Source organism: Trinickia sp., from assembly GCF_057351765.1.
Genome location: NZ_JBMRBK010000063.1, coordinates 1 through 56370 on the forward strand (window position 1 = coordinate 1; position 56370 = coordinate 56370).

General features: G+C 64.4%; 53 protein-coding genes (1 of these 53 only partly in view). 26 read left to right on the forward strand and 27 right to left on the reverse strand.

The window, feature by feature from the left end; translation table 11 throughout:
• The 9 genes from ACO1XS_RS17005 to ACO1XS_RS17045 all read right to left on the reverse strand — a co-directional run.
• Positions 1-1044 (reverse strand): sulfate adenylyltransferase subunit 1 (locus ACO1XS_RS17005; RefSeq protein WP_486391217.1); only part of this gene is annotated, 1044 nt, incomplete at its 3' end.
• A 43-nt stretch (positions 1045-1087) separates the two neighbouring features.
• Entirely contained in the window at positions 1088-2023 is a 936-nt protein-coding gene (gene cysD / locus ACO1XS_RS17010) for a sulfate adenylyltransferase subunit CysD (protein WP_486391296.1), read from the reverse strand.
• An 81-nt stretch (positions 2024-2104) separates the two neighbouring features.
• Complete coding sequence (locus ACO1XS_RS17015; RefSeq protein WP_486391218.1) at positions 2105-2902, reverse strand: sulfite exporter TauE/SafE family protein; 798 nt, start codon at positions 2900-2902, stop codon at positions 2105-2107.
• A gap of 50 nt (positions 2903-2952) precedes the next feature.
• On the reverse strand, positions 2953-4080 hold the full coding sequence (locus tag ACO1XS_RS17020; protein ID WP_486391219.1) for a sulfotransferase family protein: 1128 nt from the start codon (positions 4078-4080) through the stop codon (positions 2953-2955).
• Positions 4081-4122: 42 nt separating this feature from the next.
• Positions 4123-5166, reverse strand: coding sequence for a DHH family phosphoesterase (locus ACO1XS_RS17025; protein ID WP_486391297.1), 1044 nt, complete (start codon positions 5164-5166; stop codon positions 4123-4125).
• Positions 5159-5890, reverse strand: coding sequence for an adenylyl-sulfate kinase (gene cysC, locus ACO1XS_RS17030; RefSeq protein WP_486391220.1), 732 nt, complete (start codon positions 5888-5890; stop codon positions 5159-5161). Before cysC ends, ACO1XS_RS17025 begins: the two co-directional genes overlap by 8 nt.
• Before the next feature lie 140 nt (positions 5891-6030).
• Positions 6031-7722, reverse strand: coding sequence for a methyl-accepting chemotaxis protein (locus ACO1XS_RS17035; protein ID WP_486391221.1), 1692 nt, complete (start codon positions 7720-7722; stop codon positions 6031-6033).
• 317 nt (positions 7723-8039) lie between these two features.
• A complete protein-coding gene (locus ACO1XS_RS17040) occupies positions 8040-8207 on the reverse strand; it encodes a hypothetical protein (RefSeq protein WP_331573640.1) in 168 nt (55 codons plus the stop codon).
• A 177-nt stretch (positions 8208-8384) separates the two neighbouring features.
• The gene (locus ACO1XS_RS17045) at positions 8385-9011 is read right to left on the reverse strand and encodes a LysE family translocator (RefSeq protein ID WP_331573638.1); all 627 of its coding nucleotides are present in this window, start codon (positions 9009-9011) and stop codon (positions 8385-8387) included.
• 512 nt (positions 9012-9523) lie between these two features.
• On the opposite strand from ACO1XS_RS17045, the gene sap1 reads away from it, so the two are divergent.
• A complete protein-coding gene (gene sap1 / locus ACO1XS_RS17050) occupies positions 9524-9868 on the forward strand; it encodes a surface attachment protein Sap1 (protein ID WP_173257752.1) in 345 nt (114 codons plus the stop codon).
• Positions 9869-10009: 141 nt separating this feature from the next.
• On the forward strand, positions 10010-10561 hold the full coding sequence (locus ACO1XS_RS17055) for a YaeQ family protein (protein WP_331573636.1): 552 nt from the start codon (positions 10010-10012) through the stop codon (positions 10559-10561).
• Positions 10562-10573: 12 nt separating this feature from the next.
• Here ACO1XS_RS17055 and ACO1XS_RS17060 read toward each other — a convergent pair whose 3' ends face one another.
• Positions 10574-10987 carry a VOC family protein gene (locus ACO1XS_RS17060; protein ID WP_331573634.1) on the reverse strand — a complete coding sequence of 138 codons (414 nt, stop codon included), beginning with the start codon at positions 10985-10987 and terminating at the stop codon, positions 10574-10576.
• A gap of 339 nt (positions 10988-11326) precedes the next feature.
• Between ACO1XS_RS17060 and ada the strand changes: the two genes are divergently transcribed.
• The 4 genes from ada to ACO1XS_RS17080 all read left to right on the forward strand — a co-directional run bounded on the left by ada (position 11327) and on the right by ACO1XS_RS17080 (position 15653).
• Positions 11327-12451: a bifunctional DNA-binding transcriptional regulator/O6-methylguanine-DNA methyltransferase Ada gene (gene ada / locus ACO1XS_RS17065; protein ID WP_486391222.1), complete on the forward strand. Its 1125-nt coding sequence runs from the start codon at positions 11327-11329 to the stop codon at positions 12449-12451.
• The gene (locus ACO1XS_RS17070; RefSeq protein WP_486391223.1) at positions 12448-13380 is read left to right on the forward strand and encodes a DNA-3-methyladenine glycosylase family protein; all 933 of its coding nucleotides are present in this window, start codon (positions 12448-12450) and stop codon (positions 13378-13380) included. The genes ada and ACO1XS_RS17070 overlap by 4 nt, the downstream gene beginning before the upstream one ends.
• Before the next feature lie 138 nt (positions 13381-13518).
• Complete coding sequence (gshA, locus tag ACO1XS_RS17075) at positions 13519-15135, forward strand: glutamate--cysteine ligase (RefSeq protein WP_486391224.1); 1617 nt, start codon at positions 13519-13521, stop codon at positions 15133-15135.
• Between the two features lie 119 nt (positions 15136-15254).
• Positions 15255-15653, forward strand: coding sequence for a hypothetical protein (locus ACO1XS_RS17080; protein ID WP_331573626.1), 399 nt, complete (start codon positions 15255-15257; stop codon positions 15651-15653).
• A gap of 9 nt (positions 15654-15662) precedes the next feature.
• On the opposite strand, the gene ACO1XS_RS17085 is transcribed toward ACO1XS_RS17080, so the two are convergent.
• A complete protein-coding gene (locus ACO1XS_RS17085; protein ID WP_486391225.1) occupies positions 15663-17231 on the reverse strand; it encodes a DHA2 family efflux MFS transporter permease subunit in 1569 nt (522 codons plus the stop codon).
• A 222-nt stretch (positions 17232-17453) separates the two neighbouring features.
• On the opposite strand from ACO1XS_RS17085, the gene ACO1XS_RS17090 reads away from it, so the two are divergent.
• Positions 17454-18992: an efflux transporter outer membrane subunit gene (locus ACO1XS_RS17090; RefSeq protein WP_486391226.1), complete on the forward strand. Its 1539-nt coding sequence runs from the start codon at positions 17454-17456 to the stop codon at positions 18990-18992.
• A gap of 19 nt (positions 18993-19011) precedes the next feature.
• Here ACO1XS_RS17090 and ACO1XS_RS17095 read toward each other — a convergent pair whose 3' ends face one another.
• Genes ACO1XS_RS17095 through gspG form a run of 8 tightly spaced genes read right to left on the reverse strand, consistent with a single transcriptional unit; the run spans position 19012 to position 25065 of the window.
• On the reverse strand, positions 19012-19791 hold the full coding sequence (locus ACO1XS_RS17095; protein ID WP_486391227.1) for a type II secretion system protein N: 780 nt from the start codon (positions 19789-19791) through the stop codon (positions 19012-19014).
• 33 nt (positions 19792-19824) lie between these two features.
• Complete coding sequence (locus ACO1XS_RS17100; protein ID WP_331573618.1) at positions 19825-20346, reverse strand: type II secretion system protein M; 522 nt, start codon at positions 20344-20346, stop codon at positions 19825-19827.
• Entirely contained in the window at positions 20343-21770 is a 1428-nt protein-coding gene (gene gspL / locus ACO1XS_RS17105) for a type II secretion system protein GspL (protein ID WP_486391228.1), read from the reverse strand. Before gspL ends, ACO1XS_RS17100 begins: the two co-directional genes overlap by 4 nt.
• 42 nt (positions 21771-21812) lie before the next feature.
• Positions 21813-22958, reverse strand: coding sequence for a type II secretion system minor pseudopilin GspK (gene gspK, locus ACO1XS_RS17110; RefSeq protein ID WP_414720329.1), 1146 nt, complete (start codon positions 22956-22958; stop codon positions 21813-21815).
• 2 nt (positions 22959-22960) lie between these two features.
• A complete protein-coding gene (locus tag ACO1XS_RS17115; protein ID WP_440559731.1) occupies positions 22961-23644 on the reverse strand; it encodes a PulJ/GspJ family protein in 684 nt (227 codons plus the stop codon).
• The gene (gene gspI, locus ACO1XS_RS17120) at positions 23622-24050 is read right to left on the reverse strand and encodes a type II secretion system minor pseudopilin GspI (RefSeq protein ID WP_486391229.1); all 429 of its coding nucleotides are present in this window, start codon (positions 24048-24050) and stop codon (positions 23622-23624) included. The genes ACO1XS_RS17115 and gspI overlap by 23 nt, the downstream gene beginning before the upstream one ends.
• A gap of 2 nt (positions 24051-24052) precedes the next feature.
• Positions 24053-24556 carry a GspH/FimT family pseudopilin gene (locus ACO1XS_RS17125; RefSeq protein WP_331573612.1) on the reverse strand — a complete coding sequence of 168 codons (504 nt, stop codon included), beginning with the start codon at positions 24554-24556 and terminating at the stop codon, positions 24053-24055.
• Between the two features lie 44 nt (positions 24557-24600).
• Positions 24601-25065, reverse strand: coding sequence for a type II secretion system major pseudopilin GspG (gene gspG, locus ACO1XS_RS17130; protein ID WP_331573646.1), 465 nt, complete (start codon positions 25063-25065; stop codon positions 24601-24603).
• 137 nt (positions 25066-25202) lie between these two features.
• On the opposite strand from gspG, the gene ACO1XS_RS17135 reads away from it, so the two are divergent.
• The gene (locus ACO1XS_RS17135; RefSeq protein ID WP_331573610.1) at positions 25203-25616 is read left to right on the forward strand and encodes a hypothetical protein; all 414 of its coding nucleotides are present in this window, start codon (positions 25203-25205) and stop codon (positions 25614-25616) included.
• An 88-nt stretch (positions 25617-25704) separates the two neighbouring features.
• Here the strand turns inward: ACO1XS_RS17135 and gspF are convergent, their stop codons facing one another.
• The 3 genes from gspF to gspD are packed head-to-tail and all read right to left on the reverse strand — an operon-like array spanning position 25705 to position 30862.
• On the reverse strand, positions 25705-26922 hold the full coding sequence (gene gspF, locus ACO1XS_RS17140) for a type II secretion system inner membrane protein GspF (RefSeq protein WP_331573607.1): 1218 nt from the start codon (positions 26920-26922) through the stop codon (positions 25705-25707).
• 5 nt (positions 26923-26927) lie between these two features.
• Entirely contained in the window at positions 26928-28415 is a 1488-nt protein-coding gene (gene gspE, locus ACO1XS_RS17145; RefSeq protein WP_331573605.1) for a type II secretion system ATPase GspE, read from the reverse strand.
• Complete coding sequence (gene gspD / locus ACO1XS_RS17150) at positions 28415-30862, reverse strand: type II secretion system secretin GspD (protein WP_486391230.1); 2448 nt, start codon at positions 30860-30862, stop codon at positions 28415-28417. The genes gspE and gspD overlap by 1 nt, the downstream gene beginning before the upstream one ends.
• A 419-nt stretch (positions 30863-31281) precedes the next feature.
• On the opposite strand from gspD, the gene ACO1XS_RS17155 reads away from it, so the two are divergent.
• Positions 31282-31728, forward strand: a complete 447-nt coding sequence (locus tag ACO1XS_RS17155; RefSeq protein WP_331573602.1) for a lytic transglycosylase domain-containing protein — start codon at positions 31282-31284, stop codon at positions 31726-31728.
• Between the two features lie 124 nt (positions 31729-31852).
• Positions 31853-33175, forward strand: a complete 1323-nt coding sequence (locus ACO1XS_RS17160; RefSeq protein WP_331573600.1) for a GTP-binding protein — start codon at positions 31853-31855, stop codon at positions 33173-33175.
• Between the two features lie 108 nt (positions 33176-33283).
• Here ACO1XS_RS17160 and ACO1XS_RS17165 read toward each other — a convergent pair whose 3' ends face one another.
• Complete coding sequence (locus tag ACO1XS_RS17165) at positions 33284-33562, reverse strand: HU family DNA-binding protein (RefSeq protein WP_006401505.1); 279 nt, start codon at positions 33560-33562, stop codon at positions 33284-33286.
• A 423-nt stretch (positions 33563-33985) separates the two neighbouring features.
• On the opposite strand from ACO1XS_RS17165, the gene mnmC reads away from it, so the two are divergent.
• The 5 genes from mnmC to ACO1XS_RS17190 all read left to right on the forward strand — a co-directional run bounded on the left by mnmC (position 33986) and on the right by ACO1XS_RS17190 (position 40888).
• Positions 33986-35950: a bifunctional tRNA (5-methylaminomethyl-2-thiouridine)(34)-methyltransferase MnmC2/FAD-dependent 5-carboxymethylaminomethyl-2-thiouridine(34) oxidoreductase MnmC1 gene (mnmC, locus tag ACO1XS_RS17170; RefSeq protein ID WP_486391231.1), complete on the forward strand. Its 1965-nt coding sequence runs from the start codon at positions 33986-33988 to the stop codon at positions 35948-35950.
• A 733-nt stretch (positions 35951-36683) separates the two neighbouring features.
• Entirely contained in the window at positions 36684-37886 is a 1203-nt protein-coding gene (locus ACO1XS_RS17175; protein WP_331573598.1) for a cation:proton antiporter, read from the forward strand.
• Positions 37887-37942: 56 nt separating this feature from the next.
• On the forward strand, positions 37943-39061 hold the full coding sequence (locus tag ACO1XS_RS17180; RefSeq protein ID WP_331573596.1) for a YbdK family carboxylate-amine ligase: 1119 nt from the start codon (positions 37943-37945) through the stop codon (positions 39059-39061).
• Positions 39062-39503: 442 nt separating this feature from the next.
• Positions 39504-40148 (forward strand): MarR family winged helix-turn-helix transcriptional regulator, encoded by a 645-nt coding sequence (locus ACO1XS_RS17185; RefSeq protein WP_331573594.1) that lies wholly within the window; start codon positions 39504-39506, stop codon positions 40146-40148.
• Between the two features lie 278 nt (positions 40149-40426).
• Positions 40427-40888, forward strand: coding sequence for an SET domain-containing protein (locus ACO1XS_RS17190; RefSeq protein ID WP_331573592.1), 462 nt, complete (start codon positions 40427-40429; stop codon positions 40886-40888).
• On the opposite strand, the gene ACO1XS_RS17195 is transcribed toward ACO1XS_RS17190, so the two are convergent.
• Both ACO1XS_RS17195 and ACO1XS_RS17200 read right to left on the reverse strand, forming a co-directional pair.
• A complete protein-coding gene (locus tag ACO1XS_RS17195) occupies positions 40889-42397 on the reverse strand; it encodes a sensor histidine kinase (RefSeq protein WP_486391232.1) in 1509 nt (502 codons plus the stop codon).
• 24 nt (positions 42398-42421) lie between these two features.
• The gene (locus ACO1XS_RS17200) at positions 42422-43108 is read right to left on the reverse strand and encodes a response regulator transcription factor (protein WP_173257806.1); all 687 of its coding nucleotides are present in this window, start codon (positions 43106-43108) and stop codon (positions 42422-42424) included.
• A gap of 153 nt (positions 43109-43261) precedes the next feature.
• On the opposite strand from ACO1XS_RS17200, the gene ACO1XS_RS17205 reads away from it, so the two are divergent.
• Complete coding sequence (locus ACO1XS_RS17205) at positions 43262-43504, forward strand: DUF3717 domain-containing protein (protein ID WP_331573644.1); 243 nt, start codon at positions 43262-43264, stop codon at positions 43502-43504.
• 41 nt (positions 43505-43545) lie between these two features.
• On the opposite strand, the gene ACO1XS_RS17210 is transcribed toward ACO1XS_RS17205, so the two are convergent.
• Together ACO1XS_RS17210 and ACO1XS_RS17215 are read right to left on the reverse strand one after the other, a co-directional pair.
• A complete protein-coding gene (locus ACO1XS_RS17210) occupies positions 43546-43851 on the reverse strand; it encodes a 4a-hydroxytetrahydrobiopterin dehydratase (RefSeq protein WP_331573588.1) in 306 nt (101 codons plus the stop codon).
• Between the two features lie 202 nt (positions 43852-44053).
• The gene (locus ACO1XS_RS17215; protein WP_331573586.1) at positions 44054-44950 is read right to left on the reverse strand and encodes a LysR family transcriptional regulator; all 897 of its coding nucleotides are present in this window, start codon (positions 44948-44950) and stop codon (positions 44054-44056) included.
• A gap of 107 nt (positions 44951-45057) precedes the next feature.
• On the opposite strand from ACO1XS_RS17215, the gene ACO1XS_RS17220 reads away from it, so the two are divergent.
• The 10 genes from ACO1XS_RS17220 to ACO1XS_RS17265 all read left to right on the forward strand — a co-directional run.
• A complete protein-coding gene (locus tag ACO1XS_RS17220; protein WP_486391233.1) occupies positions 45058-46821 on the forward strand; it encodes a GMC family oxidoreductase in 1764 nt (587 codons plus the stop codon).
• 138 nt (positions 46822-46959) lie between these two features.
• Positions 46960-47766, forward strand: a complete 807-nt coding sequence (locus ACO1XS_RS17225) for a hypothetical protein (protein ID WP_486391234.1) — start codon at positions 46960-46962, stop codon at positions 47764-47766.
• 245 nt (positions 47767-48011) lie between these two features.
• The gene (locus tag ACO1XS_RS17230; RefSeq protein WP_173257819.1) at positions 48012-48791 is read left to right on the forward strand and encodes an ABC transporter ATP-binding protein; all 780 of its coding nucleotides are present in this window, start codon (positions 48012-48014) and stop codon (positions 48789-48791) included.
• 5 nt (positions 48792-48796) lie between these two features.
• Complete coding sequence (locus ACO1XS_RS17235; protein ID WP_486391235.1) at positions 48797-49567, forward strand: ABC transporter ATP-binding protein; 771 nt, start codon at positions 48797-48799, stop codon at positions 49565-49567.
• An 88-nt stretch (positions 49568-49655) separates the two neighbouring features.
• A complete protein-coding gene (locus tag ACO1XS_RS17240) occupies positions 49656-50876 on the forward strand; it encodes an ABC transporter substrate-binding protein (protein WP_481582571.1) in 1221 nt (406 codons plus the stop codon).
• A gap of 75 nt (positions 50877-50951) precedes the next feature.
• On the forward strand, positions 50952-51836 hold the full coding sequence (locus ACO1XS_RS17245) for a branched-chain amino acid ABC transporter permease (protein ID WP_331573578.1): 885 nt from the start codon (positions 50952-50954) through the stop codon (positions 51834-51836).
• On the forward strand, positions 51836-52807 hold the full coding sequence (locus tag ACO1XS_RS17250; RefSeq protein ID WP_486391236.1) for a branched-chain amino acid ABC transporter permease: 972 nt from the start codon (positions 51836-51838) through the stop codon (positions 52805-52807). The genes ACO1XS_RS17245 and ACO1XS_RS17250 overlap by 1 nt, the downstream gene beginning before the upstream one ends.
• Positions 52808-53315: 508 nt before the next feature.
• Entirely contained in the window at positions 53316-54473 is a 1158-nt protein-coding gene (locus tag ACO1XS_RS17255) for an ABC transporter substrate-binding protein (RefSeq protein WP_486391237.1), read from the forward strand.
• Between the two features lie 25 nt (positions 54474-54498).
• Complete coding sequence (locus ACO1XS_RS17260) at positions 54499-55554, forward strand: branched-chain amino acid ABC transporter permease (RefSeq protein ID WP_486391238.1); 1056 nt, start codon at positions 54499-54501, stop codon at positions 55552-55554.
• 1 nt (position 55555) lies between these two features.
• A protein-coding gene (locus tag ACO1XS_RS17265) for a branched-chain amino acid ABC transporter ATP-binding protein/permease (RefSeq protein ID WP_331573570.1) crosses the window boundary here: on the forward strand, positions 55556-56370 show its start. Its footprint extends 982 nt past the window's final position; only the first 815 of its 1797 coding nucleotides appear in the window; it begins with the start codon at positions 55556-55558; the stop codon falls past the right edge of the window.

Genomic DNA, 56370 nt, shown 5'->3' on the forward strand with positions numbered 1-56370 from the left:
CGTCGATAGCGGCTCCTCGTCGAACCAGCACAAGTCCGCCTCCAGCTTCTTCGCCGGCTGCGGCGCACGCTGCGCCGCCACGAACGTGTCGCCGCGCGAGACGTCCACATCCTCCGTCAGCCGGATCGTCACCGTCTGCCCCGCAAACGCGCGCGTCACCGCCGCCGTGCCACCCACCACCGGCGCCACGATCTCCGCCACCGTCGCCTCACGCCCCGCCGGCAGCACCGTCAACACGTCGCCCACGCGCACCTCGCCCGCTTCCACCCGGCCCATGTAGCCGCGGAAGTCGTCCGCGCTTGCGCCGTCCTGGCGCGCCACCCACTGCACCGGAAAACGCAGCGCCTCACCCGTGGGCGGCGCCACCGGCAACGCCTCGAGCACGTCCAGCAGCGCCTCGCCCGCGTACCACGGCATGCGCTCGCTCGCCCGCACGATGTTGTCGCCCTTGAGCGCCGACACCGGCACGAACCGCACCCCGTTCAACCCCAGTTGCTGCGCGAGCTGCACGTACGCATCGCGAATCTCGTTGAAACGCGTCTCGCTGTACTCCACCAGGTCCATCTTGTTGATCGCCACGATCACGTGCTGCAGCCCCAGCAGTTTCACGATCGCGCTATGGCGCTTCGTCTGCGGCAACAGCACCGCCTGGCCCGCCTCGAACGTCACGCGCGTCGCATCCACGAGGATGATCGCCGCATGCGCCGTCGACGCGCCCGTCACCATGTTGCGCGTGTACTGCTCGTGGCCCGGCGTGTCCGCGATGATGAACTTGCGCTTGGCCGTGGCGAAATAGCGGTACGCCACATCGATCGTGATGCCCTGCTCGCGCTCGGCCTCCAGCCCATCGGTCAAGAGCGACAAGTCGATCTCATCGCCCACCGTGCGCTTCATCTTCGCGCGCGAGAGCGCCGAGAGCTGATCCGAAAGCACCGCCTTGCTGTCGTACAGCAGCCGTCCGATCAACGTGCTCTTGCCGTCGTCGACGCTGCCCGCCGTGATGAAGCGCAGCACCCCGAGATCCGCCGGTTCATGTGTGTTCATAAGTCCTGCCTCGTGTCCTTCGTATCCTTCGTGTGCTGGGCGCTTAGAAGTAACCCTGCTTCTTGCGCTGCTCCATCGCCGCTTCCGACGCCTGGTCGTCCATGCGTGTCGCGCCGCGCTCGGTGATGTCCGTCACCGCCGTCTCGGCCACGATCTTCTCGACGTCGTCCGCATCGCTCTCGACCGGGCACGTGCAGCTAATATCGCCCACCGTGCGAAAGCGCACGCGCGCCTTCTCGCTCGTCTCGCCTTCGCGCAGCGGCGTGAGCGGCGTCACCGGCACCAGCAGCCCGTTGCGCCGCACGATCTCGCGCTCGTGCGCGTAGTAGATCGACGGCAGCTCCAGCTGCTCGCGCCCGATGTACTGCCATATGTCCAGCTCGGTCCAGTTCGAGATCGGAAACACGCGCAGATGCTCGCCCGCGTGCAGCCGCGCATTGAACAGACTCCACAGCTCCGGGCGCTGCGCCTTCGGATCCCACTGGCCGAATTCGTCGCGAAACGAGAAGATGCGCTCCTTGGCACGCGCCTTCTCCTCATCGCGGCGCGCCCCACCGATCATTGCCGTATAACCGTGCTGCGCGATCGTCTCGAGCAGCGTGACGGCCTGCGCGGCATTGCGCGAGTCCGTCTCGCGACGCAACCGCACGGTGCCGCGCTTGATCGAATCTTCCACATGCCCCACCACGAGTTCGGCGCCAAGCTCGGCCGCGCGCCGGTCGCGAAACTCGATCACTTCCGGATAGTTGTGACCGGTGTCGATGTGCACCAGCGGAAACGGCAGCACCGTCTTGCGGTTCGCGCCCAGCCCGAACGCCTTGAGCGCCAGGTGCAGCACCACCACCGAGTCCTTGCCGCCCGAAAACAGCAGCGCAGGCTTGGCGCATTCCGCCACCAGCTCGCGCAGAATGTGGATCGATTCCGCTTCCAGCCAGTCCAGGTGGTCCATGCGGTTCGTCGTGACCGTGCGCGTCACCATGACCGACTCTGCCGATCGATAAATAGTACTCATGTGTTCGTCTCAGGTTCTACGATTGTTCGTTGGATGCGAGCCGGCGATTCACCGCGGCGCGCTACTACGATAGGCGATATAGGCGGCGATTGCGATCAGCACCAGGGCGAACAGTCGGCGCAGGAGCGCGCCGCGCCGCGCAAGGGTCTTCGCCATGCGCATGCCCGCACGCCCACCCACCAGCCCGCCGCCGACGAGCGATAGCGCCAGCGGCACGCTGACCTTGCCGGCGATCGCATAGTTGAGGCCCGTCGTCGTGCCGAACGCGACAACGGAAACAAGCGACGACGCCACCGCTTCGAGCATCGGAATGCGCGCAATCAGATGCAACGCCGGTACGGAAAGAAAACCCCCGCTCACCCCGAAAAAGCCCGATACGCTACCGACGGCAACGCCCGCCCCCGCGGTTGCCAGTCCGCGCCCGCGCGGCAGCGGGCCCGGCTCGGACGCGCTGCCGCCTTGCGCACGCGAGAACATCAGCGCGCCGACAACCGCCACGATGCCGGCCAACAGCAGCAGCATGGCGCTACCGTCGACGCGCAATGACCACGTGGAGCCGGCAAACGCGCCCACCACGCCCGCCGTCGCGAACAACGCGCCCGTGCGCCAATGCACGAGACCGGCGCGCGCATAGGTGACGAGATTGACGAGCGCCGTCAACGCAATCGCCACGGCCGTCGTGCCGATCGCAAGATGCGGATCGCCAATTTTAACGACGTACAGCAATAGCGGGACGGCCAGCGTGCCGGCGCCGCCGCCGACGAGCCCGAGCGTGAAACCGATCGACAAGCCGGATGCGCCGGCAAGCGCAATTTGCGCTTGCAGCCAGGACAAAGGCACAGACATGGGAACCTCCTTGGGTCCGTATAGACGATGCGCCGCAACCGATCGCGCGTTCAGTCGGTCACTTCGAACGGCGTCACGAGCTCGTCGAGCCGCTGCCGGTCCGCTACGCCCGCCGGCTGGCGCGCGGTGCGCAACGTCTCCATGCGAACGCGCACGGTCGCGAGATACTCGGCGCGCTGGCGTCGCAATACGTAGTCGCGGAAATTCGTTGCCTCCAGAGTCCGCCATGCTTCGTGCTTACGCTCATCCGAAAGACGGCGCGCCGCATCGAAGTTCGATGGATCGATCTCGATCGCGGCATCGGTCGCCAACTCATAGCCGTAACGCCGCATATACCGCGCGGTCAGCGTTTCGATGATGGCGATCTCCTCGATCGACAGTTGCGCTTTGTACTTGTCGATATTCGCCGGGATCGGCGCAAAACAGTTCGACGACCAGAGCGCCGACATCCGCGCGATCTGCTTTGCCTCCGCCGAGCGGGACACGTCGAGCATCTGCGGCAAATAGTCGATGCCGAAAAACCCGCAGATCTTCCTCAGCGTAGCCTCCTGGTCCTCGAGGAAATCCTCGTAGCGAATCGTCATCGCGCGCTCCGGATAGCGCTCGAGCAGCGAATCGGCTGCCCGATGCGCCTCGACCCATGTCCGCGCATTGAGCAGCGTATCGAAGTCGTGAATGATCGCCTTGTTCATCGACGCGATTTGCGCGCGCGGATCGCGCACGACGTTCAGAAACCGCATATCGGGCATGAGCCTCATCAGCTCGTCGGCGTAGTGAACGCTGTCGAGCGACTTGTCCATGACGATGCGTGCGCCCCGTGCCTCCCCCGAGCGCAGCAGCAGTTCCCATACGATGCGATGCACGCTGCGCGGCGCGCGGCGGATGGCCTCGAATATTTCAACCGGATCGAACACGACGCCAGGCCACTTGACCATGCTGACAGCCTGCAGGCCAACCACATCGCTCACCAGACGGAAGTAGGCGTGGTCGTCTTCGAGGTCGCCGTAAAGCGGCAAAAGCGGCATGAAGTCGACGATATGCAGCGGATACGGCGAGTAGAACTGCGGATTGAAATTGAGTCGCAGCCGCAGCGCGTGCGATCCACAGCGGCGCAGCGGAATCATCAGCACGGGCACCGGACGGTTCCCGTTTCCCCCGGTCGGGTTGCTCTTGTTCATAGACAGGAGTCCTTATCGTTTGGTCTCGGTCGAATGAGTAGGTTAGGTTGGATCGGGTCCCGGTCCCAGCGCTCTCCCGCTCGGATCGGTCCCGGTGAAATAGCTGCGAAATGCAGCAAGAAAAGCCTCGAGTTCATCCGCGGGCAATCGATTGATGCCTGCAGCCGCACGCCGCCCGCCGCCGCTCGCGAAGCGCTCGCACAGCACGTTGGCAGGCCGTGCCCGCGCGTCGCCCGAGCGAACGCTGACGCCATAGGCACCGCTCGCGCATTCAGTGAGGACTGCGAACGAACACCCCGGTTCGCACTGCGTAAGCCGGTTCGCCAGCACGCCCGAAATCCGCCGCGCCCAGCTGGCATCGGGCAGCATATAGACGGACGCACCCTCGCACCGCCAATACGGCTCGACGGACGCCACGCGCGCGAGATCCGCGCGATAGCCGGCGGCCAGCGCCTTGTAGCAGTCCGCATCGGCAATGAAGGCGAGCGGATCGTCGTATGGGTGCAGCTCGCAATAAAGCCGGTCCGGAGGAACGTGCAGATCGGCGAGCGTTTCGCCGTAGGCGTTGTAGTTGAGGATGCGGCCAAGCGTCTCGAGCGCATCGGTCTCGTTCGCCGTGCATCCATCGTCGGCTGCCAGCCGCCGCGCCACGCCATCGAGGTTGTCGCCGAACGCGGCCGCGATCGCCCAGCGGCGAAACCGCCCGCCGAGTTCGCGATCGACGATGAGACTCGTACACACGTCGGGCGAGTCGTCCCATACGAAACGCAACTGCGTGTGCGCGAACGCACGGCTCGCCGCATGATGGTCGAAATAGACGACGCGCGCGCCTGCATCGAGCAGATCGACGAGCGCCGCATGATTCGCATCGAGCGAGATGTCGAGCACCGTGACCTCGATACCCGCGCTTCGCGGCACGCGCTCCAGCAGCGAGATATCGCGCTTCACGCCCGTCACCAGTGCGGCCGGCAACGGTCGCGCAAGCCTCAGTTGATGCAAGGCGCAGATGCCATCGGCGTCGCCGTTGAAGACATCGTAAGCCCGCGCCGCATGCGGCTCGGGCACGCTGCTCGCACGATCAGCCATGAGCGACACGATCGACACCTCCGTTTTGCTCACGCAGGTAGGCATGAAGAACCGCCGCCGCACTGGCCGGCGTCGACGCGGCCGTATCGACGACCAGCGCGGGCTCAGCGGGTGGCTCGTAGGGCGACGATACGCCCGTGAATCCACGAAGCTCGCCGCTGCGCGCCTTGCGATAGAGCCCCTTCGGATCGCGCGACTCGCATACATCGAGCGAGGTGCTCACATGGACTTCGACGAACCGGTCTGCGCCGACGATCGCCTTGGCAGTCTCCCGATCGACGCGGTACGGCGATACGAGCGATGCTACGACGATCAGCCCGTTCTCGTTCATCAAGCGGGCGACTTCGGCCGTGCGCCGCACGTTTTCATGGCGATCGCGCTCCGAAAAACCGAGGTCGCAGTTCAGGCGGTGCCGCAGGTTGTCTCCATCGAGCACCGCGCACGGCTGCCCGTCGCGAATCAGCAGATTTTCGAACTCGTACGCGATCGTCGACTTGCCGGCACCGCTCAAGCCGGTCAGCCAGAAGGTGAGCGGTGCGCAGCCGAAGCGGCGCGCGCGCGCTTCGCCGGAAACGGTGCCCGCGTGCCAAAACACATTCGCCGGTGCGCACGGCTCGCGGCGCTCGGCGCTCAGCCCGAACGCACTCACGGTCGCATGCCGCTCCTGTGCGTGGGTCTCGGTGTGTTCGGTGCCAGAGGAGGAGCTCAGCGCTTTGCAGCTCATGAACGGTCCCTTCCTTCGAGTTCAGCCCCGCTATATGGCCGCCATTGCCCGTGCCGCATGGTCGCGGCACCGCAGCCGGCGCGTGATATCGCGCGCGGCGGCCATTCAAGCGAACGTGTGATGAAAATAGATTGAGATGCTCAGGCCGGCTGCACGTCGTGAGCGATGAGTGCCGCCGCGGGCCGGGCGAGGCGCCAGGGCGCGCTCGCCGACGCCGGTACGCCATGCGTCACCGCCTCGACCTCGTATGCACCGCCCGGCTGCTCGAGCTTGAACACGCCGACCGCGTGGACGAGCGCTGCGGTTTGCTCGCGCATCGACTCGGCGGCTGCCGCGGCCTCCTCGACGAGCGCCGCGTTTTGCTGCGTGACCTGGTCCATCTGCGTGAGCGCCTGATTGATCTGCTCGATGCCGGTGGCCTGTTCTTCGCTCGCACTCATGATCTCGACCATGATCAGCGTTACGCCTTTCACGCTGTCCATCACTTCGCTCATCGTCGTGCCGGCTTCCTGTACGAGCTTGTTGCCGAGCGCGACCTGCTCGACCGAGCCGCCGATGAGCGCCTTGATTTCCTTGGCCGCGGTGGCCGAACGCTGAGCGAGCGAGCGGACTTCGCTCGCGACGACGGCGAAGCCGCGCCCCTGCTCGCCGGCACGCGCGGCCTCGACAGCCGCGTTGAGCGCGAGGATATTGGTCTGGAAGGCGATACCGTCGATGACGCTGATGATTTCGACGATCTTTTGGGAAGCCTCGTGGATGCTGCCCATCGTCTGCACGACCTCCGACACGACCGAACCGGCCCGCTCCGATACACCCGATGCCGACGTGGCGAGCACATTCGCCTGGCGCGCGTGCTCGGAGTTGCGGCGCACGGTGGCGGTAAGCTCTTCCATCGATGCGGCGGTCTGTTCGAGCGATGCGGCCTGCTCTTCAGTGCGCGACGAGAGATCGAGATTGCCGCTTGCAATCTGGTTCGCCGCGGTCGCAATCGCGCCGGTGCTGCGATGAACCTGTCCCACGATGCCGACGAGGCTGTCACGCATCGTCTTCATCGCGTACATCAGGCTGGCGTCGTCTCCGGGCTGAGTCGCCACGCGCACGGTCAAGTCGCCGGTAGCGACGCGGTTGGCCGCTTCCGCGGCGGCTGCGGGTTCGCCACCGAGCTGCTTGAGTACGCTGCGGGTAATGATCAACGCCGACGCGACGCTCAGAATCACAGCGAGCACAGTGAGTCCGATCATCAGCGTGCGGCTCATGTCGTACAACTGCTTGGCGCTGGCCGTTTCCGTGTCGTTTTGCTGGCGCTCGAGCTCGCGCAATTCGCGCACGAGCTTCCACCACTTGGCCTGTACAGGACGCAGATCGGCGCGCAGCACATGATAGGCCGCCTCGCGCTGACCGGCCATTGCGAGTTCCTTCGCCTTCATCATCAGCGGCAACGAGAGCTCACCCTGCTGACGAATCTGGTCGAGCAGCGCGCGCTCTTCAGGTGTCGTCTGCGGGTTCTGGAACATCGTCGCCAGCTTGGTGCGCGCGTCCTCGTAGGTCTGCGTTTCCTTGTCGAAGCGCGTCGTCTCGATCGCGATCTGGTCTTGCTGATCGGCTTGCAGGAGGATCAAGTTGCGCAGCGCGAGTGCTCGATTGGAGATGGTGTGATCGAGCTGATTCGCCAGTCCGGCTTCGACGGCATTGATATCGGTGATTTCGACCATCGACGACTCGAGTTGAGCCATTCGATAAAGCGCGAATATGGTGACCGCGACCAGCAAGCATGAAATCAGGCTAAAACCGATACCGAGCCGGGTCGCTACCTTCATCTGGGATAAGTTCATGTTCTATGACGCCTTTAAAAGTCCCGATCAACGCACGAGCCGACAGGCTGCTCTCTCAGCGCGTCGGACGTGGCAGCCGCTTTTTCCGGCTACAAAGTGGTCAACGGCACCCCAGTCGTCGGCTTGAGCAAGTCGTCATACTTATGAGAAAAAAATATCGATCGGCGAGCGATCAGAACCAAATGGCTACAACTTGTCGGCGGTTCCCTACACAACCCTAGGATCGGATTTTTATACGTGTCGGGCGCACGGAAACGCAGCGAACCGCTGAGCGAAGACGGGTCGGAACAAGAGAGCGGCCGGACGAATTGCGGGCGTCAATGACGGTGCAGCAGACTGCGCAGAGGGTGGCGCCAATCGATACGCCGCATGCCCGGTACACGGGTTTCCTTGCGGTGCTCCTGCCACAATTCGTCGGAGAAAAGAAACGCGACGATGACCAACGGCAATACGAGAAAGGTTCCCAATATGAAGTGTTCGATCACGATGAACCTCCGTCCTGTTCCCGTGGCAACCAATGCAACTCATTGTAGTGCAGCGAGGCCGCGCCGACCGGCTGCGACGTGCCGCGCTAAGCGTCGCAGCGCGCATTCGGCGCCGAGCGGGAGGCGCCGCAAGCGGCGCGCACAGCGCAGGCGTGCAGCAGCAGCGCAGATCGCGCGTCAGGCACTGGCCGACTTCCAGCTTGCCGCAAGCAGACCCGCGCCCACGAGCATCGTGCCGCCGGTGCGGTTGACCGCGCGCTGAACCTTGCGGCTGCGGATGGCGCGTCGCGCGCTCGATGCAAGTATCGCGTAGCCCAGTGCATTCAACGAGGCAAGCACGACGAAGGTGGCCTCGAGGACGACGGCTTGCGGCCACATCGGCGCGTGCAGGTCCATGAACTGCGGCACGAATGCAACGAAAAAAACGATGCTCTTCGGGTTCAACGTCGTCACCGCATAGGCGTGAGCGAAGACCCGGGCCGTGCGCGTTTCCGATACGTCCGGCGCATCGCGTTCGACGACAGGCGCGCGCCACAGCTTCACACCCAGATAGACGAGGTAAGCCGCCCCCACCCACTTGATCGCGGTGAACAAGGTGGCCGACGCCGCCAGTACGGCGCCAAGGCCGACCATCGAGGCCGTCATCGACGTCAAGTCGCCCAACGCCACACCCGCGGTCGTGGCCAGCGCATAGCGGCGACCGTGGCCGAGCGCGTAAGAGACGACCAGCAAGACCGTCGGCCCGGGAATGACGATGACGATTGCCGATGCGATCGCGAATGGAAGCCAGTGCGCAAAGCTCATGAAAAACCCCCAAGGGAAAACCCGATTAATCCATGAGTCGATGCGTAATGCAACAAAAAGCCGGCCGCGATGCCGGATAAGCGACGTGTGAAGGGTTGCCACCGTCGATTTATCGACCGGGCATCGTTTTTATTCAGTAACCAGCTAATTCGTTCGAGCGATTTCCGGGATTCCCGGGGCCTTCTTGTGTGCACTGCACCAATATCGCACCGATCAATTGAGGCAGTTGCGGACAGTCGACGCGATGTAAGTCGCTCGCGCCGCAAAGCCTTACCACTCGGCCCTGAGCAGTTTCGCTCGCGCTTGCGCCGGTGGGGCCGGACCGGCGCTTACCGATGCAATTCGCATGCTTTAACCGCTGCGCCACACCTGCGACAATCCGTCGCTTTTGCAACCGCACACAAATTGTGCTTGTTCTTTTTCGCGCCTGTTCTATGTTCAAAACCGTGGGTTTTAGTTTGCCTTTAAACACATAGCTAACCTAAGTAAAAACCCGCATTGGGAGGCAGGAAATGAGGAAGTACGTCGCATCGCTTTTCGTATTGGTGGGTTTTGGCACTGCTGTCTCGATTGCACAGGCGCAAGATAACGTCATCAAGCCGCAGCAAACCTTCGAACTCCGATCCGGCGCCTATGGCTGCCTGTCGAAAGACAAATTCGATGCGGCCGATCGGCACGCACAGGCCGGCGAGCAACAGAAAATGCAGGAATTCTTCGCGGGCTATGAATGCTTGTCCACGCCTGAACACTCGTCGTTCCGGGCGGTTCGAGTCGTTGGCCATGACGTCGAATTCGTCAACGCGGGCAATGGCGATACTCAAGGCCTCTGGACGCACGATCGGTTCATCAAGCAGTAGCACCCCTGCCTGATCCGCTATCATCACGCGCCGGCATGCGATGCCGGCGCGGTGTCGTGTTTGTAGCTCACAGCGTCATGCACCTTTGCGGCTCCCCAAAGGTGCGCCACGGCCCGCGAAACGCTATTTTTCCGGTGCCGTATGGCTCTCAAATCGACGATCCACAAAGCCGAGTTGCAAATCGCCGACATGGATCGGCATTACTACGCCGACCATTCCATCACTGTCGCCCGCCATCCGTCTGAAACCGACGAAAGGATGATGGTGCGCATCGTCGCGTTCGCGCTCTTCGCGAGCGAACGGCTCGAATTCTGCAAAGGCCTTTCCGACACGGACGAGCCGGATCTGTGGCAAAAGGATCTGACTGGCGCCATCGAAACCTGGATCGAGCTGGGCCAGCCCGACGAGCGGCGCATGGCCAAAGCCTGCGGACGCTCCGGCCATGTCGTCGTGATTGCCTATGGCGGCCGAACGTCCGATATCTGGTGGCAGGGCGTACGCAGCAAGGCCGAGCGCCTCGCCAACTTGCGTGTGTGGTCGTTGGCGGAAGGGACCGCCGCTGCCCTCGCGCGGCTTGCCGAACGGACGATGCGGCTTCAGGTGACGGTTCAAGACGGCTCCGCATGGGTGAGCGGCGGCGAAGCCGAGCCGGTGGCCGTCGAGTGGACAGAGCTCAAACCGGCGGGCGGCTGAGCGGCCAGATGCTCACGCAAGCGTTTCGGGCGGTCCCTTGAGCTCGACCATATTGCCCTCCGGGTCGAATAGATAAAGCGAGGGGCCGTACCCCTCGGCGCCATAGCGCCGGCCTTCCTCGCCCAGCGTTGCGCCGTGCGCTTCGAGATGAACGCGCAGCCGGGCGGGATCGTAGTTCTCGACGCGCAGGCAAAGGTGGTCCATGTTGCGGCCCGTGCCCGGCGCACCGCTTTGGGCCCGGTCGAGCGGGCCGCCCACGGCCAGCAGATCGATCAGCGCGCGCCCGGCCCGAAGCTGCGTGAGACCGAGCTCGGGCTGGTCCTTCTCGGACTCGCAACCCAGCGCATCGCAGTAAAAGCGCTTCAACGCCTCGGGGTTGGCGGCGCGAATCACCACATGGTCGATATCGCGGATGATCGGCTTCATCGGCACACCTCCTCTCATGGGTTCGATCGAATATCGTTGCCCAGTGTAGAGCGCGGCCGGAATACAAGCGCGGAAGCCCGAAGAGCGGGCGAAAAAAAACCCGCTCGAGAACGAGCGGGTTGAATCCATATCAGGAGGAGACATGGAGGAGACAAGTCACACTATACACAAAGTCATGGTGCAATGCAATATATTTTTGTCGGAACATTGAAAGGTGCGCGGTGAGCATTGGCGCCCGCGTTTCCGGCCGCTCCAAATTAGACCGCAAGATGCGGCGCGCGGAGGACCCGACGCAGGCATACAGTGAAGCTCATCGATCTTCTTTTTGCGAGGAACAACATGGATTCCGCCTACCGAACCGACGACGAACGCTGGAGCGCCGTGTCGGCTCGCGACGCCAAGGCCGACGGCGCGTTTTTCTATGGTGTCTCCACGACGGGGGTGTTTTGCCGGCCCTCTTGCGCATCGCGTATGCCGCTCCGGGAAAACGTCGCCTTCTTCGCGACTGCCGACGAGGCGCGCACGGCCGGTTTTAGGGAGTGCAAGCGGTGCCGGCCGGGCGGCCTGCCGCGCGAATTCGCGATCGTCGAGCGCGCCCGTGCAGCCCTCGACGCGGATCCGTCGGCCCGAATGACGCTCGCGCAGTTGAGCGATGCCGTGCATGTGAGCCCGTTCCACCTGCAACGATTGTTCACGCGCGTCATGGGCCTCTCGCCGCGCCAATATCAAGCGGCAAGGCGTGGCGCGGCGCTACGCGATGCCTTGCAGCGCGGCGAACCCGTCACGCGCGCGGCGCTCGACGCGGGTTTCGGCTCCTCGTCGCGCCTTTACAGCAACGTCGCAGGCGATCTCGGCATGGCACCGTCGACCTACCGGTCCAAAGGTGCCGGTCTTGTCGTTCGCTACGGCTGCGCGCCGACCGTCCTCGGCCATGTGCTCGTCGCGGCCACCGATAAAGGCATCTGTCGCATTGCGTTCGGCGACGACGCCGACGAGCTGGTCGCCGAGTTGCGCGGCGCGCTCGCGAATGCCACGCTCGGAGAGGACCCGGCTCGCATTGCGCCGTTCATCGCCCAGATCGAGGCCTACCTGAGCGGCTCGCGCGAGGCCTTCGAGTTGCCGCTCGATGTGGCCGCAACGGCGTTTCGACAACGGGTCTGGGACGCGTTGCGGCGGATACCGTACGGTGAAACGAGGACGTACACGGATATCGCCGAATCGCTCGGCGAGCCGCGGGCCGTGCGGGCCGTGGCCAGCGCGTGCGCCTCGAATCCGGTCGCGCTCGCCATTCCGTGCCACCGCGTCATCCAAAAGGGCGGCGCACTGGCAGGCTACCGATGGGGCCTCGAACGCAAAGCGGCTTTGCTCGAAGGGGAAGCCAGGCGGCGCGGCAGCGGGGCGAGTCGCGCGCCGCAGGCCGCGGCGGCCGAAGACAAACGTGCCGATATGGACGACGCCGCTTGAACGCCGCGCCGGAAGTCACCTTCGAGCTTCGATTCAAAGCGCCCTACGATTGGCCGCGCGTGCTGCGCTTTTTCGCGGGCCGTGCAACGCCCGGCGTCGAGGTCGTCGAAGACGGCGTCTATCGCCGCGCCATCGAATGGCATGGCGAAACCGGCACACTCGCCGTGCGCCGGCATCCGCGTCGGCATTGCCTCGTCGTCACGGTTCAGGGACCGGCGAGCCGCCATGCCGATGCGCTCGCCGCGCACGTCGGCGTCATGTTCGATGTCGGCGCCGATCCGGCCCGCATCGGCGGCCATCTCGGGCGCGACGCGCTGCTTGCGCCCCTGGTCGAAACGGCGCCTGGCCTGCGCGTGCCGGGCGCGTGGTCGGCGTTCGAGCTCGTCGTGCGTGCGATCGTCGGCCAGCAGGTCAGCGTCAAGGCGGCGACCACGCTCATCGGCCGGCTCGTGGCGCGAGCCGGCGCGCGTCTCGAAGACCATCCGCACGACGGCACCGCCTGGCGGTTTCCAAGCCCCGCCGCCCTCGCCGCGGCGGATCTGAACGAAATCGGCATGCCCGGCAAGCGCGTCGCGGCGCTGCAAGGCGTCGCGCAAGCGGTGGCATCCGGCGCGGTTCGGATCGAACGCCCCGACGACCCACGCGCCCCCGGCGCCGATCTCCCGACGCTGCGCGCGGCGCTTCTCGCATTGCCGGGCATCGGCCCGTGGACCGTCGAGTACATCGCCATGCGGGCCTGGCGCGATGCCGATGCGTGGCCGGCGACGGACCTCGTGCTGATGCAGTGGCTGAGCGCGCGCGACGCATCGTGCGCCCGCCCCGCCGCACGACATGCGCGCACGGCCCCTTGGCGCCCCTGGCGCGCTTATGCCGCGATGCATCTCTGGAACGAGACCGCAGACCGTGCGGCCGGCGCACGCGGCGGCTGAGCGCGTCCGCGCTGCTTACGGGCACGACACTCCGAGGATGCGCCAAGCGCGCTTCCTGGCGCGGTGTTAAAGTGCCCGCTACTCAAAAACGATTGCCCGGCGTCGCTCGCGAAACGTGCGAATTCCGGGCTGGCTTCGATGTCAGACAACCCATCTTCGATCCGCTCCGAGACGTTCGCGCGGCGCTTGTCCGTGCTGAGCTCGCCCAAAGCAGGCGACGTGCTCACGCGCGGCCTGCGAGGCATCGAGAAGGAGAGCCTGCGCGTCACACCCGACGGCTCGCTCGCGATGACGCCGCATCCGCGCGCGCTCGGCTCGGCGCTGACCCATCCGTCGCTGACGACGGACTACTCCGAAGCGCTGATCGAGCTCATCACTTCACCCGAGCGCGAGCCCGCCGACACACTTGCACGCCTCGACGAGCTCCATCGATTCGTCTACTCGAAGCTCGGCGACGAGATGCTCTGGACCGACTCGATTCCCGGTGCGCTGCCCGAAGACGACGAAATCCCGATCGCGCAATACGGCACGTCGAATATCGGCCGGCTCAAGCATGTGTACCGTCACGGGCTCGCGTTGCGCTACGGCCGAACGATGCAGTGCATTGCGGGCATCCACTACAACTACTCGCTCGACGAGGAAGCGTGGCGCCTGCTTCACGCGGCGGAGCCGTCGCCCGCCACCGCTGTCGATTTCCAGTCGGCTCGCTACTTTGCGCTGATTCGCAACTTCCGCCGCACGAGCTGGCTGCTGATGTACCTGTTCGGCGCGTCGCCGGTGCTCGATCGCGGCTTCTTGCGCGGGCGGCCGCACACGCTCGAGCCGTTCGATGCCACGACGCTTTACAAGCCTTATGCGACGAGCCTTCGCATGAGCGATCTCGGCTACTCGAACACGACGGCCCAGGCCGCCTTGAAGCCTGACTACGATTCGCTCCCCGGCTATCTCGACGCGCTCGCGCGCGCGGTGAGCGAGCCGTATGCGCCCTATGAAGCCATCGGCACCCATCGCAACGGCGAGTGGGTGCAAATCAATACCAACGTATTGCAGATCGAGAACGAGTTCTATTCGACGATTCGTCCCAAGCGCGTCGCGCGCTCCGGTGAAAGGCCGCTGCATGCGCTTGCAGCGCGCGGCGTCCAGTATGTCGAGGTGCGCTGTCTCGACATCGATCCGTTCGAGCCGTGCGGCATCTCGCTCGAAACGGCACGGTTTCTCGACGCTTATCTGCTGGTGTGTGCGCTCGACGACAGCCCGCCGTTGCCCCACGCCGCCTATATCGAGGCGAATGCGAACTTCGGACGCGTCACGCTCGAGGGGCGCAAGCCGGACCTGCGGCTCACGCGCGACGGCCGCGAAGTGCCGCTCGTCGATTGGGCCGACGAATGGCTGGCGAAAATCGAACTCGCCGCCGATGCACTCGACGCAGTGGCCGGAGGCGATGCGCATCGGCGCGCGCTCGATGCGCAGCGCGCGAAACTCGCGGCGCCCGAGACCACGCCGTCCGCGCGCGTGCTCACCGCGATGCGCGAGCGCAAACAGGATTTCCTCACGTTCGGTCTGGCCCAAAGCCGCGCGCACGCTGCCTACTTTCGCGCGCGGCCGCCTGCTGCCGACGAGGCGCGCGCGGCAACCGAGTTCGCCGAACGTTCGCTCCAGGAGCAGGCCGCGCTCGAGCGCGACACGGACCCGGATTCTTTCGACGCATTCGTCAACGATTACCGCAGCTATACGCTCGAACGCTTCAGCGTTTGAGGGCGATCGGCGATCGGAACCGTTTTCACCGATCGACGGCAAGGCTGCTGCGATCCGGCGCGAACGCCGAGGCGCATTGCGCGTCGAACCGGCATGCCAACCAACGAGGGGCGGTTCGAATGAAGACCATGCCATGGGTAGCCGCGTGCGTACTCGCCGCGGGCTGCTCGACGACGGATCGCGTGACCCCTGACACGATGCAGGCCGCCACCGCGCCGCTCATCTGTGCGCATGCCGACGAATGCGCACGCTGGTGGGCTCGTGCCCAGCAGTGGGTCAGCCGCCACAGCGAATACCCCGTGCAAACAGCAAGCGACTCGCTGATCGTGACGACGGGCCCCGAGGGGGGCAGTGGCAAGCTGGCCTATCAAATTACGAGAACGGCCAACGCCGACGGCTCCGAGACGATCGGCTTCGCCGCCCATTGCGACAGCATGACGGGTTGCCGGCCCGATCCGTGGCAGGCGGCCGCCGAGTTCAAACAGTTCGTCAGGGCCGGCGCGGCGCCGGCCAACTGAGCGCCGAACTCAGTGCGCCATCGCCGGGCCCGCACCGCGCCTTGGCTTGGTCACCCAGACGAGCATCGCGAGCAGCACGAACGCGATACATGAGATCCGAAAGAAGTCGTTGGTCGCCATCATGTAGCCCTGCTGCGTGACGACCTGGTTGATCTGAGCCGTGGCGCTGCTGCCCGCCATGCCGAGCATGCTCAGGGCGTCGCGATAGTGTTGCGTGGCGGCCGAGTAGGCATTGACCGACTCCGACAGCACCGCGTGGTGATAGACGGCATCGTTTTCCCAGTAGGTCGTGCTGATCGCGGTACCGATCGCGCCAGCCAGCGTACGCAGAAAGTTCGAGAGACCCGACGCGCTCGCGAGGCGTTCGTCGGACACGCTCGAGAGCGTGATCGTGGTCATCGGCACGAAGAAACAGGCAACGCCGATACCCTGCACGATGCGCGGCAAGATGACGTGACTGAACGGCACGTCGAGCGTGAAGGTCCCGTTCCAGAGCGAGACGATCGCGAATACGGTGAAAGCGAGACTCGCCACCATTCTCAGATCGAGCCGGTGCATGTTGCGCCCGATGATCGGCGAGAGCACGAGCGCGAGCAAGCCGACCGGCGCGGTCGCCAGACCGGCGAGGCCCGCGGTGTATCCCATGACGGTCTGCAGCCAGAGCGGGAAGATCACCACGGACCCGAAAAACGCCATGTATCCGAAAAAAATGATCATCGCGCCCAGGGCGAAATTGCGGTCCTTGAAAAGGGTGAGGTCAATGACGGGGGTACGTTCCGTCGCCTCCCATATCAGCAGGAACGCCAGCGCCACGGCCGCAGTCAATGCGAGCCCCACGATGAATTGCGAGCTGAACCAATCGCGGTCCTTGCCGAGGTCGAGCATCATCTGCAGCGAGCCCACGCCCACCACGAGCAGGCCGAGGCCCACGCCATCGATGCGCTGGTGCGCGGTGGGCGTCTCGCGGCCACGCAGCAGAAAAAACGCCGCCGAGGCGGAGAGCAGGCCGATCGGCAGATTGATGTAGAAGATCCACGGCCAGCTGTAGTTGTCCGTGATCCAACCGCCCATCACCGGACCGAAGATCGGCGCGACGATCACGGTCATCGCCCACAGCCCCAGCGCAAGGCCGCGCTTTTGCGGCGGGTACGAGCGCATGAGGATCGTCTGCGAGAGCGGCACCATCGGCCCCGAAACGAGCCCCTGGAGCAATCTGAATGCGATCAGCGATTCGAAGTTCGAAGCGAGGCCGCATAGCGCCGAAGCGATCGTGAATGCGAGCACCGCCAGCGTAAAAAGCCGCACTTCGCCAACGCGCCGCGCAAGCCAGCCCGTCAGCGGCACGGCGATCGCGGCCGCGACGGAGTACGACGAGATGATCCAGGTGCCGTCACTCGCGGCAACGGCCAGACTGCCCGAGATCGTCGGCACCGCCACATTGGCGATCGACGTATCGAGCACCTCCATGAAGGTGCCGAACGCCAGGCCCACCGTCAGCAGCGCGAGTGTAGCGCCCGTGAGCGGAGCGGGCGGGTCGGCTCGCCGAGGCGAAGCCGTCGAGGAAGCAGCGTTGCTCATTCATATCCCCTTGAATGGTCCATCGCCACAGCGTCGTGCCGCAGATGACGCCTGCTTGTCGAGCTGGCCGACAATATCGCGCTAATTGGTTGCCATGTCAATATTCACCCATGCAATCATTTCGTCGGCCGTGCGGTAACCTGTGTCCTACTGTAATGAGGCGTAACCCGGCCGGGGCACGCACTGCGCTACCATCGCCGCATCGCAAGCCGGGTCCCACCTATGCAGTCCTCTCGAATTCACGCGCGCACCGCCGCGGGCGGCCGCCTCTCGGTGTTTCCTTTCCTGCCGGTCGTCAAGGCGGCCGCGTTGGCCGCCGCGCTCGCGCTCGCCGGCTGCGCCGTCGGGCCCGATTACCACCGGCCCGCGGCGTCCGTGCCTTCGTCGTTCAAGGAGGCGCCGCCCGGATGGAAAGTGGCCGAGCCGGCCGATCGCCATGACCGCGGCCCCTGGTGGGCAATCTACGGCGATGCGCGGCTCGATGCGCTGATGACCCAGCTCGATACGGCAAACCAGTCGGTGGCCCAATTCGCGGCCGCGTACCGTCAGGCGCGCGCGCTCGTAGACGAAGCGCGCGCCGCGTATTTCCCCACGCTCGGCCTGTCGGGCAGCGCCACACGTTCGGGCCAGCAACTTTCGAGTGCATCGGCGTTCGGCACGACGCGCTCGCGTGTTTCGAACAGTTTCCAGATCGGGCTCGACGCCACCTGGGAGCCGGATCTCTGGGGCAAGGTCAGCCGTTCGGTCAGCGCCGAACGGGCCGGCGAACAAAGCGCCGCGGCCGAGCTCGCGAATGCCCGGCTCTCCGCGCAGGCGACGCTGGCCCAAACCTACTTTCAATTGCGCGCCCTCGATTCGACGCAAAGGCTGCTCGACGATACGGTGAAGGCCTACGGGCAGGCGCTGCAGTTGACGCAAAACCGTTACACACAAGGCGTTGCCGCGCGCTCGGACGTCATCCAGGCGCAAACCCAGTTGCAATCGGCCCAGGCCGCCGCGATCGACAACGGCGTCGCTCGCGCGCAAAACGAACATGCGATCGCCGTACTGGTGGGCGTGCCGGCCTCGACGTTCTCGATCGAACCGATCCCCCTCGAGGCCGAGCCGCCCGAAGTCCCGCTCGAGCTGCCTTCCGCGCTGCTCGAACGGCGGCCCGACATCGCCGCCGCCGAGCGCAAGGCGGCCGCGGCCAACGAGCAGATAGGCGTTGCGATAGCGGCTTACTTCCCGTCGCTGACGCTTTCGGCACAGGGCGGGTTCGAGAACTCAGTGTTCTCGAAGCTGCTCACGCTGCCTTCGCGGTTCTGGTCGGTCGGCCCCACGCTTGCGGCCACGCTCTTCGACGCGGGACTGCGGCATGCGCAGACGGAAGCCGCGCGCGCCGCCTACGATCAGCAGGTCGCGGCCTATCGGCAGACTGTGCTCACGGCCTTCCAGGACGTCGAAGACAACCTCGCCTCGCAGCGCATTCTCGCGCGCGAGATCGTCGTGCAGCGGCAGGCGGTCGATTCGGCCCGGCAGGCGCTCGCCATCGTCACGAACGAGTATCGGGCGGGGACGGTCGGCTATGTGAACGTGTTGACCGCGCAAACCACGGCATTCGCCGCCGAGCAAAAACTGGCCAATATCGCGGGGCAGCGGATGGTGTCGTCGGTCGGGCTCGTGAAGGCGCTCGGCGGCGGCTGGGATGTCGCGCGCATGGCGGGTGAAGCCGCCACTGCGGCGAGCGCCGCGCCCGCCTCGGCACCGCTCGCGCGGTAATCGAGCGCGTTCGCGCTGTCTACCGCGTGTAGTCGAGCGCGACCGTGCCCGTGCCCGTCGGGCGTCCGAGCAGGTTCAAGAGCCCGGCCAGATTGTCGCGCGCCTCGGGGGCCGAGTTCGCCTCGCCGTGAAACGACACGCCGCCGCCCGCGAGCGTTCCGTGACCGCTCAGCAACAACGGACCTTTGAGCGTCGACAGATCGAGCGTGGACGCCGCTCCCTGCGCCTGCAGCACGACACGGTAGGAGCCGAGCGGCTTCACCTGCGAGACGCGCGAGACCATATCGTCGAGTCTCACATCAAAGCGGCCGAACAGGTTCCTGTGGATCAGGTGCCACTCCGTCCACGTAACGTGCACGCTGCCCTTGAGGTCGAGCGTATTGAACGGCGCCCCGAGGCCGTTCAGCAAAGCCGCCGGCAGCGCCATATCGCTCGCGGAGAGCCTGGCGCCGCCGAACGTCGCATCGACGGTTACGGGCCGCGGCATTGCATCGGTCTGCCGCACCCGGAGGTGCAACCGTCCCGCCAACAACGGCCAAAACGCGGTTTCCCACTCGATGCGCCCGGGCAGGACCGTCGCGCCGCTCGCGTCCGGGCCCGCTGCGAGCATCAGTGTCGCGGAGCCGCTCCAAAGCGAGCCCTGCGGCTCGATCAAATTGATGTGCCCCTGTGTCGCCTTGGCCACCTGTGGTGTGATCCATGCGGCTGGAAGCAACACGAGCAGCACGGCGGTACAGGCCACGCCGGCAATCGCGAGCCAAGGCAACGCCGCGGCGATGCGGCGCATCCAGATGTTCATTCGTCGTTCTCTCGGGAAGCGTTTCGCTGCGTGTCAGTGGCCTGCACGCGCGGCCGACGGGGGCTGCAACGATGCCGTCAGATCGACCTGGCCGTCGACCTTGAGGGCCGTCGCATGCGCTTCCGCCACCTGGACCTTGAATTGCCGTCGGGCATCGTCGAGCCACATCGCCCAGGCCGCGAACGACGCATTCTTCAATTCGATGCGCACGGCGTCGCCGGCGAGCTGCACCTGCGGCGAGACGAAGCCGGCCTGCGTCAGCGAAGCGGCCAGCGCATCCTTGAGCGCAAGCCCCGTGGGCGCCGCTCCCTGCGCGGCCGGCGCGAGCGCGCGGGCCTCGTCCGCCTCGGCCGTCATTTGCGCGAGTTCGCGCTGCATGGCCGGCAACGCCGCGCGCAGCTCGGCACGTCCTTGCTGAGCCGGCGCCCACAGCACAGAGTAGGCGATCACGACCGCCAGCAGAGCGCCGCCCCATGTCAGCAGCGTTTTCTCGCGGGCCGTGCGTCCGGCCCAGAACCCCGCCCAAGCGTTGGCGAGCACGGTCAGGGTCTTCATTGTCCGCTCCGGTTTCTGATGGTCCATTTGCCCGTGTTGCTGTCGAACTGGCCCCCAAGGCCGTGCTGCGCGAGCCGTGTCAAAAAGTCCGGATCGGCACTGACGTTCGGCTTGAAGGTCAACTCGAGCCGGCGGTCGTGATAGTCGAGCGCCGCGATGCCATTGACGGGCAGGGACCCGAACGCGGCGGCAAGCCGCGATGCCAGCGAGAGGAAATCGTCCGGCGACATCTGACCTGCGGCAAGCCGCAGGCGCTCGAGCTGCGATTTCATCTGCGCCGGCGGATCGAGGACGGCGGCCGTCTTCGGAAACGCGTTCAGCAGCAATTCGGTCATCTGCGCGTTGAGCGCGTCGCGCTCGCGTGCCAGCATGAACCACTGCACATTCGCACTGACGATGGCGACGACGAGCGACGCGGCGATGAGGCCGATCGGCACGCGCAGCCGCCTCACGGTCGCGCGATCGAGCCGCCATGGCCGAGACTCGAACTCGAACTGGCAAAGATCGAAGCGAGCGTCGAGTGCCGCGCGGGCGAGGCTCTCGAACGACAACGCGGCGGCTGTGGCAGTCGCGGCGACATGGGTACCGTATGGCGCCGGCGCATCGAGCCGCGGCTCGCTTCCGGGCAAGCCGGTGAGCTCGAAGAGCTCGAACGCGTGACCGCCCGCCAGCGCCGACAGCGTCGAGGCGAGCATCGAAGCCGGCACGGCAAGACCCTCGCCGAGTGCACCGCGTGCGATGGCTACTTCGACCCGCGGCTCGTTCGTCGCGAGCGGCGCGGGGGAGCCGCCTGCCGCCGTCTCGGCCAGGATGGCGGGCGCCGTTTCGCCGATCGCGCCGAGCAGCGCGGCCACGACAGGCTGCGGCTCAGCAATGAGCGGTGCGGAGACGACGGATGCGGCGGGCTGCAGCGGTGCTGCCGCCGGCGCGAGTCCGGCTTCGGCAAGCGCCGGTTCGGGCTCGGCGATCGGAGCCGCGCCTGCGGGCGCAGGCAGGCATCGCGTCACCGGAACGGCACGCAAGCTTCGATGTCCCGCCGCCGAGAACGCCTCCACGATGAAACGGAACCACCCCCGGTCGATGACCGCGAGCACGCGAGCGCCGGTTGGAAGCGGCTGCGGATCGAGCGCGACATGGCACGTCGCCGCGTCCTGGATCAGCCGATCCTCCACGACGTTCGGCAGCGCCTGTCTGAGCCGCGGTCCTCTGAGCGGCGGCAGCATCGCCGCAAGCATCAGGACGTCGCGCGCGGCGACGATCAGCACGGTCGTCGATGCGCGCGGCAAAAAGGCGAGTTCCGCGCGGCCCGCGCGTTCCTTGCGGCCGCCCTTGTCGAACAGGACGAAGGGCATCTCGGGCAGTTGCCACTCCTGCGACGGCACTGCCGGGTCGCGCGGTGGCAAAAATACGATCAACGTGCTCAAAGGCCGTTATCTCCTGGTTGGCTCAGGTCTTCGCAAACCGTCTCAAGGCGCGTCTTCGACTCGCACGATGCGAGTCGAATGCGTCAATGGGTCGCGATAGACGAGGGTCGTGCGATCGACTTCGGCGCGCCGATGCTGCACGCGGCCATGGACGAAAAAATAGCTCGTCGTGACGTCGATGGGAATCGAATTCGCGTCCGACGCCTGGGGCGGTGCGCCGGCGCCGCGCAAAGCCAGCGTCACGTCGCCGGTGTTTCGAAAAAATACGGTCTGGCGCCGCGAAACGAATGCCTGTGCCGTCGAAACCGTCATGCCCGGCGTAATAGCGGCGACCACTTCGGCCGGGGCGGTATTCATGTTGATCGGCGTTTGCGTCGGCAACACCGTCACGAACGGGCGCAACCGCTCGACGATCTCCGGTGTAAAGCCCGGTACGTTCAGCAGCGAATCGACGCTCGTCATCTGCAGCGGTACATCGCCCGAGTCGTCGTCGGTATCCTGAAGCCCGGGTTTGCTCGTGAAATTATTGCCTCCCACCGCGCCGCCGAGTTGCTGCGGCTGAGCGTTGCCCGTCAACGGATTGTTCTGCGCCTGAAAACGCGTGGCCGATTGCTTGAGCGACGCGCGTATGTAAACCGCCGTTTTCCTCGCGAGTTGCTGCCCGGCAAAGCCGAACGATTGCAATAAGCGCTGGAAGGCGAGCGTCTGCTGAATGTCGATCTGCAACTGCCCGGGCGCCGGTATGGAGACGAGATTGCGAAGATTGAACTTGCCCTGCGCGTCTTCGATGGAGCCCGATACATACGTGTCTTCGCCTTGCCCCGCCTGCGCGGCGCCGATTTTGCCGAGAAAGTCCGAAAGCTTCGTTTTGGCAATCGGAACCGCCCAGACGCCGCCAAGATACGTGACGGTCGGCGCCGTATCGGCTTCGGCACGCAAAATGAGCCGCGTCCAGTCGAGCGCGCCGCGCGAGACCCATTGCGCCTGCGCCAGCAGACGCTGGTTCTCGATGCGGCGCACCTGGATCTGTTGCCGCCAGAGCACGCTTGCGACCAGTATCGCGGCCAGGGTGACGACGAAAAGCGCGGTGACGATCGCGGCGCCGCGCTCGTTCGCGCGCTCACGCGGCGCGCCAACAGGCGCGCGCGAGGTCATACGGCGGCGAACGGCAGGAACGCGAAGGCGCATCGTCACTCTCCGACCAGAAAGACGCGCTTGATCGGCGCGTGCAGGGACGTGGCGCCGATGCTGAGTTCGAGCCCCTTGACCGCGCGATCGAGCGGCGCGTTGCCGAATTGCGGCACTTTGAGATTGTTGGCGTTTCGCGCGATTTCGTCGCTGACCTCGCTCATCTGCGTGGTCCATCCGACGCGCGGCACGAAGAGCCGCGCGTTGATCGCGCCGACACCGCCGATCAACGGCACCGCGCTCCACGCACCGGCGCCGCTCGAGGCATCGAGCAGCCGGCGCAAGTCCCCGGCCGTCGCGACCGGTGGCGAGGCGTAGCGCGTCACGCGCCCGTTCGCGATCTGATACCTGACCACCTGCAAGCGCGGCGCTTCGCCTGCCATGCCGAAATGCCGCACGATTTGCAGCGTACTGCCGGCGACGGACACGGACGGTTGCCCGACTTCGTCTTCGGTGGCGGCTTCGCGCGCATCGATGCCAACCTGATCGAACAGCTGGACGAAGACCCGCTCGTCTTCCATCGCATTGGTAATCGTCTGTCGCGCCCGAATGATCTGCTCGAGCCCGCGCCATGAGAGCACGGCGATGACAGCGAGAATCGCGATCGCGACCATCAGTTCGATCAAGGTGAACCCGCCCGTGCGCCGCGAGCGCCGCGCGGCATCAGAGCGCACGGTTCGTCTCATTGGCCACCACCGTGACGAGTTGGGCGAGCACGCCGTCTTCCCCCGGTACCGTCACGGAGACCTCGACGCGCCGAAAGACCGGATTGGGCGTTGCCGCGACGCGCTCCGTGCACGACAACGGTTGGTTTCCCTGCGAGCAATCGAACGTGCGCGCGCCGATATCGGGCCACTGCCGGGCGAGATAGAGTTGCGCGAGGGCGTTCTCGGCGCTCCATCCGGCGAGCAGACGCCGGTGCAGGCCGGCTTCGTCTGTCGCGAGCATCGCGCTCGCGCGCAGCGCCGCCGCCAGGGCGACGGCAATGATCGCGAGCGCAACGAGCACCTCGATCATCGTGAAACCGTTCGATCGGACAAGACATCTTGCGCGGCTTGCGCGCCGATTGAGCAGGGGTAGGCGTGCAGGCATCGTCAGCGCACCTCGAAGCGGCCGTTTCCGGTGCCGACGACCGTGACGCGGCCGACCTCCGAAAAAAGCGTGACGGTCACCGCGGCGCCGATGCTTTCCACCCCGAATACGATGCGATCGGGATGGACATCGGAGCCGGGGTAATCGATCGCGACGTCGGTGATGCCGGCTTCCCACCGCCTCTCGCGCAACAGCTCGTCGCGCTGCAGCGGCCGCCAACCGTCGTCGGTACGGATGTCGAACCGGTAGCCGCCCGCCACCGGCTGCCATGCAATCGGCCGCGCCCGCACCTGGGCTTCGTCGGAGGCCGATTCGAACAGCAACGCAAGGCGCTGCGCCTGCTCCTTCAGGTCCGTGCGCGGATTGCGGGTGATCGACACCGACGCGAGCGACACGAGCAGCCCGGCAATCACGAGCACGACGAGCATTTCGAGCAGCGTAAAGCCGCGCACGCGCGCGTACGTGGCTTTACGAAAACACAGGCGGCTCGTCGTCGAATCGGGCATCGTCGGTTACCAGGATGCGGCGTCCAGGGGGCATCGCAACGGACTTATTGCCACGACCCGATATCGGCGTCGTTGCCTTCGCCGCCTGCTTTGCCGTCGGCGCCGAAGCTGAACACATCGATTTCCCCGTGTACGCCTGGATTCAGATACTGGTAAGGATGCCCCCAGGGGTCGGTCGGCAGCTTGTCGAGATAACCGCCGTCCTTCCAGTTATTGGGTACCGGATCGGTCGTCGGCTTGCTGATGAGCGCCTGCAGCCCTTGGTCCTGCGTCGGATAGCGGCCATTGTCGAGCCGGTAGAGATCGAGCGCCTGCCTGATCGAGCCGATGTCCTGCTTGGCGGCGACGCGGCGCGCTTCGTCGGGACGGCTCATGATCTTGGGCACGATCAGCGCGGCCAGAATGCCGAGAATCGCGATGACGACCATGATTTCGATCAGCGTAAAGCCGCGCTGGCGCCGTGCACGCGCCGATTCCAGCTCCATATGACGTCGGGTCCATCTTTGCATCATTCCTACCTCGTTCTCAAAAAGTTTGGCCAAAAACGCCGCTGCGTCCGGCGCTCGATTCGGCCCGTGATTGTAATGTCGGACCGTCCGCGCGCCAGGTCACGCGCAAACCGATCAATACTTCGTACAATGGCTGCATGAACACTCTACAAGTCCGCCTGCTATCTTTTGTCGCCTTCGCGATTCTTTGCGCGACACTAACCTACTGGGTCGTGCTTCTCACCGCCCGGCCGCCGGCCCCGCCGCCCGCCGCATCGGTGGCGCCGGCCGTGTCCGTCGAAGACGCCACCACGCTTTTCGGCGGCAAGCTCACGCGCGAAGTGAACCGGAGCATCAAGCTTTTCGGCATTCTTGCGCTGAGCAAAGGCGCCGCCGCCATCGTCAGTGTCGGCGACGAACCGCCGCACGCGATCTCGCTCGGCGGCCGGCTCGGCGAAGATTCGACGCTTGCGCAAGTGCGCGCGCGTTCGATCATCGTCGACCACAACGGCGCACGCTCCGAGGTATTTTTGCCGAGTACCGTCACGGGCCCCACGATCTACGTGCGCTGATGCGTCGCCAGCCTGTACAGCCTGTACAGCCGGCCCACACGGTACACCCGATACGCCTGCTGGCGTCGTCACCCGCTCGCGGGCGCCTTCACTGAACCATATTGTTCAGATCGATGATCGGCAGCATCACCGCGAGCACGATGACGAGTACGACACCGCCCATCGCAAGAATCAGCAACGGCTCGAGCAGGCTCGTCAGAAACATCGTCCTGCGCTCGAGTTCGCGCGCCTCACCCTCGGCCGCGCGATCGAGCATCGTCGTCACATCCCCCGTCGCTTCACCCGAACGAATCAAATGCACGAGCACGGGAGGAAACGTTTTCACGTTGCCGAGCGAACGCGACAGCGAGGTCCCTTCGCGCACGCGCACGATTGCATCGTCGACGTTGCCTTTCATCGCGCGGTTGTTCAACGTTTCACCGGCTGCCTGAAGCGCGCGCAGGATCGGCACGCCCGCCGCGCTCAGAATCGCAAGCGTGCTGGCGAAGCGCACGGTGTTGTACCCGCGCACGAGCTTGCCGGCAAGCGGCGCGGTCAGCAGCCATCTGTCGAACGCGAGGCGGGGAGCTTGTTGCGCGAGAATGCCACGTACCGCGAACACGACGAGACCTACCCCGATCAGAATCGCCCACCACCAGTGCCGCACGAACCCGGAGAGCGCCATCATGAACACCGTGATGAACGGCAACTGCTGTTTGGTACTGGCGAACACATTCACGACTTGCGGCACGACGTAGCTGAGCAGAAACGTCACGATGCCGAATGCGATCATCGTGACGATGGCCGGATAGGTGAAGGCCAGCACGATTTTCTGCGTGAGTGCGTTGCGCTGCTCGATGTAATCGGCAAGCCGCGACAGCACGAGTCCCAGCTTGCCCGTGTGCTCGCCCGCGGCAACCAGCGCGCGGTAGATATCTGGAAAATCGCGCGGATGTTGCTCGAGCGCGTTGGCGAGCGAATGTCCGCCGAGCACCTCGGCGCGAATCGCGGCGACGAGCTCACGGATGTAGTCGCGCTCGGCCTGTTCGGTCAGCACGGCAAGCGCCTCGTCGAGCGGCAACCCCGCCGTCAGCAGGCTCGCGAGCTGACGCGTGAGAATCGCCTGCTCGCGCTGCGACAGCTTGCGTCCGAGCGCGAGGCGGCGGCTGCGCTCGCCGCGCGCCGCGCTACCCGCGGGCTCGACAACGAGCGGCGTCAGGCCCTGCGTGCGCAGCTGCGCGCGTGCGGAACGGGCGCTGTCGGCATCGAGCACGCCTTTTTGGGCATGCCCGACGGTATCGATGGCTTCGAATCGAAATGCCGGCATGCGTGTTAAGCCCCGCCCGTCACGCGAATCAGCTCTTCAAGCGATGTCACGCCCGACGCGAGCCATCGTTCGCCGTCCTCACGCAGCGTGCGCATGCCTTGGGCGCGGCCGGCCTTCAGAATCTCGGCGTCGGCGGCATTGTGGTGAATCATCGTGCGAATCGCATCGTCGATGATGAGCAGCTCATAGATACCGCGCCGGCCCGAGTACCCCGAGCGGGCGCATTTGTCGCAGCCGACGGGATGCCAGTGCGTGTGCCCCTCCTCGACGCGCTCTTCCTTGCAGACGGGGCAAAGCCGGCGCACGAGCCGCTGCGCGAGCACGCCGAGCAGCGAGGAGGCAAGCAGGTAGGGCTCGACACCCATATCCGTGAGCCGGGTCACGGCGGACGCGGCGTCGTTCGTATGCAGCGTCGCGAGCACGAGGTGGCCCGTGAGCGACGCCTGCACTGCGATTTGCGCGGTTTCGAGATCGCGGATCTCGCCGATCATGATGATGTCCGGATCCTGGCGCAGGATCGAGCGAAGCGCGCGAGCGAACGTCATGCCGATACGCTCGTTGACCTGCGTCTGGCCGATACCGGGCAGGTCGTACTCGATCGGATCCTCGACAGTCATGATGTTGCTCGAGGCCGTTTCGAGCCGCGACAGCGAGGCATAAAGCGTCGTCGTCTTACCCGAACCCGTCGGGCCCGTGACGAGGACGATGCCGTGCGGCCGCGAAATCAGGCGATCGAAGCGCTCGAGCGTATCGGGCCCCATACCCAGCGCCTCGAGATTCAGGTGCTGGGCGTCTTTCTCGAGCAGGCGCAGCACCGCCCGCTCGCCGTGCCCGGTGGGGAGGGTCGACACGCGCACATCGACGGCGCGGCCACCGACGCGCAAGGTAATCCGTCCGTCTTGCGGTAGCCGTTTCTCCGCAATATCGAGCTGGGCCATGATCTTGATGCGCGAGATCAATGCGCCGTGCAGCGCCTTTTTCGGGCGCACGACATCGCGCAGCGTGCCGTCGACGCGAAATCGCACGACCGACGCATTCTCGAACGGCTCGATATGGATGTCCGACGCATGCTCGCGCGCGGCCTGCGTGAGCAGCGCGTTGATCATGCGGATGATCGGCGCGTCGTCTTCCGATTCGAGCAAGTCCTCGACTTCGGGAATGTCCTGCATGAGACGCGAGAGATCGACTTCGCCTTCGACTTCGCCGACGACTTGCGCGGCGCTGCCGTCATGACGCTCGTAGGCGCGGTTGATCGCCTGCGCGAGCTCGTCGGCGGGCAAGCGCACCGCGGTCAACGCGCCGAAATTACGCGCGACTTCCGAAAGCGCCGCTGCGTTCGTGCGGTCGCTGATCCAGACCTCGATGCCTTCGGGCCCTTGATGAGCGACGAGAATCTGGCCGTTGCGGGCAAAGCCGTACGGCAACAGGCGAGCGGCGAGCGGCGAGGGCGCCTCGCGCTCGGCCACCGGTTCCGACGTCGCCTGCGTGACCATCAGCTTCCTCCCTGCGAGACGCCCGGGTTCGACGGGCGAACGCCTTGCTGAGGCGGATTCGCCGTCGACGGATCCGCCGTGCCGGGGGCACCGCCGACAGACGGACTCGCATTGCCCGTGCCCGGCGCGGCGCCACCTTGCTGAGCGGCCCCGGGCGGAGCCGCCATTGCGCCGCTCGCCTGCGGCGTCATGCGCCGCAAGTCGAACAGGTTGCTCGAGGGCCGTGCGCCCTCGGCCGGGCCTGGCGGAACGGTGGGCAACTGCGGCACGTTCTTGTCGCGGATCAGGCGGTTGTCGGTTTGATAGCCGAGTTGCTGATCGCGCATGAGGTCATAGCGGTTTTCCGCGATGGCCGTGCTGTCTTCCAGATCGCGCACGATGACCGGGCGCAGGAAAATCATCAGATTGTCCTTTTGCCGGTTCTTGTTTTCGCTGCGGAACAACTGGCCGATCCACGGAATGTCGCCGAGCAGCGGCACCTTCGAGTTGCTCGCGCTGTAGTTGTCGCCGATCAGCCCGCCGAGCACGACGATCGATCCGTCGTCGGCAAGCACCGTCGACTGCACCGAGCGCTTGTTGATCGAAAAACCGCCGTTCGACGCGCTGTTGTTGATCGTCGCCTGATCGACCGACGATACCTCCGTGTACAGCTGCAGCTTCAATATGCCGCCGTCGGTGATCTGCGGTTTGATGTGCAGCACCGTGCCGACGTCTTGCCGGTCGAATGTATTGAAGGCATTGACGCCCGTCGCGGAGCTCGTATTCGTGGTGTACGACCCCGAGGGAATCGGCACGTTCTGGCCGACGATGATTCTCGCTTCCTCGTTGTCGAGCGTCATGAGGTTCGGCGACGACAGCACATTGGCGTCGCTCGACTGACTGAGGGCCTGCAGCAAGCCGCCCAGCCCGAAGATATTGCCGAAGCGATGCAGCAGGCCGATGTTCAGTCCGTTCGGCAAGATCGGCGTGCTGGATCCCGGATTCAGCGAGCTGATCGCGCTCGAGAGATTGCCCGATGACGCGGCGCCGCCCGCCAGCGCCGTCAGATTGACGATGTTGCTCGTGCTTCCGCCGAAGTTGGACCCCCCGTAGACACCGTTGTTGCCGCTGTTCGACAGCAGCGCGCCTTGCCATTGAATGCCGAGGTTGGCAGCGCTCGATGCTTGCAGCTCGACGATCAGCGCTTCGATATAAACCTGGGCACGGCGCGCATCGAGCTGGTCGATCACCGCCCGCAGGTTCCGGTACACCGGATCGGACGCCGTGATGATCAGCGAATTCGTGGCCGCATCGGCCTGGATCATGCCGCCGGGCGGATTGTTGTCCTCATTGCCGCCGCCTTGCCGATTGCTCGAAAAGCTGCGGTTACCGCCCAGGCCGCCCGAACCCGAGCCCGCGCCCGAGCCATAGTTGCCGCCCATCGAGCCCGAGCTCGACGAGCTGCCGAACGACGAGGGCAGTGGAGGCACACCGGGCGTTCCGGTAGAGGTCGCACTGCCGCCCCCACCACCCTCGTTGAACGAGCCCGCAGTGTTCGATTCGGCGCTCGACCCCGTCGTGCCCTCGGAGCCGCCTTTGCCCATCATGCCGCGCAACGTCTTGGCAAGCTGCACGGCGTTGGCGTTGCGCAGATGCACGACATGCATGTTGCCGGGCTGCGAGCTGGGCGCGTCGAGCTGCTGCGCGAGCTTTTTCGCGGCAGCGAGCCGCGCCTTGTTCGACGCGCGCAAGAGCAGCGAATTCGTGCGCGGATCGGGCGTGACCGAAACCTTCAGCGTTGCGTCGGTGCTGCCGATCGCGCCCGGGTCGAGCAGCTTGGAGAGCTGCTGGGCCACATCGACGGCGATCGCGTTCCTGAGCGGCACGACCTCGATTTGACGACCCGCGGCGTTGTCGACGCCCGCGATGATCGACCCGATGCGCCGCACGTTATCGGCATAATCGGTCACGACGAGCGTGTTGTTGGCGGGATAGGCGGCAATGGTGTTGTTCGGCGAAATGAGCGGCCGCAGGACGGGCAGCAGGTTGTTCGCCGATTCGTTGTGCAGCTCGAAGACCTGCGTGATGACCTGATCGCCGCGCGCCGGCGTGGAATTGCCGAAGTAGGTCGGCACGCCCTGCAGCTTCGCATCGGCCTCGGGCACGACCTTCAGTACGCCGTGGTCCTGCACGAGGGAGAACCCCTGCATGCGCAACGCCGATTCGAGCGTCTTGATCGCCTGCTCTTCGGGGACGGGGTGTTCCGAGACGAGATTCAACTGCCCTTTGACGCGCGGGTCGACGATGATGGTCTTTCCCGTCGCCGCGCCGATCGCCTTGGCCACCTGGTCGATGTCGGCGTTGACGAAGTTGAGCGTGACTTCCGCATGCGCGCCCTGCGCAACGACGAGACCGGCCATCAGCAACGCGGCTGCGATCCGGCGCAATGCCTTACGGTTTCTTATCATGGAATAGGAATCAATGCGAAATTGCTAGGTTGCGGCCCTCGGCACAAAGCCCCGCTCGCGCCCTCGGTCATGCCGCCGCCGAAGTTAAGGTCGAACATTAGCAGCTTTTCATGTCCCGACAATCACAAACCCCGAACTTGGGCAGCGATTCACCGGCTACGATTGCGGGACAAGCCTCGGCGCGCCATTCGTAAGGAAAATGTCGGCGTCGCTGCGCGCTAACCGATCGTTACCTTTTTGTCGGCGGGCAACTGTCTTATGTCTGCCGGCCTGCTGTGCGCATACGGCGCCAGCCGCTATGATACGAGCGGTATTTCGGATCGCACGCTCGCGCGGGCCCGGGGTTTTCCCTTGATCGGCGCGCGGACATGCCATTCGGGCAATTCGAACGACAATAGACTGGGAGGGTCGGTCCGGCGATGAAACGGGCAATCGTCATTCTGGTATTCAGCCTGGCCGGCTGGTCGGCAAGCAGTGCCGCGCGCGCCGATTGCTTCGACGAGGCCGCGCGCTATCAGAAGGTCAACCCGCTCGTGTTGCGCGCCATCGCGTGGCAGGAATCGCATAACCGGCCCGACGCGCTCCATAAGAACGACAACGGCTCGGTCGATTACGGCCTCATGCAGATCAATTCGGTTCACCTGCCCACGCTCTCGCAGTACGGTATCTCCACCGGCACGCTGATGGAGCCGTGCAAGAACGTCTATGTTGCCGCCTGGCATCTGCGCCAGAAGATGAACAAATACGGCAACAGCTGGCGAGCCATCGGCGCCTATCACTCCGAAACGCCCTCGCTGCGCGACCGGTACGCGCGGCAGATCGCCGATATCCTCACGCGCTGGAAGCTCATTTCCGCGTCGCGCTAAGCAGCGATAAGCGCGCCGCGCAGGGCGCGCGGCACCGGCCTTCGCGCGTTTGGTGCACAATGCTCGCTGCGCCGCCTCATTTCCGGGCGTCTTGCACTCTTTCGCCCACTCGATGTCCACCCTCATGAACCAGCCCACCTTGCCCGTCACCGTGTTGTCGGGCTTTCTCGGCGCGGGCAAGACCACGCTGCTCAACCACATTCTCGCCAATCGCGCCGGCTTGCGCGTGGCTGTTATCGTCAACGATCTCGCCTCGGTCAACGTCGACGCCTCGCTCGTGCGCGGTGCCGCCGCGCTCTCGCAGTCCGAGGAACGTCTGGTCGAACTGTCCAATGGCTGCATTTGCTGCACGCTGCGCGAGGACCTGCTCGCCGAAGTGCGCCGTCTTGCCGACGAGCACCGATTCGATGCGCTCGTCATCGAATCGACGGGCGTGGCGGAACCCATGCCGATCGCCGAGACATTCGCCTTCGCGGACGACGACGGGGCCACGCTCACCGATGTCGCGCGCCTCGACACAATGGTCACCGTCGTCGACGCACTCAACTTTTTGCGCGACTACGAATCGTCCGAGGCGCTCGCCGAGCGCGGACTTGCATCGAGCGAGGAGGACGACCGCACGCTCGTCGAATTGCTCGTCGAGCAAGTCGAGTTCGCCGACGTGCTCATCGTCAACAAGGCGGATCTCGTGGATGCCGATTCGCTCGCGCGCTTGCAAGGCATACTCGCCGGGCTCAATCCGCGCGCGCGGCAGATCGTCAGTACCTTCGGTGCCGTCCCGCTCGCCGAAGTCGTCGGTACGGGGCGTTTCGATTTCGACGAAGCGGCAAGCGCACCCGGCTGGCTCGCTTCGCTCAACGGCGATCATGAACACGATCATGTGCACGACGACGGTACGCATGAGCATGGGCATGGGCATGACCACGAACCGGACGGCGAAGCGCAAAAATATGGGATCGACAGCTTCGTTTACCGCGCTCGGCGGCCCTTCTCGCCCGAGCGGCTCTGGGCACTGCTGCACGACAGCGCGTCATGGCGCAATGTGCTGCGCAGCAAGGGCTTTTTCTGGCTCGCGACGCGTAACGATGTCGTAGGTTCGTTTTCGCAAGCGGGCAGTGCATGCCGCCACGGGCCGGCAGGCTTCTGGTGGGCTGCCCAGCCACGCGACGAGTGGCCCGACGATGACGAGCTCGCCGCGGAAATCGCGGCCGACTGGCACGGCGCACCGAACGATATGTCGATCGGCGACCGTCGCCAGGAACTGGTCTTGATCGGCGTCTCGCTCGATGCCGGTCATTGGCAGGCCAAGCTCGACGCCTGTCTCTTGACGGACGAAGAATATGCGCTCGGACCGCTTGGCTGGTCCGCACTTGCCGATCCATTCCCGGCCTGGGACCTCGACGCCGAGGACGAAGAGCACGGCGGCACAGGACAGATCGTTCGTTAGGAATCGCTCGTCAGCGACGAGGGACGAGGCCGACCGGCGCGACGCTTACGCACTCAATAAAAAAACCCGCCTGAGGGCGGGTCTCGAACAAACGTCGAGCTGCAAGCATCAGCGCTTGTTGACCGCATCCTTGAATGCCTTGCCAGCCGTGAACTTGACCGTCTTCGCGGCCGGAATCTTGATGGTCTCGCCCGTCTTCGGGTTACGGCCGGTGCGAGCAGCGCGCTTGCCCGAGCCGAAGCTGCCGAAGCCGATCAGCTGAACCGCGTCGCCCTTCGAGACTGCCTTCTTGATCACTTCGAGAAGCGTATCCAGCGTTTCGCCGGTCTGAGCCTTGCTAGCGCCCGTCTGAGCCGCGACGGCGTCGATCAGTTCCTGTTTGTTCATTAACGTTCCTCTTTATCAGATTGAAATGACACGGACAGCGCGAACACGCGCCGTTATACGTACGCAAGCTGTGCCGTCGAGTAGCTGTGGCGAAGCCAGCGCCCCCGGCTGCCGCGAACCCAGCGCGCGGCCGTCGTGCGGCGCTTGCTATGATAGCTCAGCGCAAACCCAATAACGGCAAGGGTTTCAAAGAATTTAACGCTTCTTAACCTTGTCGGTGCTGGGTTTCCCGCATTGTCGTACCCGAAAAGCCCGTCTGCCAAGGGCTTTCGGGGTATCGGCGAGCTGCGACGTTGGATTTTGCCAACGTTCGGGGAAAGCCCGGATGACGGGCGCCCGCAGCGGTTTCGCCGTCATTCGAACTTCGTGCCGCATGCCCGGATCGAGCCGGGCCGGCCGCAACCGCCTCATGTTCTCCCTGCCATGACTCATCCACTCGTGCCCGCCACCCTCGCTTTTCGCGGCGACGGCACACCGTACTCGCCGCGCTTCGACGACATTTATCACAGCGCGTCAGGCGCGCTCGCGCAGGCGCGGCACGTGTTCCTCGGCGGCAATGCATTGCCGCAACGCTGGCAAGGACAGCGCCTTTTCACGATCCTCGAGACGGGATTCGGCATCGGCGTCAATTTCCTCGCCACCTGGGCCGCATGGCGCGCCGATCCCGGGCGTTGCGAGCGGCTTGCGTTCGTGTCGGTCGAAAAGCATCCGTTTCCGGCCGCCGATTTGGGCGCTCTGCACGACAAGCTCGTTGCCGGCACAACCATCGCGCCGCTTGCCGCCGAGCTCGTGAAAGCGTGGCCGCCGCTCATCGGTGGCATCCATCGGCTTTCGTTCGAGGGCGGCCGCGTGACACTGACGATCGTGTTCGGCGATGCGCTCGAATGGCTGCCCAAGCTCTGGCTGCGCGCCGATGCCTTTTATCTCGACGGCTTCGCCCCGGCCAAGAATCCCGATATGTGGGCGCCATCCGTGTTCAAGTCGCTGGCGCATGTGGCCGGCACCTTCGCCACGCTCGCCACCTACACTTGCGCGGGAGATGTTCGGCGGGGGCTCGAAGCCGCCGGCTTCGCCTGCGAAAAAGCGGCTGGTTTCTCCGGCAAGCGCGACATGCTCGTCGGCCGCTTTGCTCCCCGCTGGCGTGTTCGCCGGCACGAACCGCCGCTGCCGTTTTCGGTGGCGCAACGTCACGCCGTCGTCATCGGTGCGGGCATGGCCGGCTGCGCGCTCGTGGAGCGATTGGCCGCGCGGGGGTGGCAGGTCACATTGCTCGACCGGAACACCCGAATGGCGAGCGAAGCGTCGGGCAATCCGGCGGGCGTATTTCATCCATTGCTCTCGCGCGATGAAAGCGTCGCTACACGCATCTCGCGCGCTGGCTTTCTCATGGCGTTGCAGAGTTGGCGCGCGCTCGAAGCGCGCGGTCACGATTTCGCACGTACCGATCGAGGCCTGCTGCATCTGCCGGCCGATGCGCACGAAGCGCGCTCGCTGGCCGATGCGATCGATGCCTATCGCTATCCCGATACGTTCGTTCGACACGTGTCGTCCATCGAAGCAACCGACCTTGCCGGTGTGACGCTCGGTCGCGACGGCTGGTTCTACCCCCGAGGCGGCTCGCTCGATCCCGCCTCGCTATGTGCCGCGCTGTGCGCCGAGGCCGGCACCGCGCTCGATTGGCGTGCCGGAGTTCGAGTCTCGCGCATCGAACGCGAAGGCTCCGCTTGGAGCGTGCTCGATGAAACCGGCCATGTCCTCGCCCGCGCCGAAGTCGTCGTGTTCGCCAATGCTCATGAAGCGGCGCGGATCGCCGGTCTGCGTCACAACCCAACGCGGATCGTGCGTGGACAACTGACGCGGCTACCTATCGGTACGGACCTGCGTGTGCCGTTGATCGGCGAGGGTTATGCCGTGCCGCTCGCCGACGGGTTGCTTGCGGGCGCAACCTACGGGATCGACGACGCCGACAGCACTTCGCGCGAACTCGATAACGCGGAAAACATCGCCCGACTCGCGCAACTCGTGCCGGCGTGGGCGGAGCAACTTGCGGCGCTCGATACGTCGGCTCTCGCCAGCCGTGTCGCATTCCGCTGCGTGACGAGCGACCGTCTGCCGATGATCGGGCCGCTCGCCGACGAAGCGCTGTGCGCGCAGCACGCCAGCGCATTGGCCGGTGCGTGGCCGCTCGATCTGCATCGCTCGCCGGGCCTTTACGGGGCATTTGCCTTCGGTTCGCGGGGACTCGTCTGGTCGACGCTCGCCGCCGAGCTCGTCGCCTCACAGCTGGAAGGCGAGCCATGGCCCATCGAACGCGAACTGGCCGAAGACCTGGATCCGGCCCGCTACTTTCTGCGGGCCTTGCGCCGGGGCAGTGTGCAGCCGTCATGAACCTGGAGAGGGAGCTTATCCACCGAGAGCTGTGGATAAGCCATCGAAGCCAACATGAAATGGCTGTGAACGGAGCGTGGACGTAAACGGGACAACTTGCCGATTCGCCGGAAGCGATGAAAGTTGTTCTCGGAAAGGGCTGCCGTCCGCACATGCTGCCCGTGCGGTTATGCGGTCGGCAACTGCTTGATTCGCCTCGGTAAACGGCCGTTATCCACAGAAATGGCCGGGCCTTGTTAACTGCTACTACTTGTATACATACGTAAACCTGTAAACTCTAGAGCCCCGCGTGCCGCTGCCGGAAACGACGAGCCGCAGCGGGGAATATCGACCGCAACCATCGGATGAATTTTCCTATTCGGTTCTCGTTGACGATCATTCCTACCGAATTGACCGCCGTTCGATGTGGATTCGTTCCAAATCGAGCAAGCTGTGGCACAATCCGCGTTTCTTCCAGCATGAGTTGCGCGTTGGCGAATCGAGGCACCACTCGCCAACGGAACGGCGCCAGCCGAATCGGAATCACAGACGAGAGCGGCAGCGTCCCGTCCTAATTGTCCCGCCGGGGAGCGAGCTCGCCGGCACATCGTCGTTGCGCGCGGCTCGAAGCCCAGCGCCCGCGACCCTCATCGAACCCGCCGGCGCGGTGCGCCGGTTCGGCAAATACACTGATCCGACATGCCGCTTCGTCCTCTCAGGCGGAGCGGACTGTCCGTAAAGGAGAAGCTATCTCATGAAATCGGCGTTTTCCTTCCTTCCGAGCTGGCCGTTCGCGACGAATGCGGTCTTCTGGGCAGGACTCGCCTTGCTCGTCGCAGGGCTGTGCGGCGAGCTCTGCTATCGCGCATGGCGCCTGCCGCGTATTTCGGGCTATGCGGTCATCGGACTCATCGCCGGTTCGGCCGGGGTCGGCGCCATCGATGCCGGCATGGGCGCGACATCGCGGCTTTTACTCGACGTCGCATTGGGCCTGCTGCTGTTCGAACTGGGCAGCCGTCTCGATCTTCGGTGGATTCGCCGTAACCCCTGGCTCATCGCCTCGAGCCTCGCCGAGGCGACGCTCACCTTCGCCCTCGTGCTGATCGTCTTGTTGTTCGCCAAGGTGGCGCCGCCGGTCGCAACGGTGCTGGCTGCCATTTCGATGTCGACTTCGCCCGCCATGGTGATTCAGCTCAAGACGGAGTTGCGCGCGGAAGGGCAGGTGACGCAGCGGCTTCTCACGTTGACGGCGCTCAACAGCATGTATGCGGTCGTCGTCGAAAAGCTCGTCTCGAGCTGGCTGCACCAGGAAGTGTACGGAAACGTTTTTGCCACGATCGTCCAGCCGGTCTATCTGCTCGTCGGCTCGCTCGTCGTCGCCTATCTGCTCGCGCGCGCCTGCATGTTCTTTTTCAAACGCATGAATATGCAAGACGAGCATTCGTTCGTTGCGCTGTTCGGCCTCGTACTGCTTGCGATCGCGATCGCGAATATTTTCAAGCTTTCGACGATCCTGAGCCTCCTGGCCGCCGGCATCATCGTCAAAAACCTCGAGCAAAAGCCGCAACTGTGGCCTCAGCATTTCGGCACGGCCGGATGGCTGCTGACGGTGATTCTCTTCGTGCTGACGCTGACGTCGTTCGAGTGGCACGATATCGCGCTCGGTGGCGTGGCGGCGCTCGGCCTCATCGTCGCGCGCTTCGTTGCGAAGCTCGTCGGCGTGCTGGCGTTCGCGAAACCGAGCGGCCTGGGGTGGAACCAGGGCATCGCGCTCGGCGTGTCGCTCGCGCCGATGTCGGCGCTTGCCTATCTGCTGGCCGACGACACTTATCAGCTCTATCCGCAGTTCGATCCGACGCTGCGTGCCATCGTCATGTGTTCGATCGCGGTGCTGCAGATCGTGGGACCATGGATCGTCTACCGCAGCCTGACGCTCGTCGGCGAGCGCCGCGAGTAAGCGCCGCTGCGCGCCGCATCTTTTGCTCGTATCTGCCCGCATAACAGGACACGCACATGGCACTCGAAACCTTTGTCAATTCCAAGCCTTTCACATTCGGCGTCGAGCTCGAGATCCAGGTCGTCAATACGCACGACTACGATCTGACCAAAGCGGCGTCGGACCTCATGCGCCTCGTCAAGGACTACAAAGGCCCGGGCAACATCACGCCCGAGATCACCGAAAGCATGATCGAGCTTTCGACCGGCATTTGCACCTCGCATGAAGAGGCGCTCGCGCAGTTGCGCTCGATCCGGGACACGCTCGTCGCGGCGGCCGATCATCTCAACGTCGGTCTTTGCGGGGGCGGCACGCACGCGTTCCAGCAGTGGAGCGAGCGGCAAATTTTCGATGCGCCGCGTTTTCAATATCTGTCCGAGCTCTACGGGTACCTCGCGAAGCAGTTCACGGTTTTCGGCCAACACGTGCATATCGGCTGCCCCGATCCCGACAGTGCGCTCTTTCTGTTGCACTCGATGTCGCGCTTCATCCCGCATTTCATCGCGCTTTCGGCTTCGTCGCCGTATGTGCAGGGTGTCGATACCGGCTTTCATTCGGCCCGCCTGAACTCGGTATTCGCATTCCCGCTGTCGGGGCGCGCGCCGTTCGTGCTGACCTGGGATGCCTTCGAAGAATACTTTTCGAAGATGGTCGCAACCGGCGTCGTCAACAGCATGAAGGATTTCTACTGGGACATTCGGCCCAAGCCCGGTTACGGCACCATCGAGGTGCGGGTGATGGACACGCCGCTATCGGTCGATCGGGCGGCGGCGATCGCCTGCTATATCCAGACGCTTGCGCGCCACTTGCTCACGGACAAACCGTTCATTCCGAAAGAGGACGACTACCTCGTTTATACGTTCAACCGTTTCGAGGCGTGCCGCTTCGGCCTGGGCGGTACTTGCATCAATCCGCAAACCGGCGAACGACGCACGATATTCGAAGATATCCTGCAAACGCTCGACGTCATTGCGCCGCATGGCCGAGCACTTCAATCGACGGCCGCGCTCAACGAAATTGCCGCAATCGCCCGCGGGCAAGTGAACGATGCCGCGTGGCTGCGCGACGTGGCGTCGAAAGAAAAGTCGCTGCACGAAGTTGTCCGCCAGCAATGCATCCAGTGGCGCAGTGCTTAGGTTTACCGTCTTGACTCGTATACAAACGTAGTAATAGTTAACAAGCGACGCTCATTTCTGTGGACAACCTTGATTTTGCGTGCGGTCTCAAAGGGATAGCGCTGCGATAACCAGGTGGACGAGCGGTGCGCAGTGCTTTTGGTCTGCTGATAACTTCGACGCAATTTTTTACGCGGCGAGGTTATCAAGAAAGACGCCACAATCGGCCAGCACGGTTATACAAACGTTATCCACAGCTTGGTTGCCAATACATGGCTGTGCGGTCGCCTTTACTCGCTTAAAATGGCGCGTCCGGTCGCGAAGTATCGAAGAGTAAAATCAGTTGGCCCCAAGAGAGGGGGCGGGTCGTCCCACGGAAGGTTGCGGCGTGTCGAGAGGCACTGCGCGCGCGTAACCGGATCGGCAGCGGCAATGCTGTCACTGGCGAAAGCGAACAATGACTATGAGTGAAGGTGTTTTTACAGAACGGGCGAGTGGGCGCGTGACCCACAGCCTGTTACGGTTGGGCACGGCAATGCGCAGCCAGGCGTGGGAATGGGCTGAAAGTGTGGGACTCACGCCGACGCAAGGCGAAATTCTCATGCTGCTCATGCAGCGCAAGGCGCCGCTGCGGCTTGGCGAGATCGCGCGCGAAACGGCGCTGACGGCTGCCACGACGAGCGATGCGGTGAGCACGCTGGAGGCGAAAGGGCTGATCGAAAAGCGCCGTGCGCTCGACGATGGCCGCGCATTGGCGGTTCGCTTGACGGCGCGGGGCCGAACGGCGGCCAAGCGTGCGCAGCAATGGCCTGAATTTCTGAATTCGGCGGTCGGCAAACTGGCCGATGACGAGCAAGCCGTGTTTTACCGTACGCTACTCAAGATGATTCGACATCTCGAGGTGCAAGGCGACATGCCCGCGCATCGGATGTGCATGACATGCTGCCACCTCGTCACGAGCAAGAACCCGAAGAAGACGCCGCATCGATGCACTGCTTTCGGGCAGGACATCGGCGACATCAATCTCCGCCTCGACTGCGAGCGCCACGAGCTGGCCGATTTGCCCACGCAGAAGAAGATCTGGAAGATCTTCGCGCAACAGACCTGACAGACTTCGCGCGGCGCGGCCGAGCCCGGCGATCATGGCCCGCGGCGGTCCGTTTCCCGTTTTATTGCGGACAACGTTGAACGAAGATGTCGTCAACGTGTACGATTTCGCTTTGTGACGTGTGTCACGTCATGTGTCGACGCGGCGCCTATTGGCGCCGCGTTTCATATCGATCGCTGTTCTGGTCCCGCCAGCGGTCCGTGATCGAAAATGCTCGCATAGGCGGCGACGCTCCCGCGCCGCGATGGCGACATGGAAGCTATTCAGAGGATTCGTCGATGAGTTCACGCAAGTTGGTCGTGCGCCGCTCGGGGGTGCATGGCAAGGGGGTTTTTGCCGCTCAACCGCTCAGGGCTGGCGAGCGCCTGCTCGAATACAAAGGGCAACGGATCTCATGGAAAGAGGCGGTGCGCCGGCATCCGCACGATCCGGACGAACCGAATCACACGTTCTATTTCGCACTCGAAGATGGGCGTGTGATCGACGGTAACGTGGACGGGAACAGCGCACGATGGATCAATCACTCGTGCTTGCCCAACTGCGAGGCCGAGGAAATCGAAGGGCGCGTGTTCATTCAGGCGCTGCGCGACATCTCCGCCGATGAGGAGCTGTTCTACGATTACGGGCTTGTCATCGACGAGCGCCAGACCAAGAAGCTCAAGAAGGAATACGCGTGCCATTGCGGGGCACGCAAGTGTCGGGGCACGATGCTCGCGCCGAAGCGAAACGGCAAGGCTTGATCAGAGCCGGTAAGAGCTGGTGCGTTCCTCGCGAACGGGACCGGATTCGCGGCTCGGCTCGCGATCGTCATGGTTCGGCGCAAGCGGAATGCGCACCACGAAACGCGCGCCGCCGTCCGGGGCATCGGCGTAATGAACGCTGCCAGCGTGCAGATCCATGATGTCGCGCACGATAGCGAGCCCGAGACCCGCGCCGCCGTCAGCGGCATCGTCGGCGTTATCCTGCCGGTCACCGCGGAAAAAGCGCTTGAACAGATCGGTTTGTAGTGCCACGGGTACGCCCCTGCCGTTGTCTTCGACCGCAATCTCGGCAATGGGCGTATGGGCGGCCGTGACGGTGCGCGTAACGGTGACGGTGACCCTTGCCCCATCGAGGCGGGTGCTCGGCACGTACTTGAGCGCATTGTCGAGTAGATTGGCGATCACTTCGCGCAACAGCACGGGATTGCCCTTTACGACGAGCGAAGAATCGTTCGTCGGATCGTCGAGACGCTGAAAGCCAAGGTCGACGCGCGCCGCGAGCGCGCGAGGCACCCACTCCGCCCCCGTTTCGAATGCGAGCGCCGCGATATCGACATCGACGAAACGCGCGGCCTGCGCCCCCGGTTCTGCGCGTGCGAGCGACAGCAATTGATTCGAGAGCCGCACGGCGCGATCCGCCGCCACGCGCAATTCACGCACGGATGCGAGCGACTGCGCGAGATCGCGGGCTTTCACGGCTTGTTCCGCATGCAGCTTGACGGCCGTCAGCGGTGTGCGCAACTGATGCGCGGCGTCCGCGATGAATTTGCGTTGGGCGTCGAGTGCGGTCTTCAGGCGATCGAGCAGGGCGTTCAATGCGCTCGTCAACGGGCGGATTTCGAGCGGCACATGCGTTTCGTCGACGGGCTCGAGCGACATGTGCGTCTGGCGGTTCAGCGAATCGGCAAGCGTCGTGAGCGGGCCCAATTGCTGATTGACGACGCGCCAGACGATGCCCCAGCCGGCGAGCAGCAGCAGCAGGAGCGGCATCATGATCGCGACCAGGAATTCCGCCGCGATGCGATAGCGATGACGCAGCGGTTGCGCGACCTCGACGACGATCGGCTTTTTGCCGCCATCCTGCGGGACGCGAACCTGGGCGACGCGCACCAGCATGTCACGATGGTGCGTTTCGAAAATCGACGCGTAACGTGTCTCGCGCACGCTCGAGCCTATGAGCGGAAGATCGGGATCGCCGGCGAGATCACGTTCGCCGTCGTTGATGCGATAGATCAGATGCTGCGGGGGATCGGAGAACATCGCGCGCGCGAGCGGCGGAACAACGATGCGCGCGTTGGGGCCGGCGATCTGGACTTGCTTGGAGATGGCGGTAGCCAGGTCGGCGAGCGACCGATCGATGACGTGCTGCGTGTATTGCCACGCGAGCCAATACGCGATGAGGCCGCTCATCAGGGCGAGCAGAGACAGCGGCGCCGCCAGCCGCCGCAAGAGAGAACGACGCAAACTTGTCGCGGCGGCGTGAGGCATGTTCGACCGGCCAGGGCCCTACATTCAGGACGCCTGACGAATCTCCTGCAACAAGTAGCCGAAGCCGCGCACCGTCACGATTTCGACGCGACAGTTTTCGAGCTTCTTGCGCACCCGGTGCACGTAGACCTCGATGGCCGTATCCCCGAGGTCTCCGCCGAAGTGAGTCAGATGGTCCTGCAACTGCGCCTTGCTGACGACCCGGCCATGGCGCAACAGCAGCATTTCGAGCACGGCGAATTCGCGCGGCGAAAGCTCGAGCGCCTTGTCTTCGTTGAAGATGCGGCGATCGACACCCGACAGGCGCACGCCGCCCAGCGAAACCTCCGGGCGCGGTACGTCGTTGGCGGGGCCGCTGCGGCGCATGACAGCACGGATGCGCGCTTCGAGCTCGGCGGGCTCGAACGGCTTGAGCATGTAATCGTCGGCGCCGGCATTGAGGCCTTGCACGCGGTCGCTCAGGTCGTCTCGTGCCGTCAGCACGATCACGGGCGTGTGTCGGTTGCCCTGCCGGAACCGCGAGAGCAGCGTCATGCCGTCGATACCGGGCAGGCCGAGATCGAGGATGATCAGTTCGTGGCGGTTTTGCGTGAGAGCCTGTTCGGCGAAGATCCCGTCGTGAACCATGTCGACGGTGAATCCGGCTTGTTCGAGGCTGCTTTGGATGCCGCGTGCGATCGGGCGGTCATCTTCGATCAGGAGGAGTCGCATGGAAGTCGCTCAAGTACAATGGGTTACGCATTCAACGCGCGCTGGGGTCAACGTGCCGGCACGCGGTTCGCTGAAGCCTCGTCGCCACAGTCGAGCGCGAGCCGCTTGCCACGCCGGGTCCGCCCGGGCACCCATGCAGCCGTCACCTCAACCATGTCCGATATTACGATCAACGAACTCGAAGCGGCGATCAACTTCTGGCGCGCCCGCTCGCCATCGAGCGGCGACGAACTCAGCCTGTGCAAGGAGGCCAGTGCGCTCTCCAAGCCGTATGCGTTGCTGATTGTACAGCGTCGGGGGCATATGCCGGTGGAAGCGCTGGAGGCGCCTGCCCGCGCGGCCTGGGACGGGTATCGCCAGGCCATGGACGGCGAGGCGGGGCGGAGCGACGGTTGATGGCCGGGGGATGGCGGGGGATGGCCCCCTGCGCCGATTTCTCAGTTGCGCTGCAACGTACGCGCTACGTCGTCGATAAAGCGTGCGAGCACGAGATCGCGCTCGGTCACGCCTTGCGCTTCGTGCGTGGATAGCGTGATGTCCACAGTCTGATAGACGTTGAACCACTCGGGATGGTGGTTCATTTCCTGGGCCTTGATGGCCACGCGGGTCATGAACCCGAACGCTTCGTTGAAATCGGCGAATTTGAACTGGCGGTGAATGGCGTCGCGGCCGTTGACGGGCAGCCAACCTTGCAGCTCGGTCATCTGCCGGGCACGTTCCTCGGAAGTCAGCTTATGAATCATGGGAATTTCCTCTCAGTGGGGCGGCCCGGCGGCGCTCAGCCTCGCCGCGACGGTCGCCAGCCCAACAGGCATTTTTTCACAGATCCCGCAGTGATGTACCCCGTGCGGCTTTTCGTCGGACATGCGCCGGAAAGCCGGCTAAATCGCGCGCGATCGGCGCAATTGGGTGGCGTGTCTGGCAGCGCCGTGCCGGCTCGATCGCTCAAGTGGCCCATTGCGCTTCCGCGAGCTTGAACGCGGCGGCGATAGGCGGCTCGTCCATGCGTGCCGCGAGCGCGATCAACGTGAGTTCGGTCGGCACCGTGATGCCTTCGACTATCGTAAGCCCATGTGCGTGCGCTTCGGCAAGCGCGATCGAGTCGCGCGCGAGCGTCAGCCCGACGCCCGATTTCACGAGATCGAGCATCGAGGTTTCCTGATCGACCTCGGCAACTTTGATGGGGCTCGCCCCGGCTTCGGCGAAGCGGCGCGACAACAACCGCTGATGCGCCGATGCGGCCGGCGTCCAGATCCACGGCAGCGCGGCCAGCGCGCGCCAATCGCTTGCCCGGCTCACACGGTCCTTCCAGCCGGCCGGCGCCAGTACGCGGTATTGAAAACGCGTGAGTGTGGCCGTGTGGAAGAGTCCTTCGGGCATGCCGTCTTCGACGGGTTGGCCGATGTAGTAGCCGACATCGAGCTCGCGGGCGCGGATCTCCTGCGCCACCCAGCCCGACATCCCATGACGTAGCGCGGTTTCGATCTGAGGATAGGTTTCCACGAGCTGCTTGAGAAACCCGCCCAGGCGCAGGAAATGGGGATCGAGAATCGTACCGATACGCAGCTTGCCGCGCACTTCCTGGCGCAGCGCGGCCGCCGCCCGCTCCACATCGCCGGCCGCGGCGAGCGCGCGTTCCGCGTGGGGCAGCAGCACTTGTCCGTCGCGCGTCAGAACGAGCCCATGCGCCGTGCGTGAAAACAGCGCCACGCCGAGCGCTTCCTGCAAATTCTTCAGTTGAAGACTGACGGCCGGCTGGGTGAGGTGCAACTGCGTGGCCGCCCGCGTCAGATTGCCGACGCGGGCGACGGTGACGAACGCACGCAGCAATGTCAGGTCCATGCCGCGATATTAGCGCGGCTTATATCGCAATTGAACAGAACTCATTGGATTTCCCTGATCGCGGGCGCGTACGCTTGCGAGCGACGAGCAACCGCGGGGAGTGCGCCATGGACAAAGAGACGATTTCAGCCGGCGAATTCGACTATGTGATCGTCGGCGCGGGCACCGCGGGGTGCGTTCTTGCCGCGCGGCTCAGCGAGGACAGCAGCGCAAGCGTGCTGCTGATCGAGGCGGGCGGCAAGGACGATTATCACTGGATTCATGTTCCAGTCGGCTACCTCTACTGCATCGGCAACCCGCGCACCGACTGGCTCTATCGCACCTGCGCCGAACCGGGCCTGAACGGGCGCGCGTTGTCGTATCCGCGCGGACGTGTGCTCGGCGGCTCGTCTTCGATCAACGGCATGATCTATATGCGCGGTCAGCGCGAGGATTATGACGAATGGGCCCGCATCACAGGCGATGCTTCGTGGTCGTGGGATGCGGTTCTGCCGGTCTTCAAGCGCAGCGAAGATCACCACGCCGGCGGCGATACATGGCACGGTGCGGGCGGTCCCTGGCGCGTCGAGCGGCAACGCCTGAAATGGAAAGTGCTCGAGGCGTTTCACGAGGCCGCTCAGCAGGCGGGCATTCCCGCCACCGACGATTTCAATCGCGGCGACAACACCGGCGTCGGCTATTTTGAAGTCAATCAAAAGCGCGGCGTGCGCTGGAATGCATCCAAGGCGTTTCTGCGGCCGGCGCTTGCTCGGCACAATCTCACGGTCGTGACCGATGCGCACGTGAATCGGCTCGTGTTCGAGGGCAGGCGGTGTGTGGGTGTGGCCTATCGGCGCGGCAGCCCCGGCGTCGGCGACGGGGGAATGCGCGAGTTCGTCGCGCGTGCGCGCGGCGAGGTCGTCGTCGCAGCCGGTGCCGTCAATTCGCCGCAGCTGCTCGAGCTGTCGGGCATCGGCAACGGCGCGCGTCTTCAGCGGCTCGGTATCGGTGTCGTGCAGGATCTGCGGGGCGTCGGCGAGAACTTGCAGGATCACTTGCAGTTGCGCATGGCCTACCGCGTGCACGGCGTACGCACGCTCAATACGCTGTCGGCTCACTGGTGGGGCAAGCTGTGGATCGCCGCGCAATATGCGTTCTCGCGCAGCGGCCCCATGTCGATGTCGCCTTCGCAGCTTGGCGCGTTCGCCAAGTCGTGCCCCGACGATTTGTCGATCACGCGTCCCGATATCGAATATCACGTGCAGCCGCTCTCGCTCGACCGCTTCGGCGAGCCGCTGCATCGCTTCAATGCGTTTACCGCATCGGCTTGCCATCTTCGGCCGACTTCGCGCGGCAGTATCCACCTTCAATCTCCCGATGCGAGCACGCCGCCGCTCATTGCACCCAACTATCTGTCGACCGACTACGATCGCCATGTGGCCGCCAATGCACTGCGGCTCACGCGGCGCATCGTGGCTTCGCCGGCACTCGCCCGCTACATGCCGCAGGAGATCATCCCGGGCATCGAGTTCCAGACCGAGGACGAGCTCGTCAAGGCAGCCGGTGCGGTAGGCACGACGATCTTTCATCCGGTCGGGACCTGCCGCATGGGCGTTGCCGACGATCCCGCCGCTGTGGTCGATTCCCGCTTGCGCGTGATCGGGGTGGCGGGGCTGCGCGTTGTCGATGCGTCGGTAATGCCGACAATCACATCGGGCAACACGAATTCGCCGACGTTGATGATCGCGGAGCGTGCGAGCGAGATGATTCGCGCCGACCGGCGAGCGGATCCGGGTGTATCCACGATCAATGCCGATCGACAGGTTGTGCCCGGCGCAGTGGACGTATCGGCTGGGCAATCAGTCGGGCGTCTCACCGACGCGAAGGCATAGTCCGTAGCCGGTGCACGGCGAGCGTCGATGAAAAGCTTTTCGGTGCAGTGGTGTCCGCTTCGTGAAAACCGGCCATATGCATTGGCGCAATGGCTAGAGTTCCCACTGTCGAAATCAAGCGGTGCGGGAGCCTCTCTCATGGGAAACAACATCGGACCGACTGGCCCCCGTGCGACGGGCGGAAGTGACGGTGAGCCGGCTCATCCGGTGAATCAGGCTGCCGAAACGCCGGCGCACGCGCCGACGCCTCGCGCAACCCCCAGTGCACTCCTCGCAAAACTCGTTGGGCCCGTGCAGAGAATGGCGGGTGCCATGCGCGGTTTCCGGACTTCCTCATCAGCGGATGATGCGCGCGCGGCCGAGTTGCGCGCCAAGACGCTCGATCACGCGCGGAAATCCTGGCATGCATGCACGATGGACAACGGCAACTACGCCCACATCCTGGACTCGATCGCGCGCTCGATCACATTCGACGGGCTGTTCGACGAACCGCCGCCGCTCGGCCATGTTTCGGGCGGCGCCCCGAAGCGGGTAGCCGAGCATCCGGCTCACCAAGCCGTCGACCCGAGCAACGTCGAGGAGCTGCGGACGGTATTTTCGGACATGCTGGCGTTGTCATCGAGCCTCCCAGCCCATAGCCAGCGCCACTGGGTCGCAGCGCTCGTCCGGATTGCGGGCATGCTGCCGCACTCGCAAGGAGAGCAAAGCGAGCGACGCCAGGCGCTGTCAGCTGCACGACAGGCATGGGACAGACGGAAAATCCACGCCGCGGATTACGCGGGCATTCTTTCGATGCTCGGCCGAGGCGCCGGTTCGGCGAATCCAAAGGTCGACCCGGAATTGCTCGACGACATTTCCATGGAGTCCTTGAAATTGCCTGTCCCGTTCAGAGAGGCGCTCGCCCGCTCGCTGGAGCAGGCGGCCATTGCGCCCGAACAGGAATAGTCCGGCGGTTCGAGTCCCGGGTTACGTAAACAAACCTAAGTGCAAATCCCGATGAATGCGCTGCATCATTGGGGAGACAATCTCCGATGCCGCATGGTGCGGGGCCGACCTTCCCGCAATGATGCACCATGCCAAAAAAATGGCGGGGCTTGCGTCTTGACACTCAAACCCCGTTCCGATGCGACGCGCCCACCCGGCGCGCGTGACAAAGCGGCGCTTCGCCTGACTTCGGCATGGAAGGGGACATGATTCTCGGCGACACGATTCTCGAAACGCGCGGGCTCACCAAGGAATTCAAAGGATTCACGGCCGTGAACGGCGTGAACCTGCGCGTGCGCCGCGGCTCGATCCATGCGCTGATCGGCCCGAACGGCGCGGGTAAGACGACCTGCTTCAACCTGTTGACCAAGTTTCTCGAACCCAGCGCGGGCCAAATCGTTTTCAACCATGTCGATATCACGCGCGAGCGGCCCGCCCAGATTGCGCGCCGGGGCATCATTCGTTCGTTCCAGATATCGGCGGTGTTTCCGCATTTGACGGTCTTGCAGAACGTTCGCGTGGGTTTGCAGCGTACGCTCGGCACCGCGTACCACTTCTGGCGCTCGGAGCGCACGTTGGAGGCGCTCGATGCGCAGGCCCACGATCTGCTATCGCAGGTGGGTCTGACCGATTTTGCCGATACGCCGACGGTCGAGTTGTCGTACGGCCGCAAGCGCGCGCTCGAGATCGCGACGACGCTGGCCATGGAGCCGGAACTCATGCTGCTCGACGAGCCGACACAGGGCATGGGACACGAAGATGTCGATCGCGTGACCGCGCTCATCAAGAAAGTCTCGGCGGGCCGGACCATCCTCATGGTCGAGCACAACATGAACGTGATCGCGGGCATTTCCGACACGATCACGGTCTTGCAGCGCGGCGAGGTGCTGGCCGAAGGCAGCTATGCGGAAGTTTCGAAGAATCCGCTCGTGATGCAGGCGTACATGGGCAGCGCCGAGGCCGCCCTCACAGGGGCGCACGGATGAACCAGATGGCGCATCAAACGCATCAAAACATCGAAGGCGACGCGCGGGCGGCAACCGTCGCGCCGCAGGGCACGCCTGCGCTGACCATTGCGGGCTTGCAGGCGTGGTACGGCGAGTCGCACATCCTGCATGGCGTCGATCTCACGGTGAACCGTGGCGAAGTCGTGACGCTGCTTGGCCGCAACGGGGCAGGGCGCACCACCACGCTGCGCGCGATCATGGGCCTCACCGGGCGGCGTACAGGCTCGATTCGCATCGGCGAACGCGAGACGATCGGTCTGCCTACGCACAAGATCGCGCACTGCGGTGTCGGGTATTGCCCCGAGGAACGCGGTATCTTTTCGAGCCTGTCCTGCGAAGAGAATCTGATCCTGCCGCCGCTGGTGGGCGCCGGCAAGGACGCGATGCCGATCGACGAGATCTACACGATGTTCCCGAACCTGAAGGAGCGCCGCGCAAGCCAGGGCACGCGGCTGTCGGGCGGGGAGCAGCAGATGCTGGCCGTGGCGCGTATCTTGCGCACCGGGGCGAACCTGCTGCTGCTCGACGAGATCTCCGAGGGACTCGCGCCCGTCATCGTGCAGACATTGGCGCGCATGATCCTGACGCTCAAGGCGCGGGGCTATACCATCGTCATGGTCGAGCAGAACTTCCGCTTCGCGGCGCCGCTTGCGGACCGGTTCTATGTCATGGAACACGGTGGCATCGTCGAGCACTTCGAAGCGAGCGAGCTCGAACGCAAGATGCCCGTGCTGCACGATCTGCTCGGCGTTTGAAGCTCCACAAGCGTTTCCTTGCATGCGGCGCGACGCGGCGCATGCGTCAAAATAGTTGCACGAACAACCATAAGCGAAGGAGATTCTGATGAGGACCAGTTTGTTCGCAAGCGCTGCCCGGACGCTCGCGCTGACCGCTACCGCGCTCGCCGCCGGGCTCGCGGCGCAGCAGGCCACCGCGGCCGAGAATCAAGTCACGATCGGGTTCATTACCGATATGTCGGGGCTCTATGCCGACATCGACGGCAAGGGTGGGGCCACGGCGATCCAGATGGCCATCGACGACTTCGGGGGCAAGGTCAACGGGTTGCCGATCAAGCTGCTCACGCAGGACCACCAGAACAAGGCCGACATCGCCGCATCGGCAGCGCGCAAGTGGATCGACACCGAAGGCCTCGATATGCTGCTCGGCGGGACGAACTCGGCGACGGCCTTGTCGATGGACGAGGTCATCAAGGAGAAAAAGCGGCCGTACTTCTCGATCGGCGCCGGCACCGATGCGCTGACGAACAAGCAGTGCACGCCCTATACGATCCACTACGCATACGACACGACAGCGCTCGCACGCGGTACGGGCTCCGCGATCGTGAAGCAGGGCTTCAAGACGTGGTACTTCCTGACGGCCGATTATGCGTTCGGCAAATCGCTGGACAAGAATACGACCGAGGTCGTCGAAAAGAATGGCGGGAAGGTGTTGGGTCACGCTTTCCATCCGCTCTCGGCTTCCGATTTCTCGTCGTTCCTGCTTCAGGCTCAGGCATCGAAGGCCCAGGTGCTCGGCTTGGCGAACGCGGGTGGCGATACCGTTAACTCGCTCAAGGCAGCGAAGGAGTTCGGCATCACGAAGACGATGAAGATCGCGGCACTGCTGATGTTCATCGACGATGTGCATAGCGTCGGCCTGCCGACGGCGCAAGGCCTGCTGCTGACGGACAGCTGGTATTGGGATCAGAACGCGAAGTCGCGCGAATGGGCTCAGAAGTACTTCAAGAAGACGGGCAAGATGCCTTCGAGCCTGCAAGCGGCCGACTACTCCGCGACGATGACTTATCTGAACGCCGTGAAGGCCGTCGGTTCGACCGACCCCGACAAGGTCATGGCTCAGTTGCACAAGCAGCCGATCGACGATTTCTATGCGAAGGGTACGGTGCGCCCCGACGGCGTCATGCAGCACGACATGTATCTGTTCCAGGTGAAGACGCCGGCCGAGTCGAAGAAGCCATGGGACTACTACACGTTGAAGGCGACGATCCCGGGCGACCAGGCGTTCGGTACCAAGGCGGAAACGCAGTGCGAGCTCTGGAAGTAAACGCAGTGCGCGGCGCGCGGTGACGATGCGCGCCGCGCTTTTCGCTCGCGGCCATCCTTTTCGACGGCAGGTTAAATGGACATCTTCGGCATACCGTTGCCAGCGATGCTGAGCCAGCTCTTGCTCGGGCTCGTCAACGGATCGTTCTACGCGATCCTGAGCCTGGGGCTGGCGGTCATCTTCGGCATGCTCAACGTGATCAACTTCGCGCACGGCGCGTTGTTCATGCTCGGCGCGATGCTCGCCTGGATGGGGTTCAACTATCTCGGCCTGCCATACTGGGCGATGCTCGTGCTGGCACCGCTCGTGGTCGGCGCGTTCGGTATCCTGATCGAGCGCACGATGCTTCGCTGGCTCTACCGGCTCGATCATCTCTATGGCCTGCTGTTGACGTTCGGCCTCACGCTCGTCATCGAAGGCGTGTTCCGCTCGCTCTACGGTTCCTCGGGGCAGCCCTACGACGGTCCGGAGTTGCTTGCGGGCTCAACGAACGTCGGATTCATGTTCCTGCCGAACTATCGCGCATGGGTCGTGGTGGCTTCGCTCGTCGTTTGCTTCGCCACCTGGTTCGTCATCGAGAAGACGCGCATTGGCGCCTATCTGCGCGCGGGCACCGAAAACCCGAAGCTCGTCGAGGCGTTCGGCGTTAACGTGCCGCTCATGATCACGCTCACGTACGGTTTCGGCGTGGCGCTCGCGGCTTTCGCGGGCGTGCTCGCCGCGCCGGTCATCCAGGTCTCGCCGCTGATGGGGCAATCGATGATCATCACCGTGTTCGCGGTCGTGGTGATCGGCGGCATGGGCTCGATCATGGGGTCGATCCTGACGGGCCTGATGCTCGGTGTCGTCGAAGGGTTCACGCGCGTGTTCTATCCGCAGGCGTCGTCCACCGTCGTCTTCGTCATCATGGCGCTCGTGCTGCTCGTGCGCCCCGCGGGTCTTTTCGGCAAGGAACGGTGATGCAGAGAAAAGCGCTCTATGGCCTGCTCTTCGCGGGGCTTCTGATCGCGCCGTGGGTCGGCGTATACCCCGTGTTCGTCATGAAGGTGCTTTGCTTCGCGCTCTTCGCGGCGGCCTTCAATCTACTGATCGGCTATACGGGGTTGCTGTCGTTCGGCCATTCGATGTTCCTCGCCACTGCCGGCTACGCCACGGGGTTCGCGATTCAGTCGCTCGGGTTTCCGCCGCTCGTCGGTGTCATCGCCGGCACCGCGGCTGCGACGCTGCTCGGGTTCGTCGTCGGACTCTTTGCCATCCGGCGGCAGGGTATCTATTTCGCCATGGTCACGCTCGCCTTCGCGCAGATGATCTACTTCATCTATTTGCAGGCGCCGTTCACGCATGGCGAGGATGGCCTGCAAGGCGTGCCGCGCGGCACCTTGTTCAAGGTGATCGATCTGTCTTCCGATGTCGCGCTCTACTACCTCGTGCTCGTGGTCGTGACGCTCGCCTTTGCGCTGATCGTGCGCATCGTTCATTCGCCGTTCGGACAACTGATGACGGCCATTCGCGAGAACGAGCCGCGGGCCATTTCGCTCGGCTACGACACCGATCGCTTCAAGCTGCTCGCCTTCGTGCTCTCGGCCGGGCTCGCGGGCCTCGCGGGTTCGCTGAAAGTACTCGTGCTCGGCTTCGAGACGCTCAGCGACGCGCATTGGACGATGTCGGGGCTCGTCGTGCTGATGACGCTCGTGGGCGGAATGGGCACGCTGTTCGGGCCCGTCCTCGGCGCTACGATCATCATCACGCTCGAGGACCGGCTCGGGGATATCGGCGCCGTGCTGGCGTCGGTGACGGGCGTCACCTGGTTCAATACGCTCGGCGAATCGACGACGATCGTCGTGGGCTTCATCTTCATCGTATGCGTACTCGCGTTCCGGCGCGGCATCGTCGGTGAGATCGTGTCCCGCGTGCGTATGCTGCGTGCGTGAGTGCGAAGTCCGTGCGTTTCGCGTGCCGGATGCGTATGAATCGCGCGCGAATGCACACCACTAGGGAAAGTGCTAGGTTGTCGCCCCAGACGGGGGCGTTTAATCTTCGTTCCAGTTCTGATGCACCGAATTTGCAGGTGGAGAACGAGGAGACAATCGAGGCACTCAGTGCCCGGACGAAAGCGCTGTTGGAGAGATCCAACAGCGCTTTTATTTTGCCGTTCGCTTTTCAGCACCCCGCACGAGACCTGCCGCGGCCGGCCGCCATTCGCATCGTTATCGTTGCGCTTCACCATCGCACGAAACGCACCGCTTTTCCCCCGTTTCCTTTTCCAGCGCCGTCGCGCCAGTGTGGCCCGCGGCGTGGCAACGCCTGCGTGCTTTTGCCGCCGCGCGCCGCGCTTCACGCTACGATTGGCGTTTTCTCTCGGTGTACGAATCGATTCAGATCGCCGGACAGACCGGCTACAACAACAACGCTTTCGAATGAAGCGTCTGGAGATCCGCAATGACGATGAAGCAGTGGGTATGTAACGGCACGATCGCGGCACTGGTCTGCGCCTGGGGTACCGCGTTCGCGCAGGTGAAAGTCGGCGTTGTCTTGTCCGCGACGGGGCCGGCCGCATCGCTCGGCATTCCCGAGAAAAACACGATCGAGCTACTGCCGAAGGAAATCGGCGGCAAGAGCGTGCAGTACATCGTGCTCGACGATGCGTCCGATACGACGAAGGCCGTTCAGGACGCGCATAAGCTCATCGACGAGGATCACGTCGACGTCATCGTCGGCTCGAGCACCACGCCGAACTCGATGGCCATGCTCGATGTCATCTCCCAAGCGAAAACGCCGATGATCTCGATGGCCGCTTCGGCCAACATCGTGCAGCCCGTCGATGCCAAGCGCAGCTGGGCGTTCAAGACGCCGCAAAACGACAGTCTCATGGCCGATGCGATTGCGAGCTACATGCAGTCGCACGGTGTCAAGACGGTGGGCTTCATCGGCTTCACCGACGCCTATGGCGAAAGCTGGCATCAGGCGTTCACGAAGGCAGCGGGCGAACATGGGCTCAGGCTCGTCAGCGACGAGCGCTATGCGCGCACGGACACCTCGGTGACGGGGCAGGTACTCAAGACCATCGGCGTGCGGCCCGATGCGGTGCTGATCGCCGCCTCGGGCACGCCGGCCGCGTTGCCCGCCAAGGAACTCAAGGCGCGCGGCTACGCGGGCAAGGTCTATCAGACGCACGGGGTGGCGAACAACGATTTTCTGCGCGTGTGCGGTAAGGACTGCGACGGGGAAGTGCTGCCGGTCGGTCCGATCCTCGTAGCCGATCAACTGCCCGACACGAATCCCGTGAAGAAGTCGGCGCTCGCGTATAAGAGCGCCTACGAAGGCAAGTACGGCGCCGGGTCGGTCGTCACGTTCGGCGGCCACGCGTGGGACGCGGGCCAGATGCTGCAGCAGGCCATCCCCGTCGCGCTGAAAAGCGCCCAACCCGGCACGCCGGAGTTCCGCGCGGCGTTGCGCACTGCGCTCGAAGAAATCAAAAACCTGCCCGTTTCGCACGGCATCATGACGATCACGCCGACCGACCACAACGGCTTCGACAAGCGTGCACGCGTGATGGTGCAGATCGTCGATGGGAAGTGGAAGGTCGTCGGCGAATAGGTCGAACAGGTCGGGACAACGAAGCATGGATCTATCGATCGCGGCCATCCTGGCTCAGGATGGCGTGACGACGGGCGCCGTCTATGCGCTGCTCGCGCTGGCGCTCGTACTCGTCTTTTCGGTGACGCGCGTCATCTTCATCCCGCAAGGGGAATTCGTCTCCTACGGCGCACTCACGCTCGCGGCGCTGCAGGCAAACAAGTTGCCGCCGACGACGCTCCTGCTGATGGCGCTCGGCGCGGCATGCTTCGTCACGCAAGCGCTGGGACTGGTTCGTCGGCAGGGCGGCGCGCAGGGCCTGATTCGCAAGGTGGCGCTGCTTGCGGGCCGATATCTGATCTTTCCTTTGGCGGTCTATCTGGTCAACGTCCGTTTCAGCGCGCAGCCGATACCGATGCTCGCGCAAGTGGCGTTGACGCTGCTCATCGTCGTGCCGATGGGACCGTTCATTTACCGGCTGGCCTACGAGCCGATCGCGCAGGGCTCGACGCTGCTGCTTTTGATCGTTGCCGTAGCGGTGCACTTCGCGATGGTCGGACTCGGTCTGTGGATGTTCGGCGCGGAAGGCTCGCGCACGACGCCGTTCTCGGATGCGACGTTCACGGTCGGTGCCTTGACGATGGCGGGGCAAAGCGTGTGGGTCGTGCTCACGACGCTTGCGCTCATCGTCGCGCTCTACGTCTATTTCGACCGCTCGATCTCGGGAAAGGCGCTGCGCGCGACCGCGGTGAACCGCCTGGGGGCGCGGCTCGTCGGCATCGGCACGGCGCAAGCCGGAAGGCTCGCGTTCACGCTGGCAGCCGCGCTCGGCGCCTTGTCGGGCGTGCTCGTCGCGCCGCTGACCACGATTTATTACGACTCGGGCTTCCTGATCGGCCTGAAGGGCTTCGTCGGGGCGATCATCGGCGGGCTCGTCAGCTATCCGCTCGCAGCCGCCGGTTCGCTGCTCGTCGGATTGCTCGAATCGTATTCGTCGTTCTGGGCGAGTGCTTACAAAGAGGTGATCGTGTTCACCGTCATCATTCCGGTACTGCTCTGGCGCAGCCTGGCAAGCCCGCACGTCGAAGAGGACGAAGACTGACATGACTGCGACGAGGCGCCCGGCCTGGCTCGCCAAGCCGTTCTGGTTCTTTCTCGTGGCAATCTTCGCGCTACCGGTGTTGCCGGGGCCGCTGAATGTGCCCGAGTATTGGATCACGCTGCTCAACTACATCGGCCTCTATTCGATCGTGGCCATCGGCCTCGTCTTGCTGACCGGTATCGGCGGGATGACGAGCTTCGGCCAGGCGGCGTTCGTCGGCGTGGGTGCCTACGCGAGTGCCTTCCTGACCACGCGGCTCGGCATCTCCCCGTGGGTGGCGCTCTTTGTCGGCATCGCGCTGACGGCGCTCGTCGCGTTCGTGATCGGCGCAGTCACGATGCGTCTATCGGGGCATTTTCTGCCGCTGGGGACCATCGCCTGGGGGCTCTCGCTGTATTACCTGTTCGGGAATCTCGAAGCGCTCGGCAAATACGACGGGATCAGCGGTATCCCGCCGCTCTCGCTGTTCGGCGTGTCGCTCGCTTCGGGCCGCAGCATCTACTACGTCATCTGGATCGTCGTGCTCGCAGCGGTACTCTCCGTGCAGAACTTGCTGAACAGCCGGCCCGGGCGCGCCATCCGCGCGCTGCGCGGCGTCGGCACGATGGCGGAGGCCATGGGCGTCAATACGGCGTGGATGCGCGTCGTGATCTTTGTCTACTCGGCCGTGCTCGCGTCGATTTCCGGGTTTCTCTATGCGCACTTGCAGCGCGCGGTGAATCCCACCCCATTCGGGCTCAACCACGGCATCGAATATCTGTTCATGGCGGTCGTGGGCGGCGTGGCGCACGTCTGGGGCGCGATATTGGGCGCCGC

Excerpts from the sequence above, each read along its gene's own strand:
- cysD (WP_486391296.1), bottom strand. The coding sequence starts at position 2,023 with ATGGTGACGCGCACGGTCACGACGAACCGCATGGACCACCTGGACTGG.
- ACO1XS_RS17015 (WP_486391218.1), bottom strand. The coding sequence starts at position 2,902 with ATGTCTGTGCCTTTGTCCTGGCTGCAAGCGCAAATTGCGCTTGCCGGC.
- ACO1XS_RS17020 (WP_486391219.1), bottom strand. The coding sequence starts at position 4,080 with ATGAACAAGAGCAACCCGACCGGGGGAAACGGGAACCGTCCGGTGCCC.
- ACO1XS_RS17025 (WP_486391297.1), bottom strand. The coding sequence starts at position 5,166 with ATGGCTGATCGTGCGAGCAGCGTGCCCGAGCCGCATGCGGCGCGGGCT.
- cysC (WP_486391220.1), bottom strand. The coding sequence starts at position 5,890 with ATGAGCTGCAAAGCGCTGAGCTCCTCCTCTGGCACCGAACACACCGAG.
- ACO1XS_RS17035 (WP_486391221.1), bottom strand. The coding sequence starts at position 7,722 with ATGAACTTATCCCAGATGAAGGTAGCGACCCGGCTCGGTATCGGTTTT.
- ACO1XS_RS17045 (WP_331573638.1), bottom strand. The coding sequence starts at position 9,011 with ATGAGCTTTGCGCACTGGCTTCCATTCGCGATCGCATCGGCAATCGTC.
- sap1 (WP_173257752.1), top strand. The coding sequence starts at position 9,524 with ATGAGGAAGTACGTCGCATCGCTTTTCGTATTGGTGGGTTTTGGCACT.
- ACO1XS_RS17055 (WP_331573636.1), top strand. The coding sequence starts at position 10,010 with ATGGCTCTCAAATCGACGATCCACAAAGCCGAGTTGCAAATCGCCGAC.
- ACO1XS_RS17060 (WP_331573634.1), bottom strand. The coding sequence starts at position 10,987 with ATGAAGCCGATCATCCGCGATATCGACCATGTGGTGATTCGCGCCGCC.
- ada (WP_486391222.1), top strand. The coding sequence starts at position 11,327 with ATGGATTCCGCCTACCGAACCGACGACGAACGCTGGAGCGCCGTGTCG.
- gshA (WP_486391224.1), top strand. The coding sequence starts at position 13,519 with ATGTCAGACAACCCATCTTCGATCCGCTCCGAGACGTTCGCGCGGCGC.
- ACO1XS_RS17080 (WP_331573626.1), top strand. The coding sequence starts at position 15,255 with ATGAAGACCATGCCATGGGTAGCCGCGTGCGTACTCGCCGCGGGCTGC.
- ACO1XS_RS17085 (WP_486391225.1), bottom strand. The coding sequence starts at position 17,231 with ATGAGCAACGCTGCTTCCTCGACGGCTTCGCCTCGGCGAGCCGACCCG.
- ACO1XS_RS17090 (WP_486391226.1), top strand. The coding sequence starts at position 17,454 with ATGCAGTCCTCTCGAATTCACGCGCGCACCGCCGCGGGCGGCCGCCTC.
- ACO1XS_RS17095 (WP_486391227.1), bottom strand. The coding sequence starts at position 19,791 with ATGAACATCTGGATGCGCCGCATCGCCGCGGCGTTGCCTTGGCTCGCG.
- ACO1XS_RS17100 (WP_331573618.1), bottom strand. The coding sequence starts at position 20,346 with ATGAAGACCCTGACCGTGCTCGCCAACGCTTGGGCGGGGTTCTGGGCC.
- gspK (WP_414720329.1), bottom strand. The coding sequence starts at position 22,958 with ATGCGCCTTCGCGTTCCTGCCGTTCGCCGCCGTATGACCTCGCGCGCG.
- ACO1XS_RS17115 (WP_440559731.1), bottom strand. The coding sequence starts at position 23,644 with ATGAGACGAACCGTGCGCTCTGATGCCGCGCGGCGCTCGCGGCGCACG.
- gspI (WP_486391229.1), bottom strand. The coding sequence starts at position 24,050 with ATGCCTGCACGCCTACCCCTGCTCAATCGGCGCGCAAGCCGCGCAAGA.
- ACO1XS_RS17125 (WP_331573612.1), bottom strand. The coding sequence starts at position 24,556 with ATGCCCGATTCGACGACGAGCCGCCTGTGTTTTCGTAAAGCCACGTAC.
- gspG (WP_331573646.1), bottom strand. The coding sequence starts at position 25,065 with ATGCAAAGATGGACCCGACGTCATATGGAGCTGGAATCGGCGCGTGCA.
- ACO1XS_RS17135 (WP_331573610.1), top strand. The coding sequence starts at position 25,203 with ATGAACACTCTACAAGTCCGCCTGCTATCTTTTGTCGCCTTCGCGATT.
- gspF (WP_331573607.1), bottom strand. The coding sequence starts at position 26,922 with ATGCCGGCATTTCGATTCGAAGCCATCGATACCGTCGGGCATGCCCAA.
- gspE (WP_331573605.1), bottom strand. The coding sequence starts at position 28,415 with ATGGTCACGCAGGCGACGTCGGAACCGGTGGCCGAGCGCGAGGCGCCC.
- gspD (WP_486391230.1), bottom strand. The coding sequence starts at position 30,862 with ATGATAAGAAACCGTAAGGCATTGCGCCGGATCGCAGCCGCGTTGCTG.
- ACO1XS_RS17155 (WP_331573602.1), top strand. The coding sequence starts at position 31,282 with ATGAAACGGGCAATCGTCATTCTGGTATTCAGCCTGGCCGGCTGGTCG.
- ACO1XS_RS17160 (WP_331573600.1), top strand. The coding sequence starts at position 31,853 with ATGAACCAGCCCACCTTGCCCGTCACCGTGTTGTCGGGCTTTCTCGGC.
- ACO1XS_RS17165 (WP_006401505.1), bottom strand. The coding sequence starts at position 33,562 with ATGAACAAACAGGAACTGATCGACGCCGTCGCGGCTCAGACGGGCGCT.
- mnmC (WP_486391231.1), top strand. The coding sequence starts at position 33,986 with ATGACTCATCCACTCGTGCCCGCCACCCTCGCTTTTCGCGGCGACGGC.
- ACO1XS_RS17175 (WP_331573598.1), top strand. The coding sequence starts at position 36,684 with ATGAAATCGGCGTTTTCCTTCCTTCCGAGCTGGCCGTTCGCGACGAAT.
- ACO1XS_RS17180 (WP_331573596.1), top strand. The coding sequence starts at position 37,943 with ATGGCACTCGAAACCTTTGTCAATTCCAAGCCTTTCACATTCGGCGTC.
- ACO1XS_RS17185 (WP_331573594.1), top strand. The coding sequence starts at position 39,504 with ATGAGTGAAGGTGTTTTTACAGAACGGGCGAGTGGGCGCGTGACCCAC.
- ACO1XS_RS17190 (WP_331573592.1), top strand. The coding sequence starts at position 40,427 with ATGAGTTCACGCAAGTTGGTCGTGCGCCGCTCGGGGGTGCATGGCAAG.
- ACO1XS_RS17195 (WP_486391232.1), bottom strand. The coding sequence starts at position 42,397 with ATGCCTCACGCCGCCGCGACAAGTTTGCGTCGTTCTCTCTTGCGGCGG.
- ACO1XS_RS17200 (WP_173257806.1), bottom strand. The coding sequence starts at position 43,108 with ATGCGACTCCTCCTGATCGAAGATGACCGCCCGATCGCACGCGGCATC.
- ACO1XS_RS17205 (WP_331573644.1), top strand. The coding sequence starts at position 43,262 with ATGTCCGATATTACGATCAACGAACTCGAAGCGGCGATCAACTTCTGG.
- ACO1XS_RS17210 (WP_331573588.1), bottom strand. The coding sequence starts at position 43,851 with ATGATTCATAAGCTGACTTCCGAGGAACGTGCCCGGCAGATGACCGAG.
- ACO1XS_RS17215 (WP_331573586.1), bottom strand. The coding sequence starts at position 44,950 with ATGGACCTGACATTGCTGCGTGCGTTCGTCACCGTCGCCCGCGTCGGC.
- ACO1XS_RS17220 (WP_486391233.1), top strand. The coding sequence starts at position 45,058 with ATGGACAAAGAGACGATTTCAGCCGGCGAATTCGACTATGTGATCGTC.
- ACO1XS_RS17225 (WP_486391234.1), top strand. The coding sequence starts at position 46,960 with ATGGGAAACAACATCGGACCGACTGGCCCCCGTGCGACGGGCGGAAGT.
- ACO1XS_RS17230 (WP_173257819.1), top strand. The coding sequence starts at position 48,012 with ATGATTCTCGGCGACACGATTCTCGAAACGCGCGGGCTCACCAAGGAA.
- ACO1XS_RS17235 (WP_486391235.1), top strand. The coding sequence starts at position 48,797 with ATGGCGCATCAAACGCATCAAAACATCGAAGGCGACGCGCGGGCGGCA.
- ACO1XS_RS17240 (WP_481582571.1), top strand. The coding sequence starts at position 49,656 with ATGAGGACCAGTTTGTTCGCAAGCGCTGCCCGGACGCTCGCGCTGACC.
- ACO1XS_RS17245 (WP_331573578.1), top strand. The coding sequence starts at position 50,952 with ATGGACATCTTCGGCATACCGTTGCCAGCGATGCTGAGCCAGCTCTTG.
- ACO1XS_RS17250 (WP_486391236.1), top strand. The coding sequence starts at position 51,836 with ATGCAGAGAAAAGCGCTCTATGGCCTGCTCTTCGCGGGGCTTCTGATC.
- ACO1XS_RS17255 (WP_486391237.1), top strand. The coding sequence starts at position 53,316 with ATGACGATGAAGCAGTGGGTATGTAACGGCACGATCGCGGCACTGGTC.
- ACO1XS_RS17260 (WP_486391238.1), top strand. The coding sequence starts at position 54,499 with ATGGATCTATCGATCGCGGCCATCCTGGCTCAGGATGGCGTGACGACG.